The organism is Spirillospora sp. NPDC052269 (assembly GCF_040679435.1).
Classification (GTDB): domain Bacteria; phylum Actinomycetota; class Actinomycetes; order Streptosporangiales; family Streptosporangiaceae; genus Spirillospora.
Map to the genome: position 1 here is coordinate 57672 of NZ_JBFAUU010000018.1, position 55836 is coordinate 113507.

Here is a 55836-nt window from a genome sequence, read left to right on the forward strand (position 1 = left end):
CCATTCCGCTCGCGCCGATGCCGATCGTGATCCACCAGGGCATGGCCGGGATCGCGAGCTGGCTGTTCGGCGCCCTGCTCGTGGTCGCCGGGCTGCTGCTGTGGTTCCAGCCCGCCCAGCGCTCCTTCTTCGGGGTGCTGGCCGTCCTGCTGTCGCTCGGCTCGTTCCTGACGTCCAACTTCGGCGGGTTCCTGCTGGGCATGCTGCTGGGCCTGCTCGGCGGCGCGCTCGGCTTCGCCTGGACGCCCGGCGCGAAGAAGCGGCGCGGCCGGAACGTCCCCCCGGCTCCCCCGGCTCCCCCGGTACCGTCCGCTGACGTGCTGGTCGCCGGGGAGGCGCTCGCAACCGACACGCTGGTGGAGGTCTCGCCGCTGCCCGGCCAGGAGTCGCGGAGGGGCGCGCACGCGGCCCCGCGCGGTGGACGGATCCTCGGCCTCGCCCTGCCGATCGCGGCGGCCCCCGCGCTGCTCGGCGGGCACCTGCTGAGTCCGTCCCCCTCGCCGACCCCGTCCACGGCGGTCAGTCCGTCGACGTCGGCGTCGCCGAGCACGTCCCCCAGCGCGTCGCCGAGCGCCTCGCCGACTCCCAGTGCCTCGCCGAGCGCGACGCCGTCGGCGAAGCCCAAGGCGAAGTCGGCGGGGTCGGTCGCGGGCGCGTACAGCGATCTCTCGACGCTGCGCGCGAGCTCGCTGGCGATGTCGGGGCTGAGCTACGACGGCGTCGCGGACCTCCAGACCCGTCAGGGGACGGTCAAGGCCCTGAAGTTCAGCATGGACAAGGCCGTGCTGAAGAACGTGGACCAGACCGTCCGGCACGGCGCGGCGTCCTCCGCCATGAGGACGCCGAGGCTCACCCTGACCGGCGGCGTGATCATGTACACGACGAAGATGTCGTCCAAGCTGCTCGGGATCCCGCTCACCTTCACCCCCGAGCACCCGCCGCCGCTCGTCCTGCCGATCATGACGATGACGGACGTGGTGTCGGAGCAGCCCTCGGTGAGCGCGCGTGTCGCGAGCGCCGTGGCCCTGTCCATCGGCGCCTGAGGAACATCGGGACGGGCGGTCAGCCGACCTTGAAGGTGTCGTAGATCGTGCTGCGGACCTTCTGGCTGTCCGCCCAGTCCTTCTCCGGCGTCCGGAAGTACAGGGCGAACGGCCGGTTGCTGAGCCGGACGAACCGGTCCACCACGTGGAACTTGGCAGTGTCCCGGACGAAGATGAACTCCCAGTCGGTCGCCGCTACGCCCTGGTAGGTCACCGACGTCATGGAGACCCCGTGGTAGCCCGGCAACCTCGTCGAGCCGGGTGCCAGGTTCGCCTGCTTCCTGGCCTGCTGGGCCGGCGTCGGTGCGTCGATCGTCCAGGCCGTGGTGTCCATCTGCACGAACGAGTTGGTGTCCGGGGACTGGAGCTTCGGCGAGCCGTCCTGCGTGCCCGTCCACTGCCAGTCCGCCGGCGCCGCCATCGAGTACCCGTCCCGCGAGAAGGTCTTGAAGCCGGACGGTGCGTCGCCGCCCTTGACCTGCTGCCGGACCAGGTACGCGGCGGCCAGCACGGCCCCCACGACCAGCAGCACGATGACCGTCAGCAGGACGGTGTGGCGGTTCCGCCCGGTCGGCGCCGGCGCGGTCGGCGCCGCCGGGGTCCGCGAGTACGGCTCCCGCTGGATCGTCTCGCCCGGATCGGGGGCGGGACGGGTGGACGGCTTGTCCGGGGCCGTCCGGGACAGGGGGACGTGCGGCGTCGCGCGCTCCATCGACGGCGGATCGCGCCGGACGGACGGCGGATCGCGCCGGACGGACGGCGGGTCGTGCCGGACGGGCTGCGGGTCCCGCCGGACGGACGGCGGCTCCTGCCGCAGCGCCATCCGCGGCAGGTCGCCCGGGTCGGTGACCGTCTCGCCGGGACCGTCCAGGAGCGTCCGTGGTTCGTCGTTCATCGTCACCCCGGCCGACGGCCCGGCTGAGGGCTCGGCCGTCGCGGCGACGCGCGCGAGCAGCGGCTCGGCCTGCTCACCGCTCATCCGGTGCATCGGCTGCCGGGCCAGCAGGCCGTCCAGGACCTGGCGCAGCGGACCCGCGTTGCGCGGCGGCGGGACCGGCTCCAGCAGCGCGGCCTGCAGCGACGACATCGCGTCCGACCGCTCGTACGGCGACCGTCCCTCCAGCGCCGCGTACATGGTCGCGCCGAGGGCCCACAGGTCCGACGCGGGGACGGCCCGCGCCCCCTGCGCCCGCTCCGGCGGGATGTAGGCGGGCGACCCCATGACCAGCCCGGTCTGGGTCAGCGTCGCGTCCCCCTCCATCTGCGCGATGCCGAAGTCGGTCAGCACCACGCGTCCCGAGTCGCACAGCAGAACGTTGGACGGCTTCACGTCCCGGTGCATGATCCCCTTGGAGTGCGCGTGCCGCAGCGCTCCGAGCATCTGCAACCCGATGTCGGCGACGCGCGCGTGCGCGAGCGGCCCCTCCTCGTCGAGGACGTCCTGCAGCGACGGCGCGATCAGCAGCTCCATGACGATCCACGGCCGCCCGTCCTCCTCGACGACGTCGTGGACGACGACAACCCCGGGATGGCTCAGCCGCGCGGACGCCCTGGCCTCCCGCAGTGTCCGCTCGTACATGACGGCGCGCTCGTCCTCGGCGAGCCCGGGCGGCAGCAGGACCTCCTTGACCGCCACCTCCCGGTGGAGCATGGTGTCCCGGGCACGCCACACCGTGCCCATGCCGCCGCGCCCGACCACCGCGTCCAGCCGGTAGCGGCCCGCGAGCAGACGTCCCTCACCCATGACGAAATGGTCCCCCGTCGGAGCAAATGCTGCTGAGTGGGACGCGCCGCGGCGCCCCCGAGTTCATTGTCCTGCCCCCGGCGGCGGCCTGCGACCACGAACCAGACGGCCCGGCCATCCTGTCGGACACCGTCGCTACTCTCTGATTCCGAAGAGTCGCTTTCGGCTGCGTCCGGCGCTCGAACAGGAGGTGATACCGCTCGAGCCCAGCGTCCCCGCCCGTTTTGTATGGAACCTAGCAGCGGAACGGTCACGCCGCGCGGGCGTTCCCGAGGGCCGGTGCCATCCGGCGCCATCCGGCGCTATCCGGCGCTGTCGAGCATCTGCCGGAGCATGGGGTGCATCGCCGTCCACCGCGACTCGGGCGCGACGACGATGACGGCGTAGGGCTGGCCGTCCTTGCGGAAGCCGCGGTCCTGGGCGTGCGAGAGCTCGTTGTTGCGGATCCAGGTGAACTCCAGATCGGAGGCCGGCTGCCCGTTCCTGCCTCGGGACGGCCGCTGGTCGAGCCTGTTGAAGCCGGTGAGTTGCTGGGCGGTACCCGGGTCGCGGACCCAGGCCTTCCAGTGTCCCTCGGGAGTGGGGTCGCCTTCCCAATGGCGGTTGTCGACCTGGACGTAGCTGGACGTGGCCGGATCGACGAAGGTCCTGGCGTCCTGACGCTTCCACCCCTTCGGGACCGCCACGCGGAGGCCGCCGACGTTCTGGAGGGTCATGCCCGGCGGAGGCCCGGTCGGGCGCGGCTTGACCGGCGACGCGCCGTGCCCGCCACCGTCGCCCTTCTGCGCCGTGCTGGACGCCTGTGTCGGGGAGGGATCGGCGCCGGCGGCGTCTCCGGACCGTCCGAAGACGTTGTAGCCCACCGCGCCGAGGATCGTCAGGACGGCGAGGCCGCCGACCACGAGCAGGACGGCCTTGCCCGTGCCGCCGCCCCCGCCGGCCGCCACCACCTGCGTGCCGCCCTGAGGCGAACCCTGCGGAGCGCCTCCGTGTGGAGCGCCACCCTGCGGAAGGACCTGCTGCGTGGCCCCCTGGGAAGAGACCTGCCGTGTGGCGCCCTGGGGCGGGATCGGCTGCCCGCCGCCTCCGGCGTGGGGCGTGACCTGTCGCGTGGCCGGCTCGGCCGTCCAGGCAGGCGGGACGGGCACCTGCGCGTCCCGCACGGTCGGGGGGCCGCTGGAGGCGGTGGCGTGCCGTCCGAGCTCCTGCTCGACCTGGTCGATGCTCGGGCGGCGCGTGTCATCGCGGTCGAGCATCGCGGTCAGCACCGGCGCCAGCGCCCCGGCCTGCCGCGGCGGCGGCGCGTCCAGAGTCATGATCGCGGCCAGCACGGCCATGGCGTCGCTGCGGTGGTGCGGCGCCTTGCCCTCGACCCCGGCGTACAGCGTCGCGCCGAGCGCCCACACGTCCGAGGACGGTCCCGCCGCCTCGCCCTTGACCCGCTCGGGCGCCATGTAGGCGGGCGAGCCCATGACCATGCCCGTCCGCGTGAGCGTCGCGTCCCCGGACAGCTGCGCGATGCCGAAGTCGGTGAGGACGGCCCGTCCGTCGTCGGTGACGAGCACGTTGGCGGGCTTCACGTCCCGGTGCAGGATCCCCACGGCGTGCGCGGCCCGGAGCGCCCCGGCCAGCTGGCGGCCCAGCGCCGCGACCCGCTGCGGCGGCTGCGGACCGTCCTCGTCGATGATGTCCTGCAGCGACCGCGACGGCACGAGCTCCATCACCAGCCACGGCCGGTCGTCGTGCACCACCACGTCGTGGACGGTCACGACCGCCGGATGCCCGAGCCGCGCCGACGCCCGCGCCTCCCGCATCATCCGCGCGTACGCGGTGCTCCGCTCCTCGTCGGTCAGCGATGGATGAAGCCGGATCTCCTTGATCGCGACTTCGCGGTCCAGCGTCTCGTCCGTGGCCCGCCAGACCGTCCCCATCCCGCCCCTGCCCAGCACGGACAGCAGCCGGTACCGGCCAGCGAGGGGGACGTCGGTCCCCGGTCCCGTCACTTCACCCTCGGCCATGAGCAGCGACTTTACCGACACCGGGTAACGGATCGGCGAACCGGCGGCATTCCGCGCCCGGTCAGAGGCAGAAAAATCCCCCTTGCCACCCCCGTCACACTGTGCTCGGACTCGGAGGCCGGCGGCCTGCCGTACGCCTTCGTGCAGTGGAACCACGTGGGCGTGAACGACGAATCGGAGGCCTTCGACGGGCCTCCGGGGCCGTCACTTCTCGGAGGTGAATCCGGCGTAGACGGGCTGCAGGTCCGACCAGGTCTTGCTCCAGCCGCTGTCGGGCGCGTAGAGGACGATCGCGTAGCCGTGCCCGCTCATCACGAAGCCCCGGTTGAGGGCGTGGACGCGGCCGCCCCGCCCGTCGAACGTCCACTCCCAGTCGGCCGCGCGCACTCCGGTCGGGTCGCTGACGGGCTTCCCGGACTGCACCGGACGGATCGCGATCCGGTCGTAGCCCTTGAAGACGTGCTTGCGGGCGGGCTCGAGGTCCTTCCAGTCCTGGAGCGCGCTGGTGTCCGCCGTCTCCGCCCGGTCGACCTGGATGTAGGTCTGGCGGTCCGGCGAGTAGAAGAACCACCCGCCGCCGCCCTCCTTGTGCTCGGGCTTGCTCCAGTCCTGCGGGATCGGCAGAGAGTAACCCTGCGGGTCCTTGTAGGTGCGGAAGCCGGCGGGGACCGTGGGGGACGCGGGTGGTGCGCTCGATGTGGCCGGCTTGACGGGAGTGGTCGCCGTGGTCGTCGGGGCCGGGGACGCCGGGTGGGACGGGCTGTTCTTGGTCTGGGGCTCGCCCTTGCCCCGGGTGGCGCCCCAGACGATGCCGGTGATGGCCAGGATGATCACGATGACCATCGCCACGACGAGGAGGGCGCGGCGGGCGGAGACCCCGGCGAGCGCGGGCGGGAGCTGCGGGAGCTGCGGACGGGACGGCGCCGGGCGGTCCGGGGACGGGGCGGTCTCGACGGACGGGGCCTGGTGGGTCTGCTCGACGTCGGCCGGAGGCGTCCCCTCCCGGCCCCTGGACATTGCCCGGCCTCTGGACGCCGTCCGGCCCTTGGGCGGCGCCGGAGGGGCCGGGGGCTCCTCGGCGGTGAACTCTACGGCGATGGTGCGCTGGGTGTCGACCGTGGGGGCGCGGACGATGTCGTCCAGCAGGCGGCCCGCCTCGATGGCGTCCATGCGCTCGTCGGGGTTCTTGCGCAGCAGGCCCTGGATGACCGGGGTGAGGGGGCCGGAGCGGGTCGGCGGGTCGGGCTCCTCGGAGATCACCGCGACGAGCGCGGCCATCGGCTCGTTGCGCTCGAACGGGGAGCGGCCCTCGACCATCGCGTACATGGTGACGCCGAGTGACCAGAGGTCGGAGGACGGGCCGGCGGTGCGGCCGCGGGCGCGCTCGGGCGCGATGTACGCGGGCGAGCCCATGACCAGGCCGGTCTGGGTGAGGGTGGCGTCGCCGGCGGCGGTCGCGATGCCGAAGTCGGTGAGGACGGCCCGGTCACCGCCCGCGAGCAGCACGTTGGACGGCTTGACGTCGCGGTGCAGCACGCCGGCGTCGTGCGCGGCGTGCAGCGCGGCGAGCATCTGGCGGCCGATGTCGGCGGCCCGCTTGGGCGGGAGGGCGCCCTCCCGCTTGATCACCTGGTCGAGGGAGCTGGCGTGGATGAGCTCCATGACGATCCAGGGCCGGCCGTCCTCCTCCACGACGTCGTACACGGTGACGACGCCGGGGTGGCCGAGGCGGGCGGCGGTGCGGGCCTCACGGAAGGTCCGCTTGTACTGGACGGAGCGCTCCTCGTCGGTGAGACCATGCGGGAGGATGACCTCCTTCACCGCGACGTCCCGGCCGAGCACCTCATCATGGGCCTGCCAGACCGTTCCCATGCCACCACGACCGACCTGGGTCACCAGGCGGTAGCGGCGGGCGAGCAACCGCTCCCCGGTGGTCTCCTGTGGCATATCCGCGACCATATCGACTTTTGATGACAATCTTGGACCCGGCCCGCGAACGATCCTCTCACCTGCCGGTGACGGCCGTCTCGAACCCCGCGGGATCGGACGGCGGCGCCGGGCCGATCGCCACCCTACCCAACAGACATAGGGGACAGACCGGACGGGATGGTGACTATCGTCAGCGGTAGGCGTGCGTAAGGCGTCACCCGGTACAAATATCCCTACAATCCGACAGTCCTGAACGGGAGAACCATGGCGGCAACAGGCGAAACGGGGAGCCTGAGCACCGGTTGGCGAAGACTCGTGGAGGCGGCGCCCACCGTCTTCTTCTGGTACACCCGGCTCTCCGGGATCGTGTCCATCCTCTCCTGGCTGTCGTCGGACCTCATCGTCCGACTCGCCGACATCTGGGCGTTGCGCTGGCTCTACTACCTGGCGGTCTTCCCCAGCATCCCGTGGGGTCTGCTGTTCATCCTGCTGTCGATGGGGATCCGGCGGCGCAAAAAGGCGGCCTGGCGCGTGCTGGTGCTGCTGTTCGGCCTGTACACCGCGTTCTCAGTGGCGTTGCTGCTGCACACGGTCCTGGATCCGAGCCAGCCGACGGCCGCCGGGGAGGTCGTCACCACCGGCGCGTACGCGGTGGTGCTCGGGATGGCGCTGGCGTCCCGCAGCCAGTTCACCTCGCTGCCGGACCGCGCCAACCGGCGCCTGGCCGCCGTGGTGTTCTCCGTCCTGCTGGTGCTGAGCGGCGGCATCGGGACGTTCCTGGTCACCGTCACCGACGAGGACGGGACGGGCAGCTACTGGGCGCACCCCTGGTACGTGGCGGCGCAGACCGTCCTCGGTGCGGGGATCACCGGGGAGCCGATCGGCGTCAAGGTGCCCGGCTGGGTCGACGTGATCATCGGGGTGCTCGGCACCGGCCTGCTGCTGGTCACCATGTGGGCGCTCTTCCGGCCCGGACGCCGGAACGCGGTGCTCAGCCCCGAGGAGGAGCTCGCCGCGCGCGCCCTGCTCGCCGAGTACGGCGACCAGGACTCGCTCGGCTACTTCGCGCTGCGCCGCGACAAGGACTTCATCACCGCGCCGAACGGCAAGGCCGGGATCGCCTACCGGGTCGAGGGATCGGTCTCGCTGGCGTCCGGCGACCCGCTCGGCGACCCCGAGTCGTGGGACCAGGCGATCGAGGCCTGGCTGAACGAGTGCCGCACGCACTCCTGGATCCCGGGGGCGGTCAGCGTCGGGGAGCGCGCCGCCCACATCTACGCCCGGCACGGCTTCGACGCGCTGGAGCTGGGCGACGAGGCGATCCTGGACCTCACCGACTTCAACCTGGACGGCCGCGAGATGCGGCAGGTCAGGCAGGCGGTCCACCGGGTGGAACGCGCCGGGTACACCGTGCGCATCCGCCGCCACTCGCAGATCCCGGACTGGGAGATGGCCAAGCTGATCCGCAGCGCGGACGCCTGGCGCGGCGAGGCCACCGAGCGGGGATTCTCGATGGCCCTCGGCCGCCTCGGCGACCCGACCGACGGACGCTGCGTCATGGTCGAGGCGTTCGACGCCAAGGGCGAGCTGCGCGGGCTGCTGTCGTTCGCCCCATGGGGGCGGACCGGGCTCTCGCTCGACCTCATGCGCCGCGACCGGGCCGCCGAGAACGGCCTGAACGAGTTCATGATCGCCAAGCTGGCCGAACGCGCGGCGGCGGTCGGCGCGCAGCAGCTCTCGCTGAACTTCGCGATGCTGCGGTCGGCGTTCGAGCGCGGCTCGCAGATCGGCGCGGGACCGATCGCGCGGTTCTACTACAAGCTGCTGTCGTTCGTGTCCCGGTTCTGGCAGCTGGAGTCGCTGTACCTGTCGAACTCCAAGTACCTGCCGCACTGGCGGCCGCGGTTCATCTGCTACCGGCAGTCCCGCGACCTGGTGCGGCTCGGCCTGGCCTACGCCCGCGCCGAAGGGTTCGTCCCGTCGCTGAACCGGATCAAGCTGGAGCGGGCCGCCAACCGCGTCCCGACCCCGGAACTGGTCTCCAAGATCGCCGAGATCGAGGAGGCGGCGGAGGCCCGGCGCGCCCCGCAGCGGCGCCTGTCGGAGCAGGAACGGGTCCGGCACGCCAAGCTCGCCCAGATCCGCGAGGCCGGGATGGAGCCCTACCCGCTCGGCTTCGAGCGGACGGACTTCGTCGCGGACATCCTCGCCGCGCACACCGGCCTCGAGCCCGACACCCGGACCGGGACGCAGGTCGCGATCGCCGGGCGTGTCGTCCTCGCCCGTGAACACGGCCGGCTGGTCTTCGTCCAGCTGCGGGACGAGACGGGCGACATGCAGGTCATGCTGACCTCGGACGAGCTCGGCGACGAGCCGCTCGAGCAGTGGAAGCGGCTGATCGACCTCGGCGACCAGGTCGGCGTGACCGGCGAGGTCGTCACCTCCCGGCGCGGAGAGCTGTCGGTCCTGGCGGCCCAGTGGAAGCTGACCGCCAAGTGCCTGCGGCCCCTGCCGAACAAGCGGACGGGCCTGTCCGACCCGGAGGCGCGCGTCCGGCAGCGGTACGTCGACTTCATCGTCAACGACGAGTCGCGGAAGATGCTGCGGATGCGCGGCGACGCCGTGGCGGCCGTCCGGGACACGCTCCGCGAGGGCGGGTACCTGGAGGTCGAGACCCCGATGCTCCAGCCGATCCACGGCGGGGCGACGGCGCGTCCGTTCACGACCCGCATCAACGCCTACAACATGCAGCTGTACTTGCGGATCGCGCCCGAGCTGTACCTGAAGCGGCTGCTGGTCGGCGGCGTCGGCAAGGTCTACGAGCTGAACCGCAACTTCCGGAACGAGGGCGTGGACGCCACCCACAACCCCGAGTTCACGATGCTCGAGGCGTACCAGCCGTACGGGAACTACGACACGATGGCCGTCCTCACCCGCGACCTGGTCGTGAACGCCGCGCTGGCCGCGACGGGCGGGACGGTCGTGGTCCGGGACGGCGTGGAGCACGACCTCGGCGAGCCGTGGAAGGAGATCACCGTCTACGGCTCGGTGTCGGAGGCGCTCGGCGAGGAGGTCACCCCGGACACGCCGCTACCGGCCGTCCGTGCGCTGGCGGACCGGATCGATCTCGGGTACGCGCCCGAGTGGGGGCAGGGGCGGATCGTCCAGGAGCTGTTCGAGGAGCTGGTCGAGGGCGACCTGATGTTCCCGACCTTCGTCCGCGACTTCCCGGCCGAGACCTCGCCGCTGACCCGCCCGCACCGCAAGGACCCGCGCCTGGCCGAGAAGTGGGACCTGATCGTCTTCGGCCTGGAGCTGGGCACCGCCTACTCCGAGCTCATCGACCCGATCCTGCAGCGGCAGCGGCTCACCGAGCAGTCGCTCCAGGCCGCCGGAGGCGACCCCGAGGCGATGGAGCTGGACGAGGACTTCCTGCGTGCCCTGGAGTACGCGATGCCCCCGGCGGGCGGCATGGGCATGGGCATCGACCGGCTGCTGATCACCCTCACGGGGCGGTCGATCCGGGAGACCGTCCCGTTCCCGCTGGTGCGCCCTGGTCTGTAGTTGTTTGTCGGGTTTGTTGGTTTGTTGGGTTTGTTGGCCCCGGTCTGGATGGGTTTCCAGGCCGGGGCCGCCTTTTTGGTCAGAGGAAGGGCCTGTGGACGGCGCGGAGACCGTTGTCGGCGAGCCACTGGCGGGCGCGTCCGCGTTGCCTCTCCTCATGGAAGAGCTCCCAGGCGAACTCCAGGTGCGTGCCTGTTAGGGCGTCGGTGTAGGCGCGGACGCTCTGCATGGGCGCCGGGGTGTTCGGCGCCGATTCGGCGAAGGCGTGCATGTCGTCTTGGGCGGACGAGATGTCGCGGTAGAGGGCTACGAGGTCGCGGGTGTCGTGCGTCCCGTCCAGTTCGTCCTCGGCCAGGAGGTCGCCTGTGCGGAGGTCGAGGATCGTGACCGGGTCGCCGTCCGCGAGGGCGTACGCCAGGGCTCCCAGGTCCACAGGAACGCCCTGAGCGCCGTCCAGAGGCCGCGCGTCGCTCTGAGGCTCGGCGTTGACCTGGAGCGCGGTGTCGAGGGTCGCCGCCAGGAGGGCGTCGCCAGGGGCGTCGCGGGCCTGCAACGCGTCCAGGCATGCGCGGGCCAGTGACTCGGCCTCGGCGCTGCCCTCGTGCAACGCGGCCGACAGCAGGTCGCCCGCGAACTGCAGGACGGGCTCGAGCGGACGGTTCTTGAGCATGCCGACAGCGGCGGCCCCGTCCCTACGGAAGGCCGCCGCACGCAGCTCTACCAGCGCGTCCGCGTCCCAACTCGCCACAGACCCCAGCCCCGTCCTCCAGCGGAATGCGGTCGTGGCGCACCCTACGGCACACCTCTGACGCTTCGCGTCCGGCCCCGTCCCGGCCGGTCACCAGACGTGCGGGACGAGGCGGGCACGGGTCCGGGCGAACTCGCGGTAGGCGTCGCCCAGCTCGGCCGACAGGACGCGTTCCTCGACCCGGATGCGGACGAGCGTCGCGATCGACACGCACACCAGGAAGACCACCAGGCTGATGAGGTTCCCGAAGGTCAGCGCGACGCCGATGAAGAGCAGCATCAGCCCGGTGTAGGACGGATGCCGGACGAACCGGTACGGACCGCTCGACACCACCTGGTGCCCCTCCTGGACGTGCACGCTGGACCGGAAGAACTTCCCCAGCGTCACGATGGCCCAGAACCGCACGGCCAGTCCCACCAGCATGATCGCGGCGGCGGCCAGGTACACGGCCGTCCCGACGTGCCAGTCCAAGGACGGCACCGCGCGGGCGATCAGCGACCCGACGACCGCGCCGCCGACGCCGAGGACCACGAAGAGCCCGAGCGTGCCGTGCTCGCTGACCCGGACCGTCCCGGCCTTGCGCATCTCCACGATCCGGAGGCCGACCTCGCCGGCCAGCCACAGGATCACCACCGCGTCGAAAATCCAGACACCCATGTCCTTCACCGCCGTTTTCTCCGCCCGACAATCACCGACGGTAGTCGGATGGCCGGGCCACGGTCATCGGCGGTGGGGTGGAACCCGTGTGTCCACCCAGGGGACGAGGAGGCGCCCGCCTGCATGGTCTCTGTCAGTCGTCCTCTTGTTGACGGGCCATCACGATCGCTATCACGTAAGGCGCGAGGAGCCGCGCCACGGCCTCGGCGGCCCGGTCGGCCTCGCGGCAGGGGGCCAGCCAGACGCCCGTCCCGGAGCGGAACCAGCCGCCGTCGATCACCACGCTGTCGCCGATGCAGGTGCTCACCGGGGACAGCACGCGGAGCAGCGGCCGCTCGTCCTCGTAGCGGCGCACGACGTCCCATCCGAGGCCGAGCAGGCAGTGGCGCAGGCGCTCCATGACCCGCCGCTCCCGGCGCGTGGCGCCGCTTCTCATGACCGCCTCCGACGCTGACGCCGCCGGGACGGGCGGGACGATGACCTATCCGGGGCAGTGTGACGGAAGGCTTACCCGGACGGACCCCGAACTCTCACCATCGGCATGGGACCGGACGGGCGTCGAACACCCGCTCTCAGGACGATCCGGAACAGCCGTCAACCGCCGCCCGCGGTGCCTGCGGTGCCCGCCTCGGCCTTGGCGGGCTCGTGCTCGGATTCGGCATCGTGCCCGGGTTCGGCACCGTGCCCGGATTCCGCTTCGTGGTCGGATTCGCCTTCGGCCCCGGATTCCGCTTCGTGCTCGGACTGGGGCGGGGCGTCGGACGTCCGCCAGGGCAGGAAGACGACCGTGCCCATGATCAGGACGCCCGCGACCGCGACCGCCGTCCGGGCGTCCGTCGCGGCGGCGAGTCCGGCCCAGACCAGCGTCGCGGCCGCGATGCCGACCTGCCCGCCGACCTTCCACGCGGTGAGGACGCGGGCGGTGGTGCGTTCGCCGGAAAGCTGGAGGCGGCGCGTCGCGAACGCCGGGCTGTAGATCGCCGAGCCGACGATGAGGTCGCCCTGGGCCAGCATGAACACGAGCAGTCCGGGGAGCCCCGGCCCGACGAAGGCCAGCCCGAGCAGCCCCGGGAGGCGCCCGGCGCCCGAGACGATAAGGACGGCCCGCATCCCGAACCGCGCCACCAGCGGACGCGACAGGCGAGCGCCGAGGAGCCCGCCGACGCACGGGACACCGACGCCCAGGCCGTACTCCAGCGGTGAGAAGCCCAGGTCGTTCATCATCCGGAAGGTCATCAGCGGGGCTACCGCCATGATCAGCGAGTTGCTCAGGGTGCTGGCCGCGAACAGCATGCGCAGCTCGCGGTTCGTGGCGATCACCCGCCAGCCCTCGGCGATCTCCGCGCGGCGGGACGTCCCGGGGCGGCGCTCGGGCGGGGCGGGCTCGGGCCGCTCGATCCGCCGGATCGCGAGCGCCGAGCCAAGGAAGCTCAGCGCGTTCAGCACGACCGTCGCGACCGGCCCGAACACCCCGATCAGCGCGCCGCCCGACGGCGGCCCGACCGCCGTGGACAGCCAGTTCACCGACTCGAAACTGCCGTTGGCGTCGCCGAGCCGCTCGTCCGAGACGAGCGCCTTGAGGTGCGAGCCGGACGCCCCGACGAACACGATGTTCGCGAGCGCGACGACCACCGAGACGACCAGCAGCTGTGTGTAGGTCAGCGCGCCCGCGAGGTAGGCCAGCGGGACGGTCGCGAGGGCGGCGAACCGCACCAGGTCGGAATTGACCATCAACCGCCGTTTCGGCCGGTACTCCACCCACGGGCCGAGCGGGAAGGCCAGCAGCGCGGCCGCCGCGCCGCCCGCCACCGCGATCAGCGACACGCGGGCCGCGTCCACGTGGAGGGCGAGGACGGCGATCATCGGGAACGCGTCCAGCGCGAGCATCGTCCCGAGGGAGCTGACCGCGTACGCCCGCCAGAGCCAGGCGAAATCCCGTCCGAGGGACAACCGAAGAGCCACACCGGGATCCAACACCGACCCGTGACCTGCGCTCAAACAACACCATGCGGCTCGACCACAACCCGCGGTTGTACGTCGAGGTCGTCGACGGCTTGGGGGGCGGATACGGACGGTTTGCCCCAAGCTAGACGACGACCGGGGCCCGATACTGACGGTGCACACCGAGCTCTCGGCGTCGGGTGGGGTCGGACACGGACGGCCGTACGCCGAGCCCGGCGGCGACCGTGGTGGTTGCGCTCCGAGCTCGGCGGGCGGACGGGGTCAGACGCGGGCGTTCCAGTCGATCTGGAACTTGTGGACGGGAGCGAACATCTGCTCCGGAGTCGGGAACGACGGCTTGTCGCCGGTCTTCCCGGCCTTGGCCTTGTTCTTGCGCTGGGCGTCGCCGGTGATGGCCTCGACGCGCGGGCGGCGCAGGGCCTCGAAGGCGGCGAACGCCTCGGCCGCGGTCGGACGGTCGCGGAGGCAGCGGGCCAGTTCGACGGCGCTCTCGGCGGCCAGCGACGCGCCCTGCCCGGAGCTGGAGGACGGCGCGTGCACCGCGTCCCCGAGCAGGACGATCCGGTCGGTGTGCCAGGTCGGGACGTCCGGCATGAACTCCATCGGGCCGACCGCCATCAGGTCTTCCGAGGCGGTCCGTCCGATCAGGGCCTCGCCGGGGACGTGACCGGTGTACAGCTCGCGCAGGCGCGCGAGCCAGTCCTCGTTCGACACCTCGCGGACCTCGGCGTACGTCAGCGGCTCCTCGCGCGGCAGGCTGCCGAACCAGACGACGCGCCCGTCCGGGAGCGACCAGAATCCGAGGAACGTCCGGCCGAACGCGAAGTACATCATTCCGGGTTCGACCGGAACGTCCGGACCACCGTCCGCGACGCCGCCGAAGCTGAGGACGCCGCCGTAACCGGGCGCGGGCGCGTCGGGGGCGATCAGCTCGCGGACGGTGGACCGAATGCCGTCCGCGCCGACCAGGATGTCGGCGGTGGCGGTGGTCCCGTCGGCGAACTCGGCGGTCACGCCGTCCGCCTTCTCGACCACGTTGACCAGGCGCTTTCCGTAGCGGATGTCGATGCCCTCCGCGATGGCGTGGTCGGCGAGCGCGCGGAACAGGTCGGCGCGGCGGAGGGCGAGCGCCTCGGGCAGTCCGGGGAAGCCGTGGAAGTCGGCGAGTGCACGTCCGGTGCCGTCCTGCATGACGACGCCCGGAACGGGCTGGCCGACCTTGCGGACCGCCTCGTCCGCGCCGACGATCGCGAGGGCGGCGAGGCCGTTGGGGGCGATGCTGAGCATCGCGCCGACGCCGTCGGCGGCCTCGGGGCGCCCCTCGAAGACGGTGGCCTCGATGCCCGCCTTGGCGAGCGCGAGGGCGGTGACGGGGCCGGCGATGCCGCCGCCGATGACCAGGGCCGTGCGCACTTCCGTGGAGTTCGTCATGGATGGATAGTTGCACTGAAACTAGTGTTGAGTCAACTAGTTACTTGGCCTAGGCTTGCCGTATGGCCATCAGAAGCTCACCACTCGCACTGACCGTCCTGGCGTTGTTGCAGTACAAGCCGCTACACCCGTACGGACTGCAGCGGCTGATCATGGACTGGGGCAAAGACCAGGTCTGCAATGTCAGCCAGCGGACGAGCCTCTACCGGACGATCGACCGGCTGGCCGAGGCGGGCCTGATCCGCGTCCATGCGACCGAGCGCGACCAGGCCTACCCCGAGCGGACCGTCTACGAGATCACGGACGAGGGCCGCACCACCGCGCGCGCCTGGATGGACGAGATGCTCGCGACGCCGCGCCGCGACTTCCCCGACTTCCCGGCCGCGCTCTCCAACCTGCTGATGATCGCCCCGGAGGAGGCGCTGTCCGCGCTGGAACGGCGTGCCGCACGGGTGTCCACCACGCTGGACGAGCACGACCGGGTCCTCGCCGAGAACGCGCGCACGAGCCTCGACCGGGTGTCCGGCCTGGAGACCGAGTACGCGCGGACGGTCACCGCCGCCGAGCACGCCTGGCTGCTGTCGGTGATCGACGACCTCCGCTCAGGCACCCTCACCTGGAACGGCGCGACACACTAGAACACAGCGCACCACCGGTTCATGCCGCAGGAGCACGGCATCGCTTCGCGGCACGGACGCGCGCCCTGTCCGCGACACGGCGTCACCCGTGCGCGTCACCGGTTCGTGGCGTAGGTCCAGAACGCGGTCATGAGCGGCGGCGGGACGGGACTCTCCATCTCGACCTGTGTGAGCAGGACGGCGACGGTGTTCGTGGACGGGTCGATCTGGGCGGTCGTGCCCGTGCCGCCGGTCCACCAGTAGCGTCCGGGCCTGGCCCAGGGCTCGTCCTCGTTGATGTCCACCGCGCCGCCGAACCCCCAGCCCTGCCCCTGCAGGAACAGCCGGACAGCGTCACGCTGGGCGGGCGTCGTGTGGTCGCTGAGCATGAGCCGGACGGACGCCGGGGACAGCAACCCGCCACCGTCCGCGAGGAGCATCCGGCCGAGGGCGGCCCAGTCGTCCACGGTCGAGACGAGCCCGCCGGCGCCGGACGGGAACGCCGGCGGCCTGTTCCAGTGGCCGCCGACCGGGGTGTCGTGGAGTTCGAGCGTTCCGTCCGGACGCCGCCCATAGGACGGGACGAACCGGTGCGTCTTCCCCTCCGGCACCCAGAAGCCGGTGTCGGACATGCCCAACGGCGCGAAGATCCGCTCGCCGAGGAACTCGTCCAGCGGGCGTCCCGCGACGCGCGCGATGAGCACGCCCAGAATGTCCGAACAGGTGTTGTAGCGCCACGCCTCCCCCGGCTGACTCACCATCGGGATGGTCGAGAGGATTTCCATCCATTCATCCGGCTTTGGGGCGACATCGGGCTCCATCACGAATTGCTGGAGTTCGTCCATGAGCCGTTGGACCGCCGGGAGGGTGAAATCGGCGGGGAAGCCGTAGCCCGCACGGAACGTGAGCAGGTCCTCCACCGTGATCGGACGCGCCGCGGGAACGACGTCGTCGACCGGACTCCGCGGAGTCCTGACCACCACGGGCGCGGCCAGCTCGGGAAGCCACTCGCGGACGGCGTCGTCCAGCGCGATCCGGCCGTCCTCGACGAGCATCATCGCGGCCGCCGCCGTGATCGGCTTGGTCAGGGACGTGATGCGGAAGATGGTGTCCCGCTTCATCGGGACACCGCCCTCGAGCGACGTGTTTCCGGCGGCCGCGAATTCGGTCTTCTCCCCTTGCGTGACCAGTGCCACGGCACCAGGTACGACGGAGTTATCCACAGATTGGGCGAGCAGTTCCGCAAGGCTGCCCACCGGAGTCATCCTCTCCATAGGAGGTGAGACCTGCCCGACCCGCGAAACTCATCGCGACACACGACCGCCGATCTCGATCAGCCCGTCCGCGCGCGGCCTGGTGAAGATCTGCGACCCCCGTCCCTGCGTCACCATCAGCGGCCGATCCAGTTCGGCCGTCAGCAGCAGCGCGGCCGCACCGGTCGCCTCGTCCTCGTCGATCCCGTCGTCCCGTCCGGGGAACCCCCGGGCCCGAATCCCCAAGGAGCCGCCGACCTCATCACCCGTCCGCGCCCAGGCGTAGATCCACTCGCCGGGCGGCGGCACGTCCAACGCGTCCACCTCGCCGGACGACCCGTACTCACGCAGCGTCCGCGCCGGCGCCCAGTCCGCCCGCGCCGCGATCCACGTGACGTCCCCGTCCCGGCGCACCGAGACCGTCCCGGCCGCCGTCACCAGCTCCGGCACGCCCAGCAGCCATGCCGTCCCCACACACGGATGACCGGCGAACGGCAGCCGCAGCGTGGGCGTGTAGATGTCGATCACTCCCCGCGCCGCGTCGTCCACGAACACCGTCTCACTGAACCCCAGCTCCCGCGCGACGGCCTGACGCTCCTCCCGCGCCGCCACCGCCGGGCCGTCCAGCACCACGCCGAGCTCGTTCCCGAACCGCCCGTCCGCCCCGCGGAAGACCCGCAACACCTCATGATCCGTCACACTCCGGAGTCAACCACGCTCATGCAACGCATACCGAATCCGCATCCCCACCAGCTCGGTCTCGTCCGGCGGACACGCCAGCAACCGCGTCGCCCGAGCCACGACCTCATCCTCCGAAAGCCCCGGAGCCGCCCGCAGCAACCGTTCCACCAGGATCCGCAGGTCCGCCCGCGCGTAGCTCACGATCGACCGTCCCGGCTCAATCCGAACCGCCGGCACGGCCTCCCCCTGCCCGTCGCCGTCCGCAGGGGGCTCCTGCCCTTCCGCAGAACCGTCCCCGTCGCCGCGCGCGCGATCCCGCTCTTCATGCACGCCCTCGTCATCATGTGCCGCCCCCTGATCCCGCGCATGCCTGGGAGCCGGTGCGGGGGCGTGGGCAGACGAACCGCCCCCCGCACTCGCAGCTTCCTCACTCCTCACAGATTCCTGCCCATGCGCAGGGCCCTCAGCGCGGTCGCGCCCTTCACCACGCGCATGTCTCGGGGCGGACGCGTGCCTGGCAGTCGGGGCGGCGTTTTCAGCCGACGCAGCAGCTTCCTGCCCTTCACCGCTCACGCCCCGCGCAGGCCCCTGGCCGTGCGTGCCCTCTTCGCTGCGCGCATGCCTCGGAGCGGGCGCGTCACCGGCTGCGGCCTTCGCACTTCCAGCTTGGACGCCCCCCTCCCCACGTCCAGAGCCCTCTCCAGGCCGCGCAAGGTCCTCGTCCCAAGCAGAGTCACTGCTCCGCCCAAGCGCCGCACCATCACCCCGCACAAGCCCCTGCACCCGCGACGCGCCATCGCCCTCCACAGAGCCCTGCCCCCGCGCCGGGGCATCGCCTTCCACGGAGCCCTGCACCCGAGCCGAAGCAGCACCCTCCGCAGAGCCCTGCACCCGGGCCGGGGCATCGCGTTGCGCAGCGTCCTGCATCCGGGCCGCATCAGCGCTGTGTGTAGGGCCATGCGCGCGCATGAGGCCGTCTCCCGGTACGCCGTGCGCCTGCGGGGCGCTCTCCGCCTGCGCGGCTGTCCCGCCCCGCGCAGGCTCCTCATCGCGCGCCGCGCCGTGCTCTCGATCGCCACCCTCGACCGGAGCAGGTGCGGCCTCCTGTCCAGGGCCTTCAGCTCCGCGGCTGTCTCCTGCATGGGGAGCCGGCTGAGCATGCCCATGCCCTCCGGGGCGGGCACCCTCATCAGCGCCTGCGTCGGCCTGATCAGGGCCAAGGCCACTCGGCTGCTGACCCTTCGCCGACCGAGCGTCCATCCCGCCATCTTCGGAAGAGTCACCGCGCGACGGAGTCCTGGCCTGCGCGGAATCAGCCGTACTCGCAGGCCCCTCGGCGTCAGCGCCAACGTGCCCGCCCGCCCTGTCCTCCACGCCGATCCCGTCGTGCGACACGGTCTTGGGCGTCGCGGAATCAGAGGTCGTCGCAGGGCCTTCGACGTCCGCGCCACGAGACGCGTCGGCCACGTCCCCCATGCCGTCCCCGTCACGCGACGGCAACTTGGGCTGGGCGGTTTCAGAGTTGGTCGCAGGCCCCTCGGCGTCCTCCCGAGGAGGCGCGTCGGCCGTATCCTCCACGCCGTTCTCATCACGCGACAGCATCTTGGGCTGGGCGGATACCGAGGCAGTCACAGAGCCACTGGCGCCCGCGCCACCAGAAGCGTCGGCCACGTCCCCCACGCTGATCCGGTCACGGGACGGCAATCTGGGCTGGGCGGCTTCGGAGGTTGTCGCGGGGGCTTCGGCGGCCGCGCCACCGTGCTCACCCGACGTGCCTTGCTCGCCGACAGCAACACGCGCCTGTTCAGCGTCATCAACGCCCGAAGGCGCATCACCTTGCGTGGAACCAGGCTCGTGCCTGTTCCCTCCTGCGCCCACGTCCTCCCCGGCGCGCGTGGAACCTGCTGTGGACGCGGGGCCCGCCACTTCCTCGCTTCCGCGCGCGATCCCGCCACTCGGCACCACGCCTGGCACCCGCGGGCCGGGCCCCGTACGCATGCCGGGCTCGGTGCGCACGCCTGGCCTGCGTGGATCGGACTCAGTCCGCACGCTGGGGTCAGCAGCCTCGCTGGGCTCAGTGCGCGCGGAGTGCGCGTCGTGCGGCCGTTCGTCAGAGGAGGTTGTGCCTTCGCCGCCCTGAGCTTGTGCCTGGCCCTCCGCGCTCGTGCGCCTCCCGGCGTCCGCACGCGCTTGGTCATGTGGCGGAGCCTCAGAGCCTGCAAACTCCGCGATCTCGCCACCGGCCGCGGCGCGCTGCATGTGCCTGCCGGGCTCAGGGCGCGCACCTGGTGCCGCTGAAGCAGCGATGACGCCGCGCGAGGCCTCCTGCGAGGGCGCAGCGTGCCCGCCACCCTGCGTCCGCGAACTGGACTCCACGCTCGAGCGGACGTCACCACGCGCGGGAGCTGGTGCGGGCCCACCATCCTCGGCGCCCGCAGGAACGCGACCACGTCCCGAAGGGTCAGCTACGCCGCGCGAGGCCTCCTGTGAGGGCGCAGCGTGCCCGCCACCCTGCGTCCGCGGAGTGGTCTCCACGCGCGGGCGGACATCGCCACGTGAGGAGGCTGGTGCGGACCTGCCATCCTCGGCGCCCGCAGGAACGTGACCACGCCCTGGGGGCTCGGCTTCACCACGCGAGGCCTCCTGTGGGGGCGCGGTGTGCTCGCCACCTTGCGTCCGCGCGGCGGTTTCTACGTGCGGGCGGACATCGCCACGAGAGGAGGCCGGTGCGGGCCCACCGTCCTCGACGTCCGCAGGAACGCGACCACGTCCCGAGGGCTCGGCTTCGTCAATCGACGCTTGTGGGGGCGCGGCGTGCTCGTCACTGTGCGTCCGCGGAGTGGTCTCCACGCTTGGGCGGACGTCACTACTCAAGGGGGCTGGTGCGGGCCCATCGTCGTCGGTGTCCGATGGGACGGGATCACGCCCTGAGGGTTCAGTTTTGGTGCGCGGAGCTTCCTGGCGCGGCGCGGCTGCCTCGTCGCGGTGGTTCGCCGCGGAGGCTTCCGTGCTCGCGGAGTTGGGCGCGGCGGACTCGTTGCCCTGGGGCCGGGCGCGGGATTCCGTGCTTGTGGGGTGGAGTCCGGCTGGCTCGTTGGCTTGCGTCCGCGAGGAAGCGGTCGCGGGGTGGGACGGGGTGGCCTCGTTGCTCTGGGGTCGCGTGGAGGGTTCTGCGGGCGCGGGGTGGGTGGGCTCGCCGGTGCTCGTGGGGGCGGGAGGGCGTGCGGAGTCCTGCGTGTGGGGAGTGATTCCGCTGGCTTCTGGGGTGGGTTCGTCGCGTTCCACGGCTTCGGAGGCAGGCTGCGCGTGCTCGGGGCGCTGCGTGTGCGGGGGTGCCTCGGTGCGTCCGGACTCGTTGAGACCCGTCGCCGCGCCTTCGGTCAGGTCACCGTCTGGCGTGGGTTGGGTGCCGTCGGGGCTTGGGTGTCTGTCTGTTCTTGTCTCGAGGTTTGAGGGGTTGCCGCGACGGTCGGGGTCTTGGGGGCGTGCGGGTGCTGGGGGCGGGGTGGGGGCGGACGTCGCGAGGTAGGTGGGGCCGTCGCCTCGTGTTGGGGAGGCGGTTCGTTGGGAGCGTTCGCCTCGGGCCTTGTCCTCTGGGGCCGCGGACGCGGGTGCTTGTGGGGCCGCGGACGCGGGTGCTTGTGGGGCCGCGGACGCGGGTGCTTGTGGGGCCGCCGACGCGGGTGCTTGTGGGGCGTTGTTGCCGTGGGGTGCGGGGGGCTCTGCGGGGCGGGGTGGTGCCTTGTCAGAGGTGGTGGGCCTTGGGTCGCGGGTTTCCAGGGCTCGGGAGAGGAGGGCCTTGTAGAGAGGGGTGGTGGGGGCCAGGGAGTCGTGGAGGTCCGGTGGGAGGGGTGGGCGTGGGGCGTCCAGGGGTGCGAGGTCCTCGCCCGGACGGCCCAGGAGGATCACGCGGGGGGTGTACCAGAGGAGGAAGAGGGCTTCGGGGCCGGCGTCGTGGACGCCGTCGAGGATGATCGCGTCGAGGGAGTCCGGGGTGACGGGGATGGCCGCGGGGACGTCCCACAGGGGGACGGCGTCGGGGTCGATCCCGCGGGCGGCGCTCCAGGACGTCGTCCAGGTGCGGGCGAGGGGGGTGAAGGCGGACGGGTCGGCGGTCATGCGGGCCGCGAGGTCGGGGTGGACGGTGTGAAGGCGGCCGAGGAGGGCGTCGCGGCGGGTTCGGATGCGGTGGGAGTCCGCCAGGGCGTGGAGGGCGCGGGCGTAGGCGTCCGGGTCGCGGGCGTCGAGGGTGGCGCGGACGTCGGTGAGGGACGGGTCGACGGCATCGCGCAAGTGGGTGAGGGCGGCGGAGGCGCGGTCGGCCTCGGAGGCGAGGTGGGCGGCGGCGAGGCCGATGGTCAGGCCGTGCCACTGGAGGGGGTGGGTCAGGGGGATGCCGAGTTCGGCGACCTCGGTGAGGACGGGGGTGAGGATGCGGACGCGGGCCAGGCGCGCGTGGGCCTCGGTGAAGCGGGCGGCGCGGTCGGTGAGGGGGAGGTCGGGGCGGAAGGGGATGCCCGCCGCCTCCCAGGCGTAGTGCAGGTCCTGGCAGGTGATCTCCGCCGTGAGGTGGGTGAGGGCGGTCTCCAGCAGGGGGAGGGAGTTCGGCGGCTGGCCGTCGACGGTGACGGTCGCGAGGAGGGGTTCGGCCTTGCGCTGCGCCGCGGAGCGCATCGGGCCGCGTTTGAGGGTGCCGCCGGTGAGGAGGTGGGCGCGGAGTTCGTGGGCGGCGTCGGCGAGGTCGCGGGCGGACACGTCCGGTGGGAGGACGACGCGGTGGCCGCGCAGGGAGCGCAGTGCGCGCTGGGCCCGGTCGGCCTGGACGGCCATCTCGGCGACGCGGTCCCAGGCGCTGAGGTTGCGGCGGGCGAGGATGTCGGCGAACGCGCGGGCGGCGGGATCGGCGCCGGGCCAGCGCGACGGGTGCCCGCCGAGGCCGAGTTCGTTGAGGATGCCGTCCACCTGCGCGACGCGTCCGGTCAGGCGGGTCAGGACGGCCGGGTCGAACTGGCGGAGGCGGCGCGCGACCTCCCCGGACGCCTCCGGCGGGACGGCCCGTTCGACGTTCACCAGCGCGCGGATCCGGTTCGGGTCCGGCAGTGCGGCGGTGTCGGCCGGGGGCGCGAGCGTGCGCTGGGTGAGCAGGCGCAGGAGTTCGGCGGCCTCGCCGTCGGTGAGCGGCGGGACCTCGGGCAGGTCCGGGCGCGGCGGGATGCCGCCGGTGTCGGTGTCGGGCCGGACGACCAGGACGCGGCGTCCCTGCGCGGTCATGCCGGCGAGCATCCTGGCGGCGGCGTTCGGCTCCGGGTCCGGGACGTGCAGGACGAGCAGGTCGGCGGCCAGGAACCGGACGAGGCCGTCCGGCGGCGGGTCGGCGAGGCTGGAGATCAGCTGGTCGTAGTGCGCGGCGAGGCCGGTGCCGCGCGGCCGCTGCCGGACGACCAGGGCGGGCGCGAGCCGCACCGCCGGGATCTCCCCCGGCTGCCCGCCCGGCGCCCAGTCGTCCCGGTAGACGAACGCGGGGTCGTCGTCGGTGGCGAAGGCGGCGGTGCACCATTTGCGCAGGACGTCCGAGACCGACGCGCGCAGCGCGAAGCCCTGGCCCGCCTGGACGGCGTCCCAGACCCAAGCGGCGCGGCCGGGCTGGTAGCCGGGCACGTCCGCGAGCAGTTCGTGGTCGAGTGGGGTCGTCGGCCCGGCGACGATCACGTCGACGCGCTCGGTCCGGTCGTCCACGACGATCTCGACGGGTGTGGACAGCAGGTGCCCACGCACCGGCGGACCGTCCGGCGGACGCCACGACAGCAGGCCCGTGACCAGCGCGAGGTCCTGGTCGGCGAGGTCGCGCAGGGCCCGGTACCAGTGCCGCATCTCGAGCCACGTGTCGAACTCGACCGGCACGGACGGCGGCCGCAGCGGGATCAGCGGCACGCTGAACAGCACCTGCCCCGGCCCCGCCTCCGCCTCGACGAACACCTCGGCCGGCAGCCCCGACAACCAGTGCACATCGGACGCCGCGCCCACCTGCCCGCCGGACGCCCGTCCCCCAGAAGCCACCGCATGCCCGCCGGACGCCGACGACGCCGGATGGCCTCCGGACGCGGACGAGGAACCGCCCGATGCATGACCGCCGGACGCATGGGAGCCGACCGCATGACCACCGTGCGCGTGGCCGCCGGACGCACGCGGGCCGGCCGCATAACCGCCTGGTGTGTGGCCGCTAGAAGCGTGGGGACTGGGCGCATGACTGCTGGGCGCGTGGCCGCCGGACGCTTGGCCGCCGGACGCTTGGCCGCCGGACGCTTGGCCGCCGGACGTCTGGCTGCTGGACGAATGGCCGCCAGACGCATGGGGGCCGAACGTATGGGGGCCGGACGCCTGACCGCCAGACGCGTGGCCGCCGGAGGCGTGGGGGGCTGACGGGTGGGCGTGGACGCCGGGGGTGTGGGGGGTGGGGGGTTCGGGGGTGGGGCCGGAGGGGCCGCGGCGGGAGCGCGCGCGGGACAGCTCGCCGAGGTGGCGCAGGAGGGCGCGCGTCACGGCGAGCGGGTCCGGGGCGGCGTGCGCGCCGGTCGCGGGCGGCGGGGGGTGATCCGGCACAGGGAGTTCCTTTTTCGGAAGTACCCCCAGATCTAACACCCCGCCGGGCCCCTGTTCCAGCGAACAGGGCGTATCCGCCCGGCGCGGCGGCGCCGCCTTGACTCGGCCGGGTCAACGCCGCTCGCCGTGCGACGAGCGGGGCGTTCCGGACGGTAGCGGGCGTGCTACTCGCTCGGCAGCATGATCCAGAGGACGATGTAGATGACGAACTGCGGGCCGGGCAGCAGGCAGGACAGCAGCGCGAGCAGGCGGACGGTCCACGGGCTCATCCCGAAGCGCCGGGCGATACCCGCGCAGACGCCACCGATGACGCGCCCGTGGCGAGGACGGTAGAGGCCGTTCATGTCGTTGTTCTCCCTCTGGGATCGTCGGACCGCACGTTCGCGGTCACAACAACGACACTACGAATCAGACACCCTGCCTCACATCGCCCGTTCGACCGGTTCGCATGCCATACCCGGGGCCTAGGGGGCATCCCCTAGGGGGAGTTGAATTCGGCCAAACGCGCAGGTAGCGAGGCCAGGTCGTCCAGAACGAAGGTCGCCTGGGCCTCGGACTCCGGATCTCTCCAGATGTGCCCCCAGGGGCCGCGTCGCAGGAACGCCGTGCGCATCCCGAAGCCGGCGGCCGGGAGGACGTCGTTGTCCAGCCGGTCCCCCACGTACAGGACGTGCTCGGGCAGCGCGTCGGCGAGCTGGGCGCAGCGTTCGAAGAACTCCTGGTCGGGCTTGCTGACGCCCCACACGTCGGAGATCCCGAGGACGTCGGCGTCCAGGTCGAGCGCCTCGATCTGCTCGGCGGCCTCGACCGGCTGGTTGCCGGCGATGCCGATGAACAGGCCCTGGGCGCGCAGCCCGGCGAGGCATTCGCGGACGTCCGGGTACAGGTCGGACGGCCCGAAGCCGTTCGGGACGCCCGCGTCCGCGCGCGCCTTCTCCTCCTTCTCCAGGTCGAAGCCCGGACGGAAGTACTCGAACACGTCCATGTTGGACGCGCCCTCGGAGATGAAGGCGCCGAGGACGGTGAGGAAGGTGTGCCGGGGGACGCCGAGCCAGTCGGCCCAGCGGGCGTAGATCCCGCCCTCGTTGATCAGGGTCTCGCCGATGTCGAAGAAGACGGCGTCGATGCGCACGTTCGTCACACCTCCACCGACTCACCGGGCGTGAGGCGGCGGAAGTCGCGGCCGAGCTCCTCGCCGGCGGCGTCGACGTGCTTGTTCATGACGCCGATCCCGGCGTCGTTCAGCAGGCCGTCGTGGATCACGAACGCGCGCTCGGGGTCGACGGCGCGGGCATAGGCGTACAGCTCGGGGACCTTCATCCAGGGCGCGTTGCCGGGCAGGCACAGCGTCCGGACGGGCTCGGACGGCACGGTCAGCGCGTCCCCCGGGTGGAAGACCTCGCCGTCGACCAGGAAGCCGGAGTTCGGGATCGGCGGGACGTCCGGGTGCAGGATCTCGTGCTCCTCGCCGTAGACGTGCACGTCGAACCCGGCGACCGTGATCGCGTCGCCGTGCCCGACCTCGTGGACGCGTCCGCCCAGGTCGGCGAGGGACGCGGCGACGGCGCGGGAGCACCAGACGTCCAGCCGGGGGTCGGCGGACATCGCGGCGCGCAGCCGGTCGGGGGCGAAGTGGTCGAAGTGCTCGTGCGTGATCAGCACGGCGTCCGCGCCGTCCAGCGCGTCGGTCTCGGGCGTGAGCGCGCCGGGGTCGATGACGAGGGTCCGGTCGTCCTTCTGAAGCCGCACGCAGGCGTGGCCGAGCTTGGTGAGACGCATGTGCCGATTTTTTCACGCCCGCGCCCCGCCCCCGGACATCGCCCGCCATTGACCGGCCCGGCGGCCGTTGATAGAACCCGTTCTAGTTTCACTCTCGGAGGCGCCCGTGCCGGTACCCGACCAACGTGATCCCGAGGTGACCCGCGACGCGCTGACGCGGTGGCTGGCCGAGCGGCTGCCCGGCGCCCGCATCCCGATGATCGAGACCCCGGAGACCAGCGGTTTCTCCTCCGAGACCCTGATCTTCGACGCCCTGTGGACGGACCGGAACGGCATCGAGCGGCGTGATCCGCTGGTCGCGCGGGTCGCGCCGTCCCGCTACCAGGTCTTCCCGGAGCCGCGGTTCGCCGAGCAGTACCGGCTGATGCGCGTGCTGGACGAGCGGACCGGCGTCCCCGTCCCGCGGGTCCGCTGGCACGAGCCGTCCGACGGGCCGCTCGGCGCGCCGTTCTTCGTGATGGGACGGGTCGAGGGCCGCGTCCCGACCGACATGCCGCCCTACCACATGGACGGCTGGGTGACCGAGGTCCCGGAGGCGGAGCGGGCCGCGATGTGGTGGTCCACGCTGGAGATCCTCGCCCGGCTGCACCGGCTCGACCCGGACGATCTCGACCTCGGCTTCCTGGACCAGCCGAACTGGGGCGAGACGGGCCTGGACCAGCGGCTCAACTACTACGAGCACTACCTGCACTGGGCGTACGGCGGCCCGCAGGAGACCGCCCTGCGCGCGCTCGACTGGCTGCGCGCGCACCGTCCCGCCGAACCGGACGGCCCGAAGGTCCTCTGGGGCGACGCCCGGATCGGGAACGTGATCTTCCGGAAGGGCGTGCCCGCGGCCGTCCTGGACTGGGAGAACGCCGTTCTCGGCGCGCCCGAGGAGGATCTCGCCTGGTTCCTGTTCCTGGACCGGCACCACAGCGAGGGGGTCGGCGTGCCGCGGCTGCCGGGCTTCCCGTCCGCCGCCGAGACCATCGGGCGGTACACCGGGCTGCTCGGCCGCGCGCCGCGGAACATGGAGTTCTACGAGGTCCTGTCCGGCTTCAAGTTCTCAGTGATCATGTCCCGGATCGGGCAGGCGATGATCGACTTCGGCTGGATCGAGCCGGACGACGCCTTCCCCCACGACAACACCTGCACCCGCCTGCTCGACCGCATCCTGGGAGGCCTCGCGTGACCCTCTCGCCGCTGGACGACTACCCGATCCACCAGGCCCCGGAGGTGATGCGGCACGTCGCGACCTCCGACCGCAACTTCTACGACCGCTACTACTTCAACGTGCACGACACGTCCGGCGGGCTGATGATGCTGGTCGGCGTCGGGCAGTACCCGAACCTCGGCGTGACCGACGCGTTCGCGGTCGTCCGGCGCGGGCCGTGGCACAAGGTCGTCCGGGCGTCGCGCGAGCTCGGCGCGAACCGCATGGACACCACGGTCGGCCCGTTCCGCGTCGAGGTCCTCGAGGGCCTGCGGCGGCTGCGCGTCGTCCTTGACGAGAACGAGCACGGCCTGTCGTTCGACCTGACCTGGGACGCGTCCATCCCGGCGCAGCTCGAGCCGCCGCACTACATCCGCTGGCAGGAGCGCGTCATGTTCGACTCGCGCCGCCTCGCCCAGACCGGCCGCTGGACGGGCCACATCCTCATGGACGGCGAGCGGATCGACGTCACGCCCGACGCGCACTGGGGATCGCGCGACCGCTCGTGGGGCATCCGCCCGGTCGGCGAGCCCGAGCCGCCCGGCATCCAGGCGAAGAACGCGGGCTGCTTCTACTGGGTCTACGCTCCCTTCCAGTTCGACGATCATTCGATCCTGTGCATCCTCCAGGAGGACGAGAAGGGCCGCCGGATCCTCGAGGAGGCCGTGCGCGTCTTCCCGGATCCCGACCGCGAACCGGAACATCTCGGACGCCTCGACTACCGCCCCGTCTACGCCGAGGGCACCCGGGACGTCGTCACGGCGACGCTCGCGTTCCATCCGCCGGGCGGCAAGCCGTTCGAGATCGAAGTGACGCCGATCCTGCCCGTCCACCTGATGGTCGGAACCGGCTACGGCCTCGAACCGGACTGGAAGCACGGCATGTACCAGGGGCCGGGACCGGTCGTCCAAGGCGTCGCGTACGACACCCGCGTCCCGGCGGACGCCGCGCGCATGTGGGGCATGGTCGACGCCGCCGCCCGCTACGAATATCGGGACGGATCAGGACGAACCGGCTACGGCCTGTTCGAGTACTGGGCGCTCGGACCCCATCCCACTTTCCCGGAGTGACGTTTCGGCGGACCGGCCCGCCCGGCGTGCCGGGCATCCTGGGGCGTTCCGTGACGTCCTGGGCGTCCTGGGCGTGCTGGGCGTCCTGCCGGACTGACCGACCGGCGTGGCGGGCGTCTGCCAGACTGACCGCCGTGGACACCGGAGACGACGCGGGCGGAGCCCCGCGAGAGGAGCTGGACCGGCAGGTGCGCGGCCACTACGGCAACTGGCGCGACCAGCCCAAGGGGCTGGCCTGCGCCGTCGTCGCCGCGTTCTTCCTCCTCACGACCCTCGCGCTCGGCGTGGTCGTGCTCCTGATCGTCCTCGCGATCAGCCGCTAGAAGGCCGCGGGCGGCGGTTCAGACAGCGGTCCCGGAGTCGGCGAGGGTGAACGCCACGTCCCCGCCCGGGTCCACCTTCGCATCGAGGGTCATGTCCGCGAGCATCACCGCGGTGTTGGGCTCCAGGTAGACCCGCGCGCCCTCCTCCTCGACGATCTCGTCGCCCGCCTCCGGCGCGGGCGCGACCGAGAGCTTGAGCGTTTCGGACCCGTCGATGCCCTGCTGGATCCGGATGCCGCTCTCCGGCGGGAGCTGCGGATCGGCGGTGACGGTGCGGATGACCTGGACGGCTTCGTTGGTCAGGGTGAGCATGGGAGCTGACTTCCTTTTTGCCTATGGGTTCGGACCCGCACCCCCTGCCCTGGTTCGGCGTCCGTAAACACTCAGCTCGGCCCCGTCACACGTTGCGTGAGCCACTCGAACGACTTCGGGAGCATTCCTTCCCATACCTTCGGCAGGTGCCCGCCGTTGGACAGGATGTACGTGAACGCCCTGGTCGGCGGCTGCACGTGCGCGACCATGTCGCCGATCGCGGCGGCCGTCCCCTTGTCCGTCCGGGTGCCGCCGAGCAGCAGGTCCACGGGCGGACGCGTCGTGAGGAGCTCCCTCGGACTGTTGAGGTGAACGGCGTTCTGGTCGCGGGTGATGTCCGGCGAGGTCGGCTTGAAGTAGCCCGCGAGGCTCACCGCCGCCCCGAAGAGGTCCGGCCGCTGCTCGGCCAGCTTCACCGCGCAGAACCCGCCGGTCGAGTACCCCATCGTCGCCCACGACTGGGCGTTCGGCAGGGCCCGGAAGTCGCGCGTCACGGCCGTCCGGACGTCGGTGGTGAGCCACGTCGCGACCCGCGGCCCGCCCGCGATGTCGGCGCACTCGGTGTCCCGGCCGGGCTGGACGGTGATCGTCGGCGAGACCAGGATGTACGGCTTGGCCTGGCCGTTCTTCATCGCCTTCTCCAGTTCGTCCGCGACGTGCAGCGCGCCGAACCAGGTCCAGGACGAGCCGGGGAACCCCGGTAGCAGCTCGATCACCGGGAAGCGGCGTCCCCGGTAGGCCGTGTCGTCGTACTGCGGCGGCAGCCACACCCGCACCTCGGCGCGGATCCCCGACACCGCGCCCCGCGGATGTCCGACGTGCGTCCGGCTGTCCCGGTCGAAGCGGAACCCGCCCTCGTCCAGGCCGCGTCCGCCCGCGGGCCGGGTCAGCGTCGGCCCGGCCGCCGCGATGTCGCCGTTGCGCCCGGCCGTCCCGAACAGGTCCGCCCACGTCGGATACAGGTGCAGGCTGCGGTTCAGCAACGTCCCGACCAGCAGCAACGCCGTCGCCTGGCACACCGCGATCATCCCGAGCCGCGCCGCCATCCGCACCGGATCCGGTCCCGGCACCCGGTTCCACGCCGCCAGGCACCCCACCGGAGCCGCCAGGGCGAAGACGACGAACAGGACGAGCAGCGGCCAGCCCAACAACGACATCCGGATCCGTCCCCCGTCAATGAGCGCACCTCCCGAAGGTGCAGCGCGACCCTAGAGAACCCATCCGAATCCGGCGTGAACACCCCGTAAATGAGTGAAGCTCCCAGCGCCTTGACGGCGCCGGGAGCGGGGTAGGTCGAGTTGGTGAGTCAGTCGTTGGTGGGGGCCAGGGCTCGGACGGCTTGCGCCATGGAGAGGCTGCCGCCGGGGACGACGGCCAGGACCGGGGTGGTCAGGCCGTTGTCGACGTATCGGCGGATGCGGGCGCGGCAGGCGGACGGGGAGCCGTGGACGATGAGGTCGTCGACGACCTCGTCCGGGATGACCTCGAGGGCCTTCTTGCGGTCGCCCGCGGCCCACGCCTCGTTCATGGCGGCGAGGGCGTCGCCGCGTCCGAGCCACTCGTGGAAGGCGCGGTAGACGGGGACGGTCATGTAGGCGGCGATCATCCAGCGGCCGATGGCGCGGGCCTCGTCGGCGTCCTCGGTGGGGCAGACGAAGAGGCGGGCGATCAGCTCGGGCTCGTCGCCCAGCTCGGCGCGGACCTTCGGGACGTCCGCGGGGGCGAGCCAGTTGGTGATCGCGCCGTCGGCCTCGCGGGCCGCCAGGCGGAGCATGCCGGGGCGGAGGGCCGCCAGGACGATCGGGGGCGGTGTCGCCGGGGCCTGGTCCAGCTTGAAGCCCTGGACCGAGAAGGTGGCGTAGTCCTCCTTGACCTTCTCGCCCGCGAGGGCGCGGCGCAGGAACCGCAGGGTGTCGCGGACGCGCTTGTACGGCTCCTCGAACGGGACGCCGTTCCAGCGCTGGACGATCGTCTCGGACGAGGTGCCGATGCCCATGACGAAGCGTCCGGGCGCGAGATCGGCGAGGGTGGCGGCCTGCTGGGCGAGCAGGGCCGGGCCGCGCGTGTAGACCGGCACGATGGCCGGGCCGAGGCGCAGCTCGGGCGCCCACTGCGACGCGAGGGCCAGCGGGGTGAACGCGTCGGTGCCGTTCGTCTCGGCCGACCAGGCGTCGGTGTAGCCGAGGGACGGCAGTTCGGCGACGAGCGCGGCGTGCTCGGCGAGCGGGACGCCGGTCATCGGGATGGTGAGTCCCCAGCGCGACATCGCGTCCCCCTAGGCGATCGACGGGCGGATGGTGGCGCCGCCGTCGACGACCATGGTCTGGCCGGTCATCCAGGACGAGGCGGACCCGGCGAGGAAGACGGCGGCGTTCGCGATGTCCTCCGGCTCGCCGATCCGGCCGAGCGGCATGTACTTGTTGATCTGCTCCTCGTTGTTCTCCCACAGCGCGCGGGCGAGGGCGGTGCGGACCAGGCCGGGGGCGATGCAGTTCACCCGGACCTTCGGCGCCAGCTCCATGCCGAACTGGCGGGTGATGTGGATGACGGCGGCCTTGGTGGCGTTGTAGTAGCCGATGCCGTGCTCGGTGACCAGGCCCCCGACGGACGCGATGTTGATGATCGACCCGCCGTGCTCGGCCATGGACGCCCGCCACGCCAGCTGCGTCCACTGGACGACCGCGAACTGGTTGACCTGGACGGTCTTGGCGGCGGCCTCCGGGGAGATGTCGGCCATCGCGCCGAAGTGCGGGCTGGTGCCGGCGTTGTTGACCAGGACGTCCAGGGCGCCGAACTCGGCGACCGCCGCGTCCACGCAGGCGGCGGCCTGCTCGGCGTCGCCGACGTGGGCGGCCTTGGCGAACACGCCCACGCCCGGGTGGGCGGCGCGGATCTCGGCGGCGACCTCGTCCAGCGCCTCCTGCTTGCGCGAGGAGAGCACCACGTTGGCGCCCTCGGCGGCGAAGGCGGTCGCGATCGCCCGGCCGATCCCCCGGGACGCGCCCGTGACGAGCGCGGTCTTGCCCTCAAGTCCAGTCCGCATGTGCTGCTCTCCTCGTTCGAATCTGGCTCGGTTTCACTGTATCGAAGTAACTGACGAGTCAGTTAGCAGGCTCCGGGGTCTGTCCCGGGGTGAGGACGAACCGCCGGAACGCCTCGGCGACCGGAGGCCGGGTCCGCACGTCCGACCAGGTCAGGCCGATCGTACGGACGGCGAGGGGGTCGGCGAGGCGGACATGCGCGACGGCGTGCGACTCGCCCGGCGGAGGCGGCGCGACGATCGCGACGCCGAGCCCGGCCGCGACCAGCCCGCGCACGGTCGCCGACTCCTCGCCCTCGAACGGCATCTCCGGCGCGATCCCGGCCCGCGCGAACATCTCCTCGGCGATGGTCCGCAGCCCGGCGCCCTGCCGGAACGCCACGACCGGCTCGCCCGCCAGCTCCGCGGTCCGGACGAGGCGGCGGCGCGCCAGCGGATGCCCCTCGGGGACGGCCAGCAGGAGCCGCTCGGTCACCAGCGGCCCCCACCCCAGGTCCGTTCCGGACGGGCGCGGGCTGGTGATCGCGAGGTCGGCGCGTCCGTCCCGGACGGCCGCGACGATCCGCGCCGACCGGTCCTGGAACAGCCGGAACGTCACGCCCGGACGCGTCTCCCGGAACCGCCGGACGAGGTCGGGCACGAACGACGGCCCCTGCGTGTGCAGGAACGCGAGCGAGACCTCCCCCCGCGACGGGTCGGCGGCCTGCGCGAGGACGCGCCGGGCCGCCTCCTCCTCGGCGACCAGGCGGCGGGCGTGTTCGGCGAACACCCGTCCGAACGGGGACAGCTCGACGCCGCGTCCGACGCGGTCGAACAGCGGGACGCCGAGGTCCTGCTCCAGCCGCGCGATCGCGCGCGACAGCCCCGGCTGGGAGACGCGCAGTTCCTGTGCGGCGTTCGTCACATGCCCGTGGCCCGCGACGGCCAGGAACCAGCGCACCGTCTGGAGGTCCATGCCTTCATGCGTATCACGCATTGATTCTCGCCAGAACCGTCATTGGACGCATCACTCCCGGCGGACGCACGCTTCTCGGCATGACCGCCGTCCTCGCACCTCCTCTCGAACGGCATCGGACGGGTTCCGCCGGGCTCCGCCGGATCAACCTCGCCCTCTTCGCCGCCGGCCTGACCACGTTCATGTCCCTCTACTGCACGCAGGCGCTCCTGCCGCAGCTGTCGGAGGCGTTCGACGTCTCCCCCACGCGCGCCAGCCTCCTGGTCTCGCTCGCGACGGGCGCGGTCGCACTGGCGGTCATCCCGGTCAGCTCGCTGTCGGAGCGGTTCGGCCGGACGCGCGTGATGCTCGTGTCGTCGGTGGTGTCCGCGCTGGTCGGGCTGGCGATCCCGCTGTGCTCGACGTTCGCCGAGCTGGCGGCCGTCCGGGCCGTGCAGGGCGTCACGCTCGCGGGCGTCCCGGCGGTCGCGATGGCCTACCTCGCCGACGAGGTGCACGGCGCGTCGCTGGGCGGAGCGATGGGGCGGTACGTCGCCGGGACGGGGATCGGCGGTGTGCTCGGACGCCTCGTCCCCGGCCTGGTCTCGGACTTCGCGGGCTGGCGCTGGGCGCTCGCCGCGACCGGCGTCGTCGCGTTCGGGTTCACGCTCGTGTTCTGGGCGCTGCTGCCGCCGTCCCGCTTCTTCACCCCCGGACGCGTCGACTACCGGCCGCTGCTCGACCACCTCCGCGATCCTGGCCTGCGCCGCCTCTACCTGGTCGCGCTGACCGCGATGGCCGGGTTCGTGACGGTCTACAACTTCCTCACCTACCGCCTGCTGGACGCGCCGTTCCACCTGCCGATGGCGGTCGTGTCGCTGATCGCGGTGACGAACCTGGCGGGCTCGGCGTTCTCGGCCCGCGCCGGGACGGCGGCCGACCGGCTCGGGAAGCGGCCCGTCCTGCTCGGCTCGATCGCGCTCGCCGCCGTCGGCCTGCTGCTCACCCTGCCGTCGGTCCTGGTCCTGGTGGGCGCCGGCCTGCTGATCTTCACCTGCGGCTTCTTCGGGACACACGCGGTGGCCAGCGGCTGGGTCGGCCTGCGCGCCCGCACCGGGCGCGCCCAGGCGTCCGCGTTGTACCTGTTCGCGTACTACTTCGGCAGCTCGATCGGCGGCTCGGCGGGCGGCGTCGCGTTCGAGCACGGCCGCTGGACGGCCACCGCCCTCTACGTCCTGGCCCTCTACGGCGTCGCGTTCCTCGCCGCGTCCACCCTTGATTTGAGCGTGCGCTTGGTTGGTAAGCTGCGTCGGTGAGCGACACCAAGCAGCGGCGGCCCGCCGTCGAAGGATGGTTCACCGCCGCGGACGGCACGGCGCGCCTGCTCGGCACGCGCTGCACGACCTGCGGCACCCCCTACTTCCCCCGCAACGAGCTGGCCTGCCGCAACCCCGGCTGCACCGGCCCGAAGGACGGCTCCGAACTCGCCCCCTACGAGTTCTCGCCGCGCGGCCGCGTCTGGTCGTACACCGACGCCCGCTACCAGCCGCCGCCCCCGTACGTCGCCGCCGACCCGTTCCGCCCGTTCACGATCGTCGCGGTCGAGCTTTCGGCCGAGCGCATCGTCGTGCTCGGGCAGGCCGTCCCGGAGGTCACGGTGGACGACCTGTCCGTCGGCATGGAGGTCGAGCTCACCGAAGGCGTCCTCTACGAGGACGACGAGGCCGTCTACACGGTCTGGATGTGGAGGCCGGTCACGTGAACGACGTCGTCATCCTGGGCGCGGGCATGCACCCCTGGGGCAAGTGGGGCCGCAACTTCGTCGAATACGGCCTCGCCGCCGCCCGCGCCGCGCTCGCCGACGCCGGCCTGACCTGGCCGGACGTCCAGTACGTCGCGGGCGCGGACACCATCCGCAACGGCTACCCCGGCTTCATCTCGGGCGCCACGTTCGCCCAGGCGCTCGGCTGGTCGGGCGCGCGCGTGTCCAGCTGCTACGCGGCCTGCGCGTCCGGCGCGCAGGCCATCGCGAACGCCCGCGCCCAGATCCTCGCGGGCCTCGCGGACGTCGCCCTCGTCGTCGGCGCCGACACCACCCCGAAGGGCTTCTTCAAGCCCGTCGGCGGCGACCGCCCGGACGACCCGGACTGGCTGCGCTTCCGCCTGCTCGGCGCGTCCAACCCGACCTATTTCGCCCTCTACGCCCGCCGCCGTATGGCGCTGTACGGCGCGTCCACCGACGACTTCGCCGCCGTCAAGGTCAAGAACGCCCGGCACGGCCTCGCCAACCCCAACGCCCGCTACCGCAAGGAGGTCACGGTCGAGGACGTCCGCGCGTCGGCCGTCGTCGCCGACCCGCTGCGGCTCCTCGACATCTGCGCCACCAGCGACGGCGGCGCAGCCCTGGTCCTGGCCTCCGCCGACTTCGCCCGCCGCCACGGCGTCGCGGACCCCGTCCGCATCGCGGGCCTGTCCACGGTCACCCCGACGTTCCCCAAGACCGTCCTGGACCTGCCCGACTTCGCCACCGACTCGGCCATGACCGTCCCCCCGCCCGACCGCCCCTTCCGCACCGCGCTCGCCCACGCCGCCTACGAAGAGGCCGGCCTCGGCCCGGCCGACCTCTCCTTCGCCGAGGTCTACGACCTCTCCACGGCCCTCGAACTCGACTGGTGCGAGGACCTGGGCCTCTGCCCTGAAGGCGAAGCCGAGTCCCTCCTCCGCTCCGGCGCGACGACCCTGGGCGGCCGCATCCCCGTCAACCCGTCCGGCGGCCTGGCCTGCTTCGGCGAGGCCATCCCTGCCCAGGCCATAGCCCAAGCCTGCGAACTCACCTGGCAACTAAGAGGCCAGGCGGAGTCCCGCCAAGTCGAGAACGCCAACGCCGCAATAGCCGTCAACCAAGGCTTGTTCGGCCACGGGTCCGCGGCCGTGCTCGTCCGCTGAACCCGACACGAGCAGGGGCCGTTGTGCTCGGTGGGCTGGCTTAGAGTTGGTCCGGCACATGCTCGGTGACCAGCCGGAACGACGGTTCCGCGAGGCCGGCCGCAGCCATGGCGGCGCAGGCGGGCGAGGCCCCTGGGGCGTTCGGGGCGCTGTGGGTCACTTGAGAGCTATGTGACGTTTGCACCGGCGTTCCCGAGGTAGATCAGGCCCATGCCGTCCGCTTCCAGGCGGGCCGGGGTAGCCGCCGATCTTCGACAGGCCGCCTGGCCGCAGGGGCTTCATGCGCGTCCCCAGGGTGGCCGGGGGTGCGGGTGGTGAAGCTCACCCCTGGTCCTGGACGTTTCAACCATCCGTCCGCGTTAACGTTTTGTACTGACCGGTCAGTTCAAAAGTGGCGAGGGATCCGAGATGGCGGACGACGAGCACACCAGGACTCCGGCGGCGGTCGGCGCGTCCGGGGGGGACAGCGCCACCGCCGCCGGTTCGGCCTCCGAGGCCGGACCCGCGCCCGTGCGCGCTTCCGAGGGGGGCAAGCGCGCACGGCGCGGGCGCACGGCGGGCGCGCCGGCGCGCGTCACGGCCGACGGCCTGGCGATGCGCGGCAAGCGCGGCATGGTCTACACGGGCGTGACGTTCGACGTCCCCGCGGGCGGGCTGCTCGCGGTCAGCGGCGCGGGCGGCACCGGCCGGACGGCCCTGCTCCTCACCCTCGGCGGGCGGATGAAGCCGACCGAGGGAACCGCCAAGGTCGGGCCGTTCCGGCTCCCGGCCGACCTGCGGGCCGTCCAGCGGATCTCTGCGCTCGGCGTCGTGCCCGGCGTGAACGAGCTGGACCCGGCGCTGACCGTCCGCGAGCACCTCGGCGAGGCCCTCGACCTGCACGAAGGCATGTTCGGCCGGTGGCGCGGCCGGGCCCAGCGGGCCCACCACGCGCTGGAGCGCGTCGGCCTCGGCGACCTCGACCTCAAGCTGTCCGCCGGCGACCTCACCCCCGAGGAGGCCCAGCTGCTCGGCGCCGCGTGCGCGCTGGTCGGCCGCCCCGGCCTCCTCCTGCTGGACGACGTGGACGAGGGCCTGCCCCTCGACCGGCAGCGCGCCCTCTGGGAGCGGCTGCGCGCCGTCGCCGACTCCGGCGTCACCGTCATCGCCTCCTGCCAGGACCCCGCCCCCGCGCAGGGCCTCGCACTCGATCTGCTTCTGGAGACCCCCCGATGAGACTTCCCTCGCTGACGGCGGGCGAGCTGGAGCTGCGACGGTTCCGGCGGCATCCGCTGACCATGATCGCGCTGGTCGGGATGGTCCTGCTGCCCCTGCTGTACGCCGGGCTGTACCTGTGGTCGTTCTGGGACCCGTACGGCCGGATGCACAACCTCCCGGTCGCGCTCGTCGTGGACGACAGGCCCGCGAAGGCCGGCGACAAGAGCGTCGACGCCGGGCACGACCTGGCCGACCAGCTGAAGAAGCGGCAGGTCTTCGACTGGAAGACCGTGGACGGCGCGACCGCCGAGAAGGGCGTCCGCGACGGGAAGTACTACATGTCGCTGACGATCCCGGCGGACTTCAGCGAGCGGATCGCCGGCGCGTCCGGCAAGGAGCTGCCGACCCCGGCCGACCTGAAGGTCCGGATCAACGACTCGAACAACTACGTCGTCGGGTCGCTCGCGCAGGCCGCCTTCAAGGAGATCGGCGCGGCGGCGGGCGACAGCGCGGCGAAGGGCTATTTCGACCAGGTCTTCGTGTCGTTCGGGACGCTGCACGGGCAGCTGGAGAAGGCCTCGAAGGGCGCGGGCGAGATCGCCGACGGCAACAAGAAGCTCGCCGAGGCGGGCGGCAAGGTCAAGACCGGCGCGGGCGAGCTCAAGCAGGGCATCGACAAGGCGCAGGGCGTGTCCCAGCAGATCACCGACGGGCTCGGCACGCTCCAGAAGGGCGCGGACCAGGTCGCGGCGGGGAACAAGCAGCTCGCGGCGGGCGTCCAGCAGCTCGACACGGCCGTGGGGAACGCGGCGGACACGATCGTCCCGCTGCTGCAGAAGCACGCGCCGGAGATCCGGGACGGGGCGCTCCTCGTCGCCCGGGGCGCGGACGCGCTGACAGCAGGTGCCGCGGAGCTGCCGAAGCAGAGCGCGGACGCCCTCCAGCGGGCCGAGGCGGCGCAGGCGCAGCTCAAGCAGTACCTGGCGGCGCATCCGGAGGTCCCCGCGGACGTCCGGAAGCAGCTCACCGACTCGGCGGCGCGGGTGACCGACGTCGCGCGGCAGGTGAACACGTTCGTCCGGTCGCACACCGGCGATCTCAAGCGGCTCGCCGCGAACGCGCGGGAGGTCAAGGCCTCCGCGCAGAAGATCGCCAAGGACGCGCCGACGCTCGCGGGCAGGGTCGAGGCCGCCCGGAAGAACGTGGACCAGTTGAACGCGGGCGCGCAGAAGCTCGCCGGCGGCTCGGCGGAGGTCTCCACGGGATCCGGCAAGCTCCTGAACGGTTCGACCCAGCTGACGTCCGGCATCGGGCGGCTCTCGGGCGGCGCGGTGTCGCTGGAGACGGCGGTCGGGCAGATCAGCGACGGCAACGCCAAGGCCGCGCAGGGCGGCGGCGAGCTGTCCGGAGAGCTCGGCAAGGGCGCCGGGAAGGTCCCGGACTACGGCTCGGACGAGCGGGACTCCCGCGCGGACATGATGAGCAGCCCGGTCAAGCTCGCCAGCACGACCGACAACGCCGTGCCGAACTACGGCACCGGGTTCGCGCCGTTCTTCGTCCCGCTGTCGCTGTGGGTCGGCGCGATGATCGTCTACATGCTGCTGCGCCCGGTGAACCCGCGCGCCGCGGCCGGGACCGCGCCCGCCTGGCGGGTCGCGCTCGCGGGCTGGCTGCCCGCCGCCGTGATCGGCGTCGCGCAGGTCGCGGTCGTCCTGGCGGTGCTGCGCTGGGCGCCCGCGCTCGGCCTGCACGCCGAGCGGTGGCCGGGACTGATCGCGTTCCTGTCGCTGGCGTCCGCCGCGTTCCTCTCGGTGATCCAGTGGGTGAACGTGAAGTTCGGGCCCGTCGGACGGGTGATCGCGCTGGCGCTGCTGATGCTCCAGCTGACCTCGGCCGCGGGCACCTACCCGATCGAGACCAGCCCCGCGTTCTTCCAGGCCATCCGGCCGTTCATGCCCATGTCGTGGGTCGTGGACGGGGTCCGGCGGCTGATCAGCGGCGGGGAGCTCACGCCGGTATGGCAGGGTACGGGAGTACTGACGGCCTTCCTGGTCGGCGGGCTCGCGCTCACCGCCCTCGCCGTCCGCGGCAACCGGGTGTGGACGATGAAGCGCCTGCACCCCGTCCTCAAGCTCTGAGCGGGAGACACACGTGAGCCGGGCTGAGACGCGCGAGAAGTTGTTCACGGCGGCGATCGAGCTGATCGCCGAGCGCGGCTTCGCGGCCGCCTCGGTCGACCAGATCGCCGACCGGGCGGGCTGCGCCAAGGGCACCGTCTACTACAACTTCGGCAGCAAGAACGCGATGTTCACGGCGCTGCTGGAGTACGGCGTGGAGCGGTTCGGGGCCGCGCTGCGGAGCGCGACGGAGGGGCTGGAGCCCCTCGACGCGCTGTCCGCGGTCGTCCGGGCCGAGCTGGTGTTCATCGGCGAGCACGAGTCGTTCGCGCGGCTGCTGATCGCCGAGACGTGGCGGGCGGGCGGCGGCGACTGGCCGCAGGCCGCCCGGCTGATCCGGGAGCGCGCCATCGACGCGGTCGGCGACGTCGTCCGCGACGCCGTGGCGGCGGGCGTCCTGCGCTCCGACCTGGACGTGGCGATGGCCGCGTCCGCGGTGTTCGGGATGGTCCTCACGGTCGCGCTCGACTGGCGGACCCTCCAGCCCGACCGTCCGCTGGACGACGTCCACGCCACCCTGATGGACCTGCTCCGCGGCCGCATCACCACATGATCGGCGTGGTCAGTCCATCTCGCGGATCTCGGCGATGACCGACGGCATGGCGCGGTTGGTCCCCTGGATCCAGTCGAGCAGGATCCGCAGCGTGTCGTCGTCGACCTCGGCCATGCGCGCGCGGGACGCGCGCGCGACGGGCTCGAAGTAGGCGCCGAACGCGGCGACCCGCTCGGGGACGGCCTCGATGATCACGCGGCGCCGGTCCTCCGGGTCGGGGCTGCGCCGGACGTAGCCCGCGCGCTCCAGCCGGTCGATCACGGCGGTGATCGCGCCGCCGGTGGTGATGCCCATGAGCTGGGCGAGCCGGCCCGGCGTCTGGGGACCGTCCAGGACCAGGGCGTTGATGCACTGGGCGTCGGTGACATTGAGCCCCGCCTTGGCCGCCGTGGCGTGGTGCAGCAGCACCGTGTACATCGTGCCGCGCTGCATCTCGGCGCGCAGTTCCTCGACCATCCGGGCCCGTTCGGGGGTCACCGATCACCTCCGGGGAAACGTCTCTCAACAGAAGGGACGCTACAACGTTCCCAGGTCACGGGCGGGCGCCGGGAGCCGGCGCCCGCCCTCATCGGTCACAGATCAGATGGCGGGTCAGTTGCAGGACTTGCCCCAGGCCTTCACCAGCGCGGTCGGCACCTTGCCGCAGATCGCGCCGCCGGTGTCGCCGAGGTAGGCCCAGCTCTGCTGGCTGTCGCCCTTCTTCCACACGTGCGGGCCGTCCTGCTGGGACATCGGGTCGTTCTTGAAACCGATGTCACCGACGGCGTAGAAGGCGACGCCGCCGTTCGTCCCGGTCACCTTGCCGAACAGGAGGTGCGTCGGCGTGATGACGTTCTCGCGCGTGCCCTTCGGGTTGTTCTTCTTGGCCGTCTCGAAGTAGGTGTCCTGCAGGGCGCCGGAGAGATCACCCGGCACCGCCAGCCTGGTCGCCTTCATCGAGCCCTTGGGCTTGGCGGAGGAGCCCGACCCGGAAGCGTCTCCACCGCCGGTATCCCCACCCGAACCATCCGCTCCCTGACTGGCTGACGCGGTGGCCGCGGCATCCGTCTTGTCGTCCTTCTTGGAGTCGCCGCCGCAGGCCGCGAGGGTGGAACCGGCGACGCACATCGCCAGGGCGAAGGTCGCGCTCCTCAGCATCACTTTGTTCATGCGTCATGAGACACGGCGCGCGCTCAGAAGGTTGGCGGCCGGGATGATCTTTTTCCCCGTTCACGATCTGCCCGAAACGTGAAAGTCATCACCTCGGACGATCTATACTCGGCAATGGTCTGGACCACTGACCAGCGATCCGTGCCGTACCAGGGCGAACCCGCCCGCGAGCGGCGCGCGCGACGAACACGATTCCGCGCGGGGGCGAGAGCTTGAGCACCAACATCATCTCCACCGAGACCGTCGGCCTCTCGTCCGGCGAGGAGGCCGCCGTACGCCTGCGGCTGTCCGGGCTGGCCCCGGGCGAGCGCGGCACCCGGGCGGTCACCGTCCGCTACACCGGCGACCGCGACGCGGTCGTCGCGATGCGCGTCCGCCGCGAGGACGCCCGCTGCCCGCAGGCCGGGGACATCCGCGTCGGCATCTACGAGGCGTCCCGGCGGCGGCTCCCCTACCCGGTGTTCAGCGGCTCGCTCGCCGACTGCACCAGCCCCGACCGCCCCGAGCGCGGCTTCGGCAACTGGACGGCCCAGGGCGACGGCGCTCCGCACGAGGTCACCTACCAGGTCTGCTGGCACCTCCCCGAGGACGCCCCGGCCGACGACGCCGACCTGACCCTCACCTTCGCCGCCCGCAGCGTCGCCTGACCCCGTCTCGCCTGATCAAGCGGTCCGCTCGTCCGATCGGGCGGTTCCGCCCGCTTCGGCGACCTCCCGCGCCCACCGGTAGTCGGCCTTGCCCGCCGGGGAGCGCCTCATCTCCTCCACGAACGCGTACGCGCGCGGCACCTTGTACCCCGACAGGTGCCGGCGGCAGTGCGCGTCGAGATCGCCCGGATCCGGGGACGCGCCGGACGCCGGCTGGACGACGGCGGCGACCCGGGAGCCCCAGCGCTCGTCCGCGATCCCGGTGACGACCGCGTCGTAGACGTCCGGATGCCCCTTGAGGACGGCCTCGACCTCCTCCGGGAAGACCTTCTCGCCGCCGGTGTTGATCGCCTGCGAGCCGCGTCCGAAGACCGAGATCGTCCCGTCCTCCTCGACCGTCGCGATGTCCCCGGTGAGCAGCCAGCGGCGGCCGCCGGCCTCCGGGAACGTCCGCGCGGTCTTCTCCGGGTCGTTGTAGTAGCCGCGCGCGATGTGGCCGGTGCGGGCGAGCTGCCCGAGCACCCCCGATCCCGGCCGGACGGGCCGGAGCGCGTCGTCCAGGACGGCGATGTCCGGGACGTCCGGCAGGAAGCGCAGGCCCTTCTCGGGCGAGGTCCCCGCGACGGCGGCGGCGGTCGAGCCGGACTCGGTCGAGCCGAACCGGTCGAAGATCATCGTGTTGGGCAGCAGCGCGGCGAGGCGGTCGCGGACCGTCCCGGTGAGGATCGCGCCGGTCGACACGAACGCCAGCAGCGAGGACGTGTCGTAGCCGCCGCGCGCCAGCTCGTCCGCCATCGGGATCGCCATCGCGTCGCCGGTGACCGTCAGCGAGTTGACCCTCTCGCGCTCGATCGTCCGCCACGCCTCGGCGGCCTCGAAGCGGCGCGCGTAGACGACGGTCGCGCCCATGCACCAGGAGATGAACGTGGCCTGCTGGGCCGCGCCGTGCATGAGCGGCGCGATCGGCATCATCACCATCGGCCCGGACGAGCGGGCCAGGTCGACGACGTCGGCGGGCTTGTCCGGGGGCGGGAAGGACGGGTTCCAGAAGGCGCGGAGCATGCTCTCGACGCCCCACATGACGCCCTTGGGCATGCCCGTCGTGCCGCCCGTGTAGATGATGTAGGTGTCGTCCGGCGAGCGTTCCGGGAAGTCGCGGGTACCGGGCTGGACGGCCACGGCGTCGTCGTACCGGACGGTCCGCTCGATCGACGAGTCCCCCACCGAGATGAGATGCCGCAGCTCGGGGACGTCCGGGAGGGTCGCGGCGACGCGGTCGTCGAACTCGGCGTCGTAGATCAGCGCGACGCTGCCCGAGTCCCGGTAGAGGTAGCGCAGCTCGTCCTCGACGTACCGGTAGTTCACGTTGATCGGGACGGCGCGGATCTTCAGCGCGGCCAGGATCGCGGCGACGTACTCGATCCCGTTGTAGAGCTGGATCGCGACGTGCCGGTGCGGTTCCACCCCGGCGGCGCGCAGGTGGTGCGCGAGCCGGTTGGCGTGCTCGTCCAGCTCGGCGTAGGTCAGGCGGCGGTCGCCGCAGACGACGGCGGTGCGGTCCCCGACCGCGTCGGAGACCCCCTCGAACAGATCGGCGTGGTTGAACTCCATCGGGGCCTCCGGGGGTGGGCCGCCACGGCGGCCCGGGCCGTGTGCGTTCCTAGGGTTTGTCGCTGCCGACGATCCACATCGCGAAGAACTGCGCGCCGCCGCCGTAGGCGTGGCCGAGGGCGCGGCGCGCGCCGTCCACCTGGTGCTCCCCCGCCATGCCGCGCACCTGGAGCGCGGCCTCGGCGAACCGGATCATCCCGGACGCGCCGATCGGGTTGGACGACAGCACGCCGCCGGACGCGTTCCAGGGGATGTCGCCGTCCAGCGCGGTCGCTCCGCCCTCGGTGAGCTTCCAGCCCTCGCCCTCGCCGCAGAACCCGAGGTTCTCCAGCCACATCGGCTCGTACCAGGAGAACGGGACGTACACCTCGGCGACGTCGATCTCGCGGCGCGGGTCGGTGATCCCGGCCTGCCGGTACACGTCGGCGGCGCAGTCGATGCCGCCCTGCGGGTTCACGGTGTCGCGTCCGGCGAAGAAGATCGGCTCGGACCGCATCGCCGTGCCGTGCACCCAGGCGGGCTTGTTGGGGGCCCGCTTCGCGGCGTCCTCGGACGCGAGGACCATCGCGCACGCGCCGTCCGAGGACGGGCAGGTCTCCAGGTAGCGGATCGGCTCCCAAAGCATCGGCGTCGACTCGACCATCTCGCGCGAGATGCCGGGGATCTTGAGGTGCGCGTAGGGGTTCTTCAGCGCGTTCTCGCGGTCCTTGACGGCGACGAGCGTGCCGATGTGGTCGGGGGCTCCGCTGCGCCGCATGTACGCGCGGATGTGCGGCGCGAAGTAGCCGCCCGCGCCCACGACCAGCGACGTCGTGTACGGGCCGGACACGGTCAGCGCCCACGTCGCGTTCGATTCGGACTGCTTCTCCCACGCGACCGTGAGGACCCGGTCGTGCACGCCCGACTGGACGAGGCTCGCGGCGACGTTCGCGGTCGAGCCGCCCACCGACCCGGCGGTGTGCACCCGCATGATCGGCTTGCCGGACGCGCCGAGCGCGTCGGCGAGGTACCCCTCGGGCATCATCACGCCCTCGAACAGGTCGGGGGCCTTGCCGATGACGACGGCGTCGATGTCGGTCCAGGTCAGGCCCGCGTCGTCCAGCGCGCGGCGGGCGGCCTCGCGGAGCAGTCCGGCCATGGACACGTCCGGCCGCTTGGTCTTGTAGGCCGTCTGGCCCACGCCGATCACGGCGCACGGGTTAGCCATCGCTCTGTTCTCCCGACATGACGCAGACGAGGTTCTGCTGCAGGCAGGGTCCGGACGTGGCGTGCGCGAGGACGCGTCCCGCCGTCCCGCCGGAGATCCGCGCGGCGGCCTCGCCGATGCGGATCAGGCCGGTCGCCATCACCGGGTTCGCCGCGAGCGGCCCGCCGGACGGGTTGACCGCGACGCCGTCGCCGAGGTCCAGGGCGTCCCGCAGGATCAGCTCCTCGTGGCTGAACTGGGTGTGCAGTTCGGCGACCTCCACGCCGTCGGCGCCGCCCGCCTTCGCGGCGGCCAGGCGGGTGGACGGCGAGGACGTCAGGTCCCGGAATCCGGGCTGGTGCGGCTCGCCGCGATGGTCGATGCCGGTGATCCAGGCGGGACGTTCGGCCAGCTCACGGGCCTTGTCCCCGGCCGCGAGGACGATCGCCGCGGCGCCGTCGGTGACGGGTGCGACGTCGTGCGGGCGGAGCGGCGCGACCTCGTACCCGTCGTCGTCGCCGGGGTCGTCCAGGTGGAGGGCGGACGGGTTGGCGCGTCCGTCCGCGCGGGCTTTGGCGGCGATCTCGCGGAGTCGCCGCTCGTCGGTGCGCGTGTGCTCCAGGTAGGCGCGGGCCTGGAGGGCGGCGAGCGAGACCTGGTCGACGCCGAGCGGCGCGAGGTAGTACGGGTCGAGGCTCTGGGTGAAGACCTCCGGGTAGGCGGCCTGCGACGTCTTCCCGAAGCCGTACACGAGCGCCGTGTCGACCTCGCCGTGCTGGAGCTTCACCCACGCCTCGTACAGCGCCCACGCGGCGTCCATCTCGACGTGGCTCTCGGAGATCGGCGGCCACGCGCCGACGGCGTCCAGCGCGGACACGAACGAGAACGGCGCGCCGACCAGGTAGTCGTTCGAGCCGGAGCAGGTGAACCCGAACCGGGTGACGCCGGTGCGCCGCTTGATCTCGGTGATGACGGGGGCGAGCAGCTCGGTCTCGGAGAGTCCCGCGTCCTCGCCCGTGTGCCGGGTCTGCGCGAACGCGACGACCGCTACGGGGCGCATCAGATGTGGTCCTTGATCTCGTCGAAGGGGACGTCCGGCTCGCCGGTCGGCTCGAACCACCTGATGTTCGCCATCGACCGGGTCCACTCCTCGCGCGGACGCCACGCCGCGCGGACCCGCATGCCCATCCGCACCTGGTCCGCCGGGATGCCCGCGACCAGCGCCAGCATGGTGAGCCCGGCGCCGTCCAGCAGGATGTACGCGGACACGAACGGGACCTCGGGCGCGCGCGGGTCGGGCAGGTTGTTCACCGCGAACGTGGTGACGGTGCCGGTGTCCGGGAGCTCGACCTCCTCGGACGTCGGGACGCCGTCCTTCGGGCACAGTCCCTTCATCGGGACGATCACCTGCCCGCACACGTCGCAGCGGTGCCCGAGGATCTTCCCCTGCTCGACGCCCTCCAGGAACCGGTCGAGGGCCCGTCCGCCCTGGAGGCGGTACTCGAGGCGGCTCGGCGCGTTGATCATCGTGACCTCGGGCTGGAAGCACTCGATGTCGCCGATGCCTCCGACGCGTTCGGCCCGCCAGCGCGGGCGGACGCGCATCCCCGTCTTGAGCCGGCGTGGAGGCTTCGCCCCGAGCTCGAAGACGCCCAGGTCGAGGGCGTGGAGGAGGGCCGTGTCCGCGCCGTCCGGGCGGATGAGCGCCCACGCGAACGGACGGTCGAGCGGATGCGTCTTGCGCGGGTTCGGCACCCATGACCAGCTGGTCACCGTCCCGACCGGGCCGACGTCGACGAACTCGTCCGTGACGTCGTCGCCGGTGTCCGGGTCGTACTCGACGGGCGGGAACAGGACGCGTCCGGTCCTGGTCCTGACGCCTTTCAGGCGGCCGTCGCGGAGTTCGGACAGGAAGCGTCCGATGACGGGCCCGACCGAGCGCGTGTAGCCGCCGGGGAACTCCAGGACATGGTTCGTCGGTTCGCTAGATGGCACGTCGCTAGATGGCACGCTCACGGTCCTTCCAGTACGGGTCCCGGAGCTTGCGTTTGAGGAGCTTCCCGTTCGGCTCGCGCGGCATCGTCTCGATGAAGTCGATCGTCCGCGGCCACTTCATCTTCGCGAGGCGGCCCTCGAGGGCCTTCAGGATCTCGGCGGCGAGTTCGGGGCCGGGTTCGACGCCCGCGGCGGGCTCGACGACGGCCTTGATCTGCTCGCCCCACTCCTCGTCCGGAATGCCGAACACGGCGACGTCCGCGACCTTGGGATGCAGGACGATCTCGTTCTCGATCTCGGCCGGGTAGATGTTCGCGCCGCCCGAGATGATCATGTCGGACTTGCGGTCGGACAGGAACAGGAAGCCGTCCTCGGTGAGGTGGCCGACGTCCCCGACCGTGAAGAAGCCGTTGAGGCGCGACTCCTCGGTCTTGGCCTTGTCGCCCTTGTACTCGAAGTCGCCGCTGACCATCCTCATGTAGATCGTGCCGGGCGCGTCCGCCGGGACGGGCTCGCCGTCGTCGTCCACGAGCAGCAGCTCGCTGATCGGCCACGCCTTGCCGACCGTCCCGGGATGCGCGCGCCAGTCCTGCGGGGACGCGATCGTCCCGCCGCCCTCGGTCGCCGCGTAGTACTCCCAGATGCAGTCGCCCCACCAGTCGAGCATCTGCTGCTTCAGCGGCACCGGGCACGGCGCGGCGGCGTGGATCGCCCACCGCATGGACGACACGTCGTACCGCTTGCGGACGTCCTCCGGCAGCGACAGCAGCCGCTTGAAGTGCGTCGGGACCATGTGGGTGTTCGTGATCGCGTACTTGTCGATCAGGCGGAGGGTGTCCTCGGCGTCCCACTGGTCGACGTAGACGAGCGTGTGGCCCATCTGCAGGGCCGTCCCGCCGAACTGCGTGACGGCCGTGTGGTAGTTCGGCGAGGTGACCAGGTGCGCCTGCGGGTCCTGGCCGGCGGGACGTCCCGGCTGGATGCCGAACATGGTGAGCAGGAACGTCATCAGCTCGGCCGAGTCGTCCGGGTCGATGCCGTGCAGCCTGCGCCGGACACCCTTCGGACGTCCGGTCGTCCCGGACGTGTAGTGCATCGTCGCGCCGCTGGTGCGCTCGTCCGGGAGGGTTTCGGGCTGACCGTCCTCCACCTCGGACACGGGCCGGAAGCCGGGGACGTCACCGAACGCGAACCGCCGCCGCGGGTCGAGGTCCGCCGCCTCGGCGGCCTCCGCGCCCGCCTCCGCGAACCGCTCGTGGACGAAGAACGCCTTGGCCTCGCTGTCGGCGACGATGTAGCCGATCTCCGGCCCGGTCAGGTGCCAGTTGATCGGCGTGTAGTACCAGCCCGCCTGGAGCGCGGCCAGGTACAGCACCAGTCCCTCGACGCCGTTCGGGACCAGCCCGCAGAACCCGTCGCCCGCCTCCAGGCCGAGCCCGCGAAGCCCGTGGACGACGCGGTTGGCGCGGGCGAGCAGGTCCCCCGCGCGATGCTCGGTCCCGTCCGGATCGACGGCCGCGACCCACTCCGGGTCGGCCTGCGCCAGCCGCCAGAAGCCCAACGATCCCATCGGCTCTCCCTCGGTGATCGCGTGCGTCGCCGGAGCCTCGACACCTCCGACGGCAAAAGTAGAGCACGTTCTCGTTTTGTCCGGCAAGACCTGTTGGCGTGGGCTGATCGTTACTAGAATCTGTTCCTGTTTACCGGACGTCCGGAGGTGGCCGATGGTCGAGACCCTGCCGATCAGCACCGAGCACTGCACCGTCGAGCGGGACGGCCACGTCGTCGTCGTCACGATGAACCGCCCCGAGGCACGCAACGCGCTCTCGTCCGCGATGCTCGTCGGCCTCGCCGACGCGTGGGCCTACATGTCCGAGACACCGGAGGTGCGGGTCGGCATCCTGACCGGAGCCGAGGAACACTTCTGCGCGGGCGCGGACCTGAAGGCGATGAGCAAGCCGCCGTCCGACCCGCGCGTGCAGGAGCGGATGTCCCAGATAACCGACTTCCATTGGAAGGGCCTCCTGCGTGACGGCCAGCCGACGAAACCCCTCATCTGCGCGGTCGAGGGCTACGCCGTCGCCGGAGGCACCGAACTGTTGGTCGGCACTGACCTTCGCGTCGTGGCCGAGGACGCGACGCTGGGCCTGTACGAGGCGAAACGCGGCCTGTTCCCTATGGGCGGGTGCGCGATCCGCCTGCCGCGCCAGATCGGCTACGCGAACGCGATGGACATCCTGCTGACGGCCCGCTCGGTGACCCCGGCCGAGGCGTTGTCGATGGGATTGATCAACCAGGTCGTTCCGTCCGGCACGGCTTTGGAAGCGGCCCGGGTTCTGGCCGATCAGATCGCGGCCTGCGGGCCCCTCGCCGTCCAGGCCATCCTCCGCGCCTACCGCGAGACGGCTCACCTGCCGGAGGACGAGGCCCTGAAGATCTCGGACGAGATCGGCTGGCCCGTCATCGGCTCCCAGGACGCCAAGGAGGGCTCCCTGGCGTTCAAGGAGAAGCGTCCTCCGGTCTACAAGGGCGAGTGACGAGACCGGGCCCGGTCGATCCTGGCGGCCAGCCCGTCGAACGCGTCGCGCAGGTCCTTCGGCTCGACGTCGTGGAGGTCGGCGTCGAAGGTGACGAAGAGGCCGGCTACGCCCATCCAGGACCAGCCGACAATGGTGAGGCGGCAGCTCCGCTCGTCGATGTGCTCGACCACGGATCCACCGGGCGCCCAGCGGGCGACGAGCCCGGCGGGAAGGTCGACGGTCGCGCTGCCCCTGCACTGCCACGGCCCGGCGGTGTCACCGCGATCGGGGTTCTGGATGACGAGGCGGGTGAGGTCGTCGTCCGTCAGGGGCACCGGCGTGAACGGCGGCCCGGACGGCTCACGCGGCACGATCCGGTCAACGCGATAGGTCCCCCATCCGGCAGTCGTCCGCTCATGGGTCGCACGGTCGCGGGACGCGCCCTCGCTGGGCACACGGTCACTGGGCACGCGGTCGCGGGCGACGAGGTACCAGCGGCCTGCCCACACGACGAGGTGGTGGGGCTCGACCTCGCGCGGCGGCGTGAAGCCCGGCTCGCCGGGAGCCGGGACCGTCCCGCTGGGTGAGCGGTAGTCGAAGCGCAGCGTCCGGCGCGTGCGGATCGCCGACCCGACGGCCTGCAGCGTCGCGACGCCGACGGGCGAGTCGGCGAACTCCCAGTAGTTGCGGAGCGCCGTGAGCTCGAACGCCTCGGACGCGGCCCGCAACCGTGCGGGCATCACCTGCCGCAGCGTCGTCAAAGCCCTGGTCACGGCGTCGTCGATGCCCGCGACGGTCGCGGGCGCGGTCTGAAGCGCGATCGCGATGGCGACGGCCTGATCGTCATCGAGGACGAGCGGCGGGAGCTTCCCGCCCGCCCCGAGCCGGTAACCGCCGCCGGGCCCCAGGACCGCCTCGACGGGATAGCCGAGTTCGCGCAACGTGTCGACGTCCCGCCGCAGCGTCCGGGCACTCACCCCGAGCCTTGCGGCAAGCTCCGCGCCAGGCCACTCGGCGCGCGCCTCCAGCAAGGACAGCAGTCGCAGGATCCGTGCGGACGTGTCAGCCATGCCCGGCAGCCTGGCAGCAATGGCGGACACTCCATGACCGCCACCGATGTCACGTTGCCGTCCATGAACACCGAAACCCCAACCGAGGCGCCGCCTTCCGGTGTGACGGGCGGACGCGCCACCGTGGCGCTCCTCGTCGTCCTGTTCGCCTCGTTCATGGACCTGCTGGACGTCACGATCGTCACCGTCGCCGCGCCGTCCATCGGCCGGGACCTGCATGCCAGCGAGGCCCAACTCCAGTGGATGCTCGCCGGATACACCCTGGCCCTCGGGTCGGGGCTGATCACCGGCGGCCGGATCGGCGACGACTACGGCCGCCGCAAGGTGTTCCTCATCGGCCTCGCCGGATTCGCGCTCGCGTCCGCGGCCTGCGCCCTCGCGCCATCGGCGGGGGCGCTGATCGCCATGCGCGTCCTGCAAGGGCTCGCGGGCGGGTTCATGGTCCCGCAGGTGTTCGGGATCATCCGCTCCTCGTTCGCGCCCGCCGCGATGGCGCGGGCCTTCGGCGCGTACGGCGCCGTCCAGGGCCTCGCCGCCGTCGCGGGCCCCCTGCTGGGCGGCGCGCTGGTGGACGCCGACCTGTGGGGCCTGGCCTGGCGGACGATCTTCTGGGTCAACGTGCCGGTCGCCGTCGTCGCGCTCGTCCTCGGCGCCCGCGTGCTCCCGGAATCTACCGCGTCCCGCCGCGAACGCCTCGACGTCGTCGGAGCCGTCCTGTCCGCCCTGGCCATCGCCCTGATCCTCTTGCCGCTCGTCCAGGGCCGCGACTGGGGCTGGCCTTGGTGGGGCTGGGCCCTGCTGGCCGCAGGCGTGGCCCTCCTCGTCTCGTTCGTCCTATACGAACGCGGCCTGGCGTCCCGCGGCGGCCTCCCCGTCCTGGACCCCGGCCTCCTGCGCATCCGGACCTTCTCCGCCGGACTGGCCGCCTCGGTCCTCTTCTTCGGCGCCCTGGGCTCGTTCTTCCTCGTCCTCTCCCTGTACCTCCAGGCGGGCACCCACCGATCCGCGTGGGACACCGGGCTGGTGATCCTCCCCTACGCGATCGGCTCGATGGTCACCTCGGGGATGGGCGTCCAGCTCGCCGCGAAGGCCGGACGCGCCCTGCTCGTGACCGGCTCACTCGTCCTCGCCGCGTCCCAGGGCATGCTCTGGCTGCTGGTCCGCGACGGTGGCCACCCGGGCTACTGGCCGCTGGCCGCCGCCCTGTTCCTGGGTGGCCTCGGCCTGGGCCTGGGCGCCCCGATCCTGGTCAACGTCGTCCTCGCAGGCGTCCCCGGCCGCCACGCCGGCGCCGCCGGAGGCGCCCTCTCCACGGTCAACCAGATCGGCGGCGCCGTCGGAGTGGCCGTCCTGGGCACCGTCTTCTTCGACGCCCTGACTCCCAGCCCGTCCCCCACCGACTACGGAAGCGCCCTGGCCACCGTCATGCCCTGGCAGGTAGCCGCCTACGTGGCCGCCGCCCTCCTCATGCTCACCCTCCCCAGAACCACCACGCCCCACAAAGCCGTCACCGATTGACTTCGACACCCGAACGGCCCGTCCCGATCATTCCGGGACGGGCCAGGCACTGATCCACACCTGATCGCCAAGGGCACGTGATCTTGCAGGTCGTCCGGGTACCCTGCGGTCATGAGCGCTCAGCCGATCGACCCCGGCCCCGGGGAAGCCGCCACCGAGCCGTACGAGGTGATCCACCTCGGCGGTGAAACCGCGGCTGTCGTGCCCTTGGACGACCTCCGCCGTTTCAAGGCCCTGGAGAAGAACGCCTCCCCCGAAGCCCTGGACGAAGCCGCAGCGACTGCCGCATCGGCGGAGCTGGACGACTGGATCGCCGCAGGACGGCTCGGGGAGAAGACGCACGAGGAGTTCATGGCGGAAATCCTCGGCAGTCACCGCTGAATCTCAAATGGTCAGAACTCGGTCAGCGCACGATGTGGCGCTACGTCCATGACCAGGACGGCATGCACGCGATCGCAGCAGCCGTAGCCGCCCTCTCGGAAAATCCCACACCGCCGGAGGCCTTCCGCTGGGGCAGCGACGGCGGCTACCGGCTTCGTGTCGGGCCGTATCGCGTCATGTACCGGCTTGAAATTGATGCGGTCCTGGTCGCCCGCATCGACCGCGTTTCCGAGTAGCCTGCCCCAACCATAGGCGGCCCGCCCCGGATCACTCCGGAACGGGCCGCTCTCAGAACTCGCGGCTCACATGCGTGAAAGCGAAGAACCCGCGCGGGCGACTGCCGTCCGAGCTGCGCCATGATCCGGTGAGGTGGCCGGTCGAGCCTCCGGGCGGACGCGTCGCTCCATGCGGAGCGGTGTACATGAGCCGTTGCAGGCGGAGGACGGTCCCCTGCGGCGCGCGCAGCTCCGTGCCGTCCTCATCGTCCACGGGAGGGCCGGTGAAGTCCCTGGGATCGAGGACGTCGCCGGTGTACTCGCGAAAGACGTCCCGATCGGGAGCGCCGCCGACGTACTGGTCCTGAGCCTGGGCTCGTCCCTCGATCAGAGCCAGCAGTTGGCCGACCATCACCAGGTCGTGGCAGCCGTCGTAGGCCCAGCGCCGTCCCAGCACCCCGTGCTCCATCGTGCCGACGAGCGCATGCTCGGCCCCGTCCAGCGGCGCACCCCGGTAGGTGAGCGGCACGAGGTACGTGACCGGAAGCGTCCCCGAGGTGTCGGCGACCACCTTGAACTCGATCCCGACCTCCCCCTCGGGATCGTCCAGCCGAAAGCCACCCACATCAGCCAACTGCGGCTCGCCCTCACCCCGGTACCAGCTCCGAGAAGGAAGCCAGGCACTCAGCAGTTCCAACTTGGACGGCCTGAGCTCCGCCTGGTGAATAACAGCCATGCGGTGATCTTCCCCGCCCCTCCGGCTCCCCGTCCATGAGGTCATCAACGAAACGGCCCGTCCCGGACCACTCCAGGAAGGGCCGCTACGCAGCCCCAGCAACGTCGAAACCTCGAGGCGTGGCTGGCGAACCCGGTGGACTTCGCCCCCGCCCCATCGCCTTCCAGCACGACCAGCGAGTCCAGCGAGCCGTTCACCACACCCACCAGGGAGCTACGACACGATCAGCCTGGATGACGAGGACCACGGTCGTGGCGCCCGAAACGGCGGCCACTCACGCCTATCTGAATGAGTGGCGCAACACCGAGCTTCCCGGGGCCCTCTCGCACAAGGAAGCCATGGCTCTCCTCCTGCACACCTCCGCCAACGACCGCTGATCAAGGCCCTTCCCGGTCTGCCAGTGATCAAGCCGACATCGCGGGTAGCCTTCAGAACATGACGGCGCAACCGCTGAGCAGCCTTGATCCGGAAGATCCTTCCGAGATCCTCAAGGTGCTACCCGAGTCCTGGCACGAGGCGTTCCTGACCGAGTACCGGGAAGCGTTGGAGGCTGCTCACGAGGTCTGGCGATGGCGGCAACTCCGGGAGCTGCTACATCTGTGGCGACTCCGCGCGGCCGCCTATTCGACCTCGGGCTTCGATGCCTCGGTCGAGGAGGCGTGGACGGCCCGCCCCGAGGACCTCCACTCGCTGCCCCAGCGCCCGGATCCGCGGTGAGCTACGACCTGCGGCTGACCACTCTCGCTGCCAAGCAGTTCAACGACCTGATGCAGGATGAGGAGACGTACGAGCTCCTGATGGAGCGGATCATCCGCCTCAAGCAGGAGCCCTGGGATGCCTGGCTGATCCGGCCCAAGAACGGCCTTGAATATCGTGAAGTTCAGTTCGGCACCCATGGCCTCCTCGACTTCCACGTTAACGAAGAGGCCCAGACGCTGATCATCCTCAACATCACCTGGCTCGCATGGTGAACGGCCCGTCCCGGACCACTCCAGGACGGGCCGCCAAGCTTGTCGCCTACGTCAGGCGACCGGGCAGCTCACCGAACGCCTCGCGAGTCACCCGCAGATGCCCAACGTCGGGGGCCTTCGAGTCACGGACGCCGACCACGGGCTCCAGCGCCGCCACCTCGACACACTCGCTGCTGCCCGCGGCACCGGAGTGGCTGGACTTGCGCCATCGGATCGCATCGCCGGTCATGGCAACTCCTGGACGGACGCGAGCAGCCTCGCGAACGCCGCTCGACTCACACACACATGTGCCCCATCCGGAGCCTTCGAGTCGCGGATGCCGACAACAGCTTCGAGGGCTGCGACCTCAACGCAGTCGGAGTTGACCGTTCCCCCGGAATAGCTCGACTTACGCCACAGCGGGGCGCGGTTGGTCACAGGGCCTCCCTGATCGATCGGATCCGAACCACGGACTCTGTCGCGGACAGAGCCTCGGCTCTGGCTCGATCGAACGCCATGACGAGGCGATGCACAAGGCCCGGAGGCTCGAGCGTATGGCCCCGGTCCGCCGCCGCCTCGACGTATCCCAGGCCGTTCTCCGTGTCGAAGCCGAACAGAGCGAACATGCTCCTGTCGTAGACCGGAGCTCCGGCAGGGATGACATGAATGGTGATGTTCGGGCGGCTGGCGAGCTCAAGCAGATGATCGAGCTGCTCCTTCTGCACCTCGGTCCCACCGACAGGTTCGTGCAACGCGGCCTCTCTGATGAGAACGACGATGAACGGAGGCTCCTCCCTGTCGAGGAGTTCTTGGCGGGACATCCGAAATGCCACCGCCTGCTCAAGCTGCGCCTCAGGCGTCTCCGTCCGAAGGATGGCTCGGGAGTAAGCCTCAGTCTGGAAGAGACCAGGGACGAGCATGGGCGCGAACACCCGGATCGAGTCCGCTCGTGCCTCGTGTGAGGTGTAGCTGAGGAAGTCCGGCATCAGTTCCGCGTCGCGGAGGATGAGCCAGTACAGGTCCTCGAAGACGTCCACGCCGAAGAGCTGGTCGAGCTTCTTCGCGACGTCGTCGTTCGGGATGCGGTACAGGTTCTCGATCGCGCTGATCGTCTTGTGCGACACGTTGCAGAACGCGCCGACGTCCGTCTGGCTCATCCCTTCGCGGGTGCGGTACGTCCGCAGTTTGTGCGCGAAGAGCGCGAAGTTGCTCGACCGGGGGTCGAAGTCGCGCGGGTCCTGGTCGTCGTCCTGGTCCTTGCGCTGTGGAGGCATCGTCGGCTCCGTCGTCTCGATTGTTCTCGGACGCCCTTCTGTTTGCGGAGCGTAACTCGGCGCCTCCACTCCGTGTCAGGCGTTTGTGAAAAGTGCCCGCCCGCTTTCCTTGCCCGGCGTCCGGATCACGCCGGACGACGCGTCCGAAAACCCGGCTGCGGTTTGGCCTCCCGGCCTCGCGGTAGGTCGAACGCGTCGCGAAACTGAGGAGTGAAAAGCGATGGCTCTCCACCTGGGACGTAGAGAGAAACAGACGGAGACGACCACTACCGAGACCCGCCGCTGGCCCTGGTCACCCGGCCCCGATGGGACCCGCCCGTGGACGCGCCGCACGACCGCGCACAAACGCCGCCCCGGACGCTGGCGTCGCATGCGGCACAATCCGATCAGCCTCGCCATCCTGGCCGGCGGCATCGCGGCCGCCGCGATTCTCGTCTTCGGAATCCTGCTGACCTTGGGTGGCGCCAACCCGTCCAACACCCTCGTCCACGCCACGCTGCGCTCGGGGAACTGGCTCGCCACACCGTTCCACGACCTCTTCGTACGCCCCGACCCCAAGCACCAGCTCTACTTGAACTGGGGCATCGCAGCGGGCGTCTACTACCTCCTGGCCCGCGCCCTCTCCTGGCTCACCCGGTTCTGACTACTCGAACTCAGCGGTGTCCAACGCGAACCCGAACGGCTCCGGCAGATCCAGGGACCTCCCGAACCTCACACGCCGGGTCTCCGAGTAGTCCGCAGCACGCCTGTCCGGCGTACTGAACAGCGTCACGTGCCGTTCCTCCTGGTCGATCAGCAGGAGGAACGGCACT

Annotated in this window: 53 protein-coding genes (2 of these 53 running past the window's edge); 21 read left to right on the top strand and 32 right to left on the bottom strand. The window is 71.7% G+C overall.

Annotation, left to right across the window (positions count from 1 at the left end):
• Positions 1–1043, top strand: the 3' portion of a protein-coding gene (locus AB0L06_RS33120; protein ID WP_500235088.1) for a DUF6114 domain-containing protein. Its footprint begins 97 nt before the window's first position; 1043 of the gene's 1140 nt are visible here — the last part of the coding sequence; its start codon lies off the left edge, out of view; it ends in the stop codon at positions 1041–1043.
• Positions 1044–1062: 19 nt separating this feature from the next.
• On the opposite strand, the gene AB0L06_RS33125 is transcribed toward AB0L06_RS33120, so the two are convergent.
• The 3 genes from AB0L06_RS33125 to AB0L06_RS33135 form a co-directional block, all read right to left on the bottom strand.
• Positions 1063–2787: a serine/threonine-protein kinase gene (locus tag AB0L06_RS33125; RefSeq protein ID WP_500235089.1), complete on the bottom strand. Its 1725-nt coding sequence runs from the start codon at positions 2785–2787 to the stop codon at positions 1063–1065.
• A 302-nt stretch (positions 2788–3089) separates the two neighbouring features.
• Positions 3090–4805, bottom strand: a complete 1716-nt coding sequence (locus AB0L06_RS33130) for a serine/threonine-protein kinase (protein ID WP_500235090.1) — start codon at positions 4803–4805, stop codon at positions 3090–3092.
• Positions 4806–5009: 204 nt separating this feature from the next.
• The gene (locus AB0L06_RS33135; RefSeq protein WP_500235091.1) at positions 5010–6752 is read right to left on the bottom strand and encodes a serine/threonine-protein kinase; all 1743 of its coding nucleotides are present in this window, start codon (positions 6750–6752) and stop codon (positions 5010–5012) included.
• 246 nt (positions 6753–6998) lie between these two features.
• Here AB0L06_RS33135 and lysX point away from each other — a divergent pair, with 246 nt between their 5' ends.
• Positions 6999–10298 carry a bifunctional lysylphosphatidylglycerol synthetase/lysine--tRNA ligase LysX gene (lysX, locus tag AB0L06_RS33140; RefSeq protein WP_500235092.1) on the top strand — a complete coding sequence of 1100 codons (3300 nt, stop codon included), beginning with the start codon at positions 6999–7001 and terminating at the stop codon, positions 10296–10298.
• A gap of 79 nt (positions 10299–10377) precedes the next feature.
• Here the strand turns inward: lysX and AB0L06_RS33145 are convergent, their stop codons facing one another.
• From AB0L06_RS33145 to AB0L06_RS33165, 5 genes are all read right to left on the bottom strand, one after another.
• Positions 10378–11046, bottom strand: a complete 669-nt coding sequence (locus AB0L06_RS33145; protein ID WP_500235093.1) for a hypothetical protein — start codon at positions 11044–11046, stop codon at positions 10378–10380.
• Positions 11047–11136: 90 nt separating this feature from the next.
• The gene (locus AB0L06_RS33150) at positions 11137–11703 is read right to left on the bottom strand and encodes a methyltransferase family protein (protein WP_500235094.1); all 567 of its coding nucleotides are present in this window, start codon (positions 11701–11703) and stop codon (positions 11137–11139) included.
• 133 nt (positions 11704–11836) lie between these two features.
• Complete coding sequence (locus AB0L06_RS33155) at positions 11837–12139, bottom strand: hypothetical protein (protein ID WP_500235095.1); 303 nt, start codon at positions 12137–12139, stop codon at positions 11837–11839.
• A 158-nt stretch (positions 12140–12297) separates the two neighbouring features.
• Positions 12298–13665: an MFS transporter gene (locus AB0L06_RS33160; RefSeq protein WP_500235096.1), complete on the bottom strand. Its 1368-nt coding sequence runs from the start codon at positions 13663–13665 to the stop codon at positions 12298–12300.
• A gap of 261 nt (positions 13666–13926) precedes the next feature.
• Positions 13927–15096, bottom strand: a complete 1170-nt coding sequence (locus AB0L06_RS33165) for an FAD-dependent oxidoreductase (RefSeq protein WP_500235097.1) — start codon at positions 15094–15096, stop codon at positions 13927–13929.
• A gap of 62 nt (positions 15097–15158) precedes the next feature.
• On the opposite strand from AB0L06_RS33165, the gene AB0L06_RS33170 reads away from it, so the two are divergent.
• Positions 15159–15734, top strand: coding sequence for a PadR family transcriptional regulator (locus AB0L06_RS33170; RefSeq protein ID WP_500235098.1), 576 nt, complete (start codon positions 15159–15161; stop codon positions 15732–15734).
• A 95-nt stretch (positions 15735–15829) separates the two neighbouring features.
• On the opposite strand, the gene AB0L06_RS33175 is transcribed toward AB0L06_RS33170, so the two are convergent.
• From AB0L06_RS33175 to AB0L06_RS33200, 6 genes are all read right to left on the bottom strand, one after another.
• On the bottom strand, positions 15830–16987 hold the full coding sequence (locus AB0L06_RS33175) for a serine hydrolase domain-containing protein (RefSeq protein WP_500235099.1): 1158 nt from the start codon (positions 16985–16987) through the stop codon (positions 15830–15832).
• Positions 16988–17017: 30 nt separating this feature from the next.
• Positions 17018–17665: a PhzF family phenazine biosynthesis protein gene (locus AB0L06_RS33180; protein ID WP_500235100.1), complete on the bottom strand. Its 648-nt coding sequence runs from the start codon at positions 17663–17665 to the stop codon at positions 17018–17020.
• 9 nt (positions 17666–17674) lie between these two features.
• Positions 17675–23704, bottom strand: coding sequence for a hypothetical protein (locus AB0L06_RS33185; protein ID WP_500235101.1), 6030 nt, complete (start codon positions 23702–23704; stop codon positions 17675–17677).
• A 707-nt stretch (positions 23705–24411) separates the two neighbouring features.
• The gene (locus AB0L06_RS33190) at positions 24412–24591 is read right to left on the bottom strand and encodes a PspC domain-containing protein (RefSeq protein ID WP_500235102.1); all 180 of its coding nucleotides are present in this window, start codon (positions 24589–24591) and stop codon (positions 24412–24414) included.
• Positions 24592–24725: 134 nt separating this feature from the next.
• Positions 24726–25379: an HAD family hydrolase gene (locus tag AB0L06_RS33195; RefSeq protein ID WP_500235103.1), complete on the bottom strand. Its 654-nt coding sequence runs from the start codon at positions 25377–25379 to the stop codon at positions 24726–24728.
• A 5-nt stretch (positions 25380–25384) separates the two neighbouring features.
• The gene (locus AB0L06_RS33200; protein WP_500235104.1) at positions 25385–26026 is read right to left on the bottom strand and encodes an MBL fold metallo-hydrolase; all 642 of its coding nucleotides are present in this window, start codon (positions 26024–26026) and stop codon (positions 25385–25387) included.
• A gap of 106 nt (positions 26027–26132) precedes the next feature.
• Between AB0L06_RS33200 and AB0L06_RS33205 the strand changes: the two genes are divergently transcribed.
• The 3 genes from AB0L06_RS33205 to AB0L06_RS33215 all read left to right on the top strand — a co-directional run bounded on the left by AB0L06_RS33205 (position 26133) and on the right by AB0L06_RS33215 (position 28614).
• Complete coding sequence (locus AB0L06_RS33205) at positions 26133–27200, top strand: phosphotransferase family protein (RefSeq protein WP_500235105.1); 1068 nt, start codon at positions 26133–26135, stop codon at positions 27198–27200.
• A complete protein-coding gene (locus tag AB0L06_RS33210) occupies positions 27197–28291 on the top strand; it encodes an Rv3169 family protein (RefSeq protein WP_500235106.1) in 1095 nt (364 codons plus the stop codon). Before AB0L06_RS33205 ends, AB0L06_RS33210 begins: the two co-directional genes overlap by 4 nt.
• 134 nt (positions 28292–28425) lie before the next feature.
• Complete coding sequence (locus AB0L06_RS33215) at positions 28426–28614, top strand: hypothetical protein (RefSeq protein WP_500235107.1); 189 nt, start codon at positions 28426–28428, stop codon at positions 28612–28614.
• Positions 28615–28632: 18 nt separating this feature from the next.
• On the opposite strand, the gene AB0L06_RS33220 is transcribed toward AB0L06_RS33215, so the two are convergent.
• The 5 genes from AB0L06_RS33220 to AB0L06_RS33240 all read right to left on the bottom strand — a co-directional run bounded on the left by AB0L06_RS33220 (position 28633) and on the right by AB0L06_RS33240 (position 32921).
• Positions 28633–28926, bottom strand: coding sequence for a Fe-S cluster assembly protein HesB (locus AB0L06_RS33220; protein WP_500235108.1), 294 nt, complete (start codon positions 28924–28926; stop codon positions 28633–28635).
• A 71-nt stretch (positions 28927–28997) separates the two neighbouring features.
• Positions 28998–30083: an alpha/beta hydrolase gene (locus tag AB0L06_RS33225; protein ID WP_500235109.1), complete on the bottom strand. Its 1086-nt coding sequence runs from the start codon at positions 30081–30083 to the stop codon at positions 28998–29000.
• Positions 30084–30232: 149 nt separating this feature from the next.
• Positions 30233–31192, bottom strand: coding sequence for an LLM class F420-dependent oxidoreductase (locus AB0L06_RS33230; RefSeq protein WP_500235110.1), 960 nt, complete (start codon positions 31190–31192; stop codon positions 30233–30235).
• 9 nt (positions 31193–31201) lie between these two features.
• Positions 31202–31969: an SDR family oxidoreductase gene (locus AB0L06_RS33235; protein WP_500235111.1), complete on the bottom strand. Its 768-nt coding sequence runs from the start codon at positions 31967–31969 to the stop codon at positions 31202–31204.
• Positions 31970–32027: 58 nt separating this feature from the next.
• Complete coding sequence (locus tag AB0L06_RS33240) at positions 32028–32921, bottom strand: LysR family transcriptional regulator (RefSeq protein ID WP_500235112.1); 894 nt, start codon at positions 32919–32921, stop codon at positions 32028–32030.
• Positions 32922–33001: 80 nt separating this feature from the next.
• Between AB0L06_RS33240 and AB0L06_RS33245 the strand changes: the two genes are divergently transcribed.
• From AB0L06_RS33245 to AB0L06_RS33270, 6 genes are all read left to right on the top strand, one after another.
• On the top strand, positions 33002–34216 hold the full coding sequence (locus AB0L06_RS33245; RefSeq protein ID WP_500235113.1) for an MFS transporter: 1215 nt from the start codon (positions 33002–33004) through the stop codon (positions 34214–34216).
• The gene (locus AB0L06_RS33250) at positions 34213–34662 is read left to right on the top strand and encodes a Zn-ribbon domain-containing OB-fold protein (protein WP_500235114.1); all 450 of its coding nucleotides are present in this window, start codon (positions 34213–34215) and stop codon (positions 34660–34662) included. Before AB0L06_RS33245 ends, AB0L06_RS33250 begins: the two co-directional genes overlap by 4 nt.
• A 26-nt stretch (positions 34663–34688) precedes the next feature.
• A complete protein-coding gene (locus AB0L06_RS33255) occupies positions 34689–35846 on the top strand; it encodes a lipid-transfer protein (RefSeq protein WP_500235225.1) in 1158 nt (385 codons plus the stop codon).
• Between the two features lie 408 nt (positions 35847–36254).
• Positions 36255–37061, top strand: coding sequence for an ATP-binding cassette domain-containing protein (locus AB0L06_RS33260; RefSeq protein WP_500235115.1), 807 nt, complete (start codon positions 36255–36257; stop codon positions 37059–37061).
• Complete coding sequence (locus tag AB0L06_RS33265; protein WP_500235116.1) at positions 37058–39181, top strand: YhgE/Pip family protein; 2124 nt, start codon at positions 37058–37060, stop codon at positions 39179–39181. The genes AB0L06_RS33260 and AB0L06_RS33265 overlap by 4 nt, the downstream gene beginning before the upstream one ends.
• Before the next feature lie 13 nt (positions 39182–39194).
• Positions 39195–39773, top strand: coding sequence for a TetR/AcrR family transcriptional regulator (locus tag AB0L06_RS33270; protein WP_500235117.1), 579 nt, complete (start codon positions 39195–39197; stop codon positions 39771–39773).
• A 9-nt stretch (positions 39774–39782) separates the two neighbouring features.
• Here AB0L06_RS33270 and AB0L06_RS33275 read toward each other — a convergent pair whose 3' ends face one another.
• Both AB0L06_RS33275 and AB0L06_RS33280 read right to left on the bottom strand, forming a co-directional pair.
• Positions 39783–40250 (bottom strand): MarR family winged helix-turn-helix transcriptional regulator, encoded by a 468-nt coding sequence (locus AB0L06_RS33275; protein ID WP_500235118.1) that lies wholly within the window; start codon positions 40248–40250, stop codon positions 39783–39785.
• A 114-nt stretch (positions 40251–40364) separates the two neighbouring features.
• Entirely contained in the window at positions 40365–40922 is a 558-nt protein-coding gene (locus AB0L06_RS33280) for a hypothetical protein (protein ID WP_500235119.1), read from the bottom strand.
• Positions 40923–41134: 212 nt separating this feature from the next.
• On the opposite strand from AB0L06_RS33280, the gene AB0L06_RS33285 reads away from it, so the two are divergent.
• Entirely contained in the window at positions 41135–41569 is a 435-nt protein-coding gene (locus AB0L06_RS33285) for a hypothetical protein (protein WP_500235120.1), read from the top strand.
• A gap of 15 nt (positions 41570–41584) precedes the next feature.
• Here the strand turns inward: AB0L06_RS33285 and AB0L06_RS33290 are convergent, their stop codons facing one another.
• The 5 genes from AB0L06_RS33290 to AB0L06_RS33310 are packed head-to-tail and all read right to left on the bottom strand — an operon-like array spanning position 41585 to position 47931.
• Positions 41585–43180: an acyl-CoA synthetase gene (locus tag AB0L06_RS33290; protein ID WP_500235121.1), complete on the bottom strand. Its 1596-nt coding sequence runs from the start codon at positions 43178–43180 to the stop codon at positions 41585–41587.
• 49 nt (positions 43181–43229) lie between these two features.
• Positions 43230–44387, bottom strand: coding sequence for a thiolase family protein (locus AB0L06_RS33295; RefSeq protein ID WP_500235122.1), 1158 nt, complete (start codon positions 44385–44387; stop codon positions 43230–43232).
• Complete coding sequence (locus AB0L06_RS33300) at positions 44380–45426, bottom strand: thiolase family protein (RefSeq protein WP_500235123.1); 1047 nt, start codon at positions 45424–45426, stop codon at positions 44380–44382. Before AB0L06_RS33300 ends, AB0L06_RS33295 begins: the two co-directional genes overlap by 8 nt.
• Entirely contained in the window at positions 45426–46361 is a 936-nt protein-coding gene (locus AB0L06_RS33305; protein WP_500235124.1) for a Zn-ribbon domain-containing OB-fold protein, read from the bottom strand. The genes AB0L06_RS33300 and AB0L06_RS33305 overlap by 1 nt, the downstream gene beginning before the upstream one ends.
• Before the next feature lie 4 nt (positions 46362–46365).
• Positions 46366–47931 (bottom strand): acyl-CoA synthetase, encoded by a 1566-nt coding sequence (locus AB0L06_RS33310; protein WP_500235125.1) that lies wholly within the window; start codon positions 47929–47931, stop codon positions 46366–46368.
• Positions 47932–48085: 154 nt separating this feature from the next.
• Here AB0L06_RS33310 and AB0L06_RS33315 point away from each other — a divergent pair, with 154 nt between their 5' ends.
• Positions 48086–48898 carry a crotonase/enoyl-CoA hydratase family protein gene (locus AB0L06_RS33315; RefSeq protein ID WP_500235126.1) on the top strand — a complete coding sequence of 271 codons (813 nt, stop codon included), beginning with the start codon at positions 48086–48088 and terminating at the stop codon, positions 48896–48898.
• On the opposite strand, the gene AB0L06_RS33320 is transcribed toward AB0L06_RS33315, so the two are convergent.
• A complete protein-coding gene (locus tag AB0L06_RS33320) occupies positions 48883–49950 on the bottom strand; it encodes a helix-turn-helix transcriptional regulator (protein WP_500235127.1) in 1068 nt (355 codons plus the stop codon). The genes AB0L06_RS33315 and AB0L06_RS33320 overlap by 16 nt on opposite strands.
• A gap of 33 nt (positions 49951–49983) precedes the next feature.
• Here AB0L06_RS33320 and AB0L06_RS33325 point away from each other — a divergent pair, with 33 nt between their 5' ends.
• From AB0L06_RS33325 to AB0L06_RS33335, 3 genes are all read left to right on the top strand, one after another.
• Positions 49984–51468, top strand: coding sequence for an MFS transporter (locus tag AB0L06_RS33325; protein ID WP_500235128.1), 1485 nt, complete (start codon positions 49984–49986; stop codon positions 51466–51468).
• Positions 51469–51579: 111 nt separating this feature from the next.
• A complete protein-coding gene (locus AB0L06_RS33330) occupies positions 51580–51849 on the top strand; it encodes a hypothetical protein (RefSeq protein ID WP_500235129.1) in 270 nt (89 codons plus the stop codon).
• A 32-nt stretch (positions 51850–51881) separates the two neighbouring features.
• Positions 51882–52085 carry a type II toxin-antitoxin system RelE family toxin gene (locus AB0L06_RS33335; protein WP_500235130.1) on the top strand — a complete coding sequence of 68 codons (204 nt, stop codon included), beginning with the start codon at positions 51882–51884 and terminating at the stop codon, positions 52083–52085.
• A 52-nt stretch (positions 52086–52137) separates the two neighbouring features.
• Here AB0L06_RS33335 and AB0L06_RS33340 read toward each other — a convergent pair whose 3' ends face one another.
• On the bottom strand, positions 52138–52800 hold the full coding sequence (locus AB0L06_RS33340) for a maltokinase N-terminal cap-like domain-containing protein (RefSeq protein WP_500235131.1): 663 nt from the start codon (positions 52798–52800) through the stop codon (positions 52138–52140).
• Positions 52801–53033: 233 nt separating this feature from the next.
• Between AB0L06_RS33340 and AB0L06_RS33345 the strand changes: the two genes are divergently transcribed.
• From AB0L06_RS33345 to AB0L06_RS33355, 3 genes are read left to right on the top strand one after another with little or no spacing between them, the layout of a single operon-like run.
• Positions 53034–53177, top strand: coding sequence for a hypothetical protein (locus AB0L06_RS33345; protein WP_500235132.1), 144 nt, complete (start codon positions 53034–53036; stop codon positions 53175–53177).
• A gap of 58 nt (positions 53178–53235) precedes the next feature.
• Positions 53236–53517, top strand: a complete 282-nt coding sequence (locus AB0L06_RS33350) for a DUF6247 family protein (RefSeq protein WP_500235133.1) — start codon at positions 53236–53238, stop codon at positions 53515–53517.
• Positions 53514–53771 (top strand): hypothetical protein, encoded by a 258-nt coding sequence (locus AB0L06_RS33355; RefSeq protein WP_500235134.1) that lies wholly within the window; start codon positions 53514–53516, stop codon positions 53769–53771. The genes AB0L06_RS33350 and AB0L06_RS33355 overlap by 4 nt, the downstream gene beginning before the upstream one ends.
• A gap of 46 nt (positions 53772–53817) precedes the next feature.
• On the opposite strand, the gene AB0L06_RS33360 is transcribed toward AB0L06_RS33355, so the two are convergent.
• From AB0L06_RS33360 to AB0L06_RS33370, 3 genes are read right to left on the bottom strand one after another with little or no spacing between them, the layout of a single operon-like run.
• Positions 53818–54000: a DUF397 domain-containing protein gene (locus AB0L06_RS33360; protein WP_500235135.1), complete on the bottom strand. Its 183-nt coding sequence runs from the start codon at positions 53998–54000 to the stop codon at positions 53818–53820.
• Entirely contained in the window at positions 53997–54188 is a 192-nt protein-coding gene (locus AB0L06_RS33365) for a DUF397 domain-containing protein (protein WP_500235136.1), read from the bottom strand. The genes AB0L06_RS33360 and AB0L06_RS33365 overlap by 4 nt, the downstream gene beginning before the upstream one ends.
• Entirely contained in the window at positions 54185–55024 is an 840-nt protein-coding gene (locus tag AB0L06_RS33370; RefSeq protein WP_500235137.1) for a helix-turn-helix domain-containing protein, read from the bottom strand. Before AB0L06_RS33370 ends, AB0L06_RS33365 begins: the two co-directional genes overlap by 4 nt.
• 370 nt (positions 55025–55394) lie before the next feature.
• Here AB0L06_RS33370 and AB0L06_RS33375 point away from each other — a divergent pair, with 370 nt between their 5' ends.
• Positions 55395–55667: a hypothetical protein gene (locus tag AB0L06_RS33375; RefSeq protein WP_500235138.1), complete on the top strand. Its 273-nt coding sequence runs from the start codon at positions 55395–55397 to the stop codon at positions 55665–55667.
• Here AB0L06_RS33375 and AB0L06_RS33380 read toward each other — a convergent pair whose 3' ends face one another.
• A protein-coding gene (locus AB0L06_RS33380) for a Uma2 family endonuclease (RefSeq protein WP_500235139.1) crosses the window boundary here: on the bottom strand, positions 55668–55836 show its 3' portion. The gene runs 398 nt beyond the window's last position; the window shows 169 of its 567 coding nt (coding positions 399–567); its start codon lies off the right edge, out of view; it ends in the stop codon at positions 55668–55670.

Excerpts from the sequence above, each read along its gene's own strand:
- AB0L06_RS33125 (WP_500235089.1), bottom strand. The coding sequence starts at position 2,787 with ATGGGTGAGGGACGTCTGCTCGCGGGCCGCTACCGGCTGGACGCGGTG.
- AB0L06_RS33130 (WP_500235090.1), bottom strand. The coding sequence starts at position 4,805 with ATGGCCGAGGGTGAAGTGACGGGACCGGGGACCGACGTCCCCCTCGCT.
- AB0L06_RS33135 (WP_500235091.1), bottom strand. The coding sequence starts at position 6,752 with ATGCCACAGGAGACCACCGGGGAGCGGTTGCTCGCCCGCCGCTACCGC.
- lysX (WP_500235092.1), top strand. The coding sequence starts at position 6,999 with ATGGCGGCAACAGGCGAAACGGGGAGCCTGAGCACCGGTTGGCGAAGA.
- AB0L06_RS33150 (WP_500235094.1), bottom strand. The coding sequence starts at position 11,703 with ATGGGTGTCTGGATTTTCGACGCGGTGGTGATCCTGTGGCTGGCCGGC.
- AB0L06_RS33155 (WP_500235095.1), bottom strand. The coding sequence starts at position 12,139 with ATGAGAAGCGGCGCCACGCGCCGGGAGCGGCGGGTCATGGAGCGCCTG.
- AB0L06_RS33165 (WP_500235097.1), bottom strand. The coding sequence starts at position 15,096 with ATGACGAACTCCACGGAAGTGCGCACGGCCCTGGTCATCGGCGGCGGC.
- AB0L06_RS33170 (WP_500235098.1), top strand. The coding sequence starts at position 15,159 with ATGGCCATCAGAAGCTCACCACTCGCACTGACCGTCCTGGCGTTGTTG.
- AB0L06_RS33175 (WP_500235099.1), bottom strand. The coding sequence starts at position 16,987 with ATGGAGAGGATGACTCCGGTGGGCAGCCTTGCGGAACTGCTCGCCCAA.
- AB0L06_RS33190 (WP_500235102.1), bottom strand. The coding sequence starts at position 24,591 with ATGAACGGCCTCTACCGTCCTCGCCACGGGCGCGTCATCGGTGGCGTC.
- AB0L06_RS33200 (WP_500235104.1), bottom strand. The coding sequence starts at position 26,026 with ATGCGTCTCACCAAGCTCGGCCACGCCTGCGTGCGGCTTCAGAAGGAC.
- AB0L06_RS33220 (WP_500235108.1), bottom strand. The coding sequence starts at position 28,926 with ATGCTCACCCTGACCAACGAAGCCGTCCAGGTCATCCGCACCGTCACC.
- AB0L06_RS33225 (WP_500235109.1), bottom strand. The coding sequence starts at position 30,083 with ATGTCGTTGTTGGGCTGGCCGCTGCTCGTCCTGTTCGTCGTCTTCGCC.
- AB0L06_RS33230 (WP_500235110.1), bottom strand. The coding sequence starts at position 31,192 with ATGTCGCGCTGGGGACTCACCATCCCGATGACCGGCGTCCCGCTCGCC.
- AB0L06_RS33235 (WP_500235111.1), bottom strand. The coding sequence starts at position 31,969 with ATGCGGACTGGACTTGAGGGCAAGACCGCGCTCGTCACGGGCGCGTCC.
- AB0L06_RS33240 (WP_500235112.1), bottom strand. The coding sequence starts at position 32,921 with ATGGACCTCCAGACGGTGCGCTGGTTCCTGGCCGTCGCGGGCCACGGG.
- AB0L06_RS33245 (WP_500235113.1), top strand. The coding sequence starts at position 33,002 with ATGACCGCCGTCCTCGCACCTCCTCTCGAACGGCATCGGACGGGTTCC.
- AB0L06_RS33255 (WP_500235225.1), top strand. The coding sequence starts at position 34,689 with ATGCACCCCTGGGGCAAGTGGGGCCGCAACTTCGTCGAATACGGCCTC.
- AB0L06_RS33260 (WP_500235115.1), top strand. The coding sequence starts at position 36,255 with ATGGCGGACGACGAGCACACCAGGACTCCGGCGGCGGTCGGCGCGTCC.
- AB0L06_RS33265 (WP_500235116.1), top strand. The coding sequence starts at position 37,058 with ATGAGACTTCCCTCGCTGACGGCGGGCGAGCTGGAGCTGCGACGGTTC.
- AB0L06_RS33280 (WP_500235119.1), bottom strand. The coding sequence starts at position 40,922 with ATGAACAAAGTGATGCTGAGGAGCGCGACCTTCGCCCTGGCGATGTGC.
- AB0L06_RS33290 (WP_500235121.1), bottom strand. The coding sequence starts at position 43,180 with ATGGAGTTCAACCACGCCGATCTGTTCGAGGGGGTCTCCGACGCGGTC.
- AB0L06_RS33295 (WP_500235122.1), bottom strand. The coding sequence starts at position 44,387 with ATGGCTAACCCGTGCGCCGTGATCGGCGTGGGCCAGACGGCCTACAAG.
- AB0L06_RS33300 (WP_500235123.1), bottom strand. The coding sequence starts at position 45,426 with ATGCGCCCCGTAGCGGTCGTCGCGTTCGCGCAGACCCGGCACACGGGC.
- AB0L06_RS33310 (WP_500235125.1), bottom strand. The coding sequence starts at position 47,931 with ATGGGATCGTTGGGCTTCTGGCGGCTGGCGCAGGCCGACCCGGAGTGG.
- AB0L06_RS33315 (WP_500235126.1), top strand. The coding sequence starts at position 48,086 with ATGGTCGAGACCCTGCCGATCAGCACCGAGCACTGCACCGTCGAGCGG.
- AB0L06_RS33320 (WP_500235127.1), bottom strand. The coding sequence starts at position 49,950 with ATGGCTGACACGTCCGCACGGATCCTGCGACTGCTGTCCTTGCTGGAG.
- AB0L06_RS33325 (WP_500235128.1), top strand. The coding sequence starts at position 49,984 with ATGACCGCCACCGATGTCACGTTGCCGTCCATGAACACCGAAACCCCA.
- AB0L06_RS33330 (WP_500235129.1), top strand. The coding sequence starts at position 51,580 with ATGAGCGCTCAGCCGATCGACCCCGGCCCCGGGGAAGCCGCCACCGAG.
- AB0L06_RS33335 (WP_500235130.1), top strand. The coding sequence starts at position 51,882 with ATGTGGCGCTACGTCCATGACCAGGACGGCATGCACGCGATCGCAGCA.
- AB0L06_RS33340 (WP_500235131.1), bottom strand. The coding sequence starts at position 52,800 with ATGGCTGTTATTCACCAGGCGGAGCTCAGGCCGTCCAAGTTGGAACTG.
- AB0L06_RS33345 (WP_500235132.1), top strand. The coding sequence starts at position 53,034 with ATGACGAGGACCACGGTCGTGGCGCCCGAAACGGCGGCCACTCACGCC.
- AB0L06_RS33350 (WP_500235133.1), top strand. The coding sequence starts at position 53,236 with ATGACGGCGCAACCGCTGAGCAGCCTTGATCCGGAAGATCCTTCCGAG.
- AB0L06_RS33360 (WP_500235135.1), bottom strand. The coding sequence starts at position 54,000 with ATGACCGGCGATGCGATCCGATGGCGCAAGTCCAGCCACTCCGGTGCC.
- AB0L06_RS33370 (WP_500235137.1), bottom strand. The coding sequence starts at position 55,024 with ATGCCTCCACAGCGCAAGGACCAGGACGACGACCAGGACCCGCGCGAC.
- AB0L06_RS33375 (WP_500235138.1), top strand. The coding sequence starts at position 55,395 with ATGCGGCACAATCCGATCAGCCTCGCCATCCTGGCCGGCGGCATCGCG.